We start from the raw sequence: 55,601 nt of genomic DNA on the forward strand, positions 1-55,601 counted from the left end.
TCATTGCCGACCTCGTTGCCCGAGGCGACATCGCCGATGTCGTTCGTGAGCGAGTCGTCAATGAGCGGGCCGTTGACGACGCCACCGTTCAAGGTGCCACCGTTGCCGACGCCGCCGACGGAGGTGTCGTTGCCGAGCACACCGTTGCCCGTTGCCTCGTTGCCGGAGAGGTTGAACAGGCCACCGATGATGTCCAGGCGGTTCTGTTCGGAGGAGTTGTCGGTGCTCGTGCTCGTCGTGGTGCTCGTGCTGTCGCCGGTGAAGGCCTGCGCGGGAGCGACGAAACCACCGATGATGAGAGCGGATGCCGCGGCGCCGGTGATTCCCAGCGCCGTGATCTTGCGAACGTTCGTGTGCTTCGTGATCGTGTTCATGAGAGCTCCTAATCGTTGTTCTGTTCCAGCCTCGAGTTGTTTTCGGGCCGCACAGATGGTCCGGAGCCCCGGCGATCCGGGTTTGGTTGACTCCCCCACAACGGGGGCCGTGAACCGTACGGCACGCTCATGTTGCGACCGCAGATCGCCGCGACGAGCGGCATCCACTCGCCGTCGCGGCAAAACCTGAGAAGACGCTGGCAGCCGCACTCTGAAAGAGAGGCAGTGTCGGAAGCGGCAGCAGGCAGGATGGCAGCACCTGCGGTGGCTCAACTCCCAAGTGGCCCGGTGGCAGGCGGTTCGGTCGGTCCAGCCAGGCGAGCACCTGCGGTACGCATATGCGTCACCATTGCGGTGGCGGCCGCTTCGGAATCACCCGCGGCGATAGCCTCATAGACGGCGGTGTGTTCCACAATGGCCAATCTTGCGTGCTCGTTGTCTTGAACAGACCGGTCCGACCAGACACGCAGGAGCGAGCGGATGTTCTGCAGCAGATCCAGAAGTGCCGTGTTGTCGGTGCTCTGCGCCAGTTCCAGATGAAACTGGAGATCAGCTTCGACGAACGCCGAGAGGTCGGATGCGGACAGTCGCATTTTCTCCAGATGGCCGTGCAGACGCGCGATCGCAGCGGGGGGCATCCGTTCGGTGGCGCGGTCGGCGTCTGCGGATCCGACGTTCATTTCTGGCATGATGGTCGTCTTGGCGACTGGATCGTTGATGAGCCCCTCGTCCTCGGACACGAATCGGGCGGTCGAATTGTTGCCGTCGGGCGAGCCATCGACCCGGAACGGGTGGGTGAACGTGTGTCCATTCTTGAGCCCCTGTCGGTAGCGATCGCCACCGCCTAAAAGGGCCGCATAACCATCGGTACCCGTGTTCTCATCACCGGTGCCGGTCCGATCCGCATCATCACCGCGCAGGTCGCTCGTGCCTATGGGGCCAGCGAGATCATCATCTCGGAAGTGAGCCGCGCACGCCGAGCGCAAGCGCTGCTCTTTGGTGCGACCCGGGCAATCGACCCGCTCGTTGAAGACATCGCGACGCTTGGACTCGCGGTGGACGTATTTGTGGATGCCTCGGGTGCAGCGAGCGCCGTGCAATCGGGCCTGCGAGCCGTTCGCGCCGGGGGAATCGTCGTGCTCGTCAGAATGGGCGCGGGGGAAATTGCCCTGCCGATTTCCGTCATCCAGAACCGTGAACTCATCGTCACGGGCATCTTTCGGTACGCCAACACCTGGCCGACGGCCATCGACTTGGTGAGTCGAGGCCTCGTTGATCTGGATTCCCTCGTCACCGGCCATTTCGACCTCGACCAGGTTGACGCCGCCCTACGTTCGACGACACAACCGGGTGTTCTGAAATCCATCGTGACCCCCAACCCGACCGCGCGATGACGGCGGCACCTGAGCGACCGGTGCTCCTGCCGAGCAACCAGCCAGCGAACCGGTTCTACGCCGGTGGGCCAAAAATTCGCGCCTTCCGGCACGAGGAAGGAAGCATCGATCATGTTCCCGAAGATTGGGTTGCATCGACCACGACGATTTTCGGTGAAAAGGACATTGGGCTGACCGAGCTTCCAACCGGGGAACGACTCCGCGACGCTGTTCTCGGTGACCCGGTCGGTTGGTTGGGCCGTGACCACCATGCACAGTTCGGTGCCGGTGCCGGTGTCTTTATCGTTGAGGTGCAGGAGCCCGAAGACATGTCCGTGCTGCTGGAGTGGAAAGGCTTTGCGTTCGATGGGCCGCGGCACGGTCATCTCGGGATTGGCGTCGAGAAAGCTTTGGAGGCGACCGACCGTCAGGGGTGGTCGTTGGCGGAGCTCGAAACGCTCCTCGTGCACGCTGGCACCGGCGCGCACACCCTGGTGCCGCAGGCCGGATCCTACTTTCGTGCGGAATACAGGTCGGTAGCGGGGAGACCGTGCTGGAGGCAGGCGTCAGCATTCTCGTGATCCTCTCGGGGAGCGGGCAGCTCACCGCGGCGAACGGGTCCCACGCCGTTCTCGCGCCGGGGCTCACGATTCTCACGCCGCACAACATCGGTGAGCTCACCATAACCGGTGAGCTGACGCTGCTGCGGTGTCATCCGCCGATGCCCGATCAGGCGCGATAGTCAGATCTCATCCGAGGAGCAGCGGCGGCGTCAGCCGAGTAGGTCGACCACGCGGTCGCGCAGCAGGTTGCTGCGCTCGGTGAAGCTGCGCTGCCGGCGCACGTACTCGGCCTTGCCCGCGGCAGTTTCGACCGCTACCGGCTCATAGCCCCAGGCGCTCAGGTCGTAGGGGGAGGCCTCCATGTCGAGCTGGCGGATGTCGCGCGCAAGCTCGAAGGCGTCCAGCAGGACCTCGCCGGGAACCAGGGGGCCGAGCTTGATCACCCACTTGTAGATGTCCATGCCGGCGTGCAGGCAGCCCGGCTGCTCCAGCACCGGCTGGTTCTCCCGCGACGGTTGCAGCTGATTGAGTGGCAGGGCCGCCGGGGTGAAGAACCGAAACGCGTCGAAGTGGCTGCAGGCCACGCGGTTGCCGTCGACGACGGCGTCGGTGTCGCTCTGGCCGAGGCGCAGCGGCGCGACGTGCCGGTGCTCACCCTGGCGGTAGACCATCGCCCACTCGTGCAGTCCGAAACAGCCGAAGTGGGCTGGCCGCTGCCGGGTCGCGGTGAGGAGTGTTCCGATGAAGCGGATGACGCGCTCATTTTTTGCGGAGAAGGCGGCGGCATCCACCTGGCTGGCGCTGCCCGTGCTGCGGTACCACTTCCACGTTGCGCGGGGCAGATCGGCCGCGCCCTGGAGCAGCACGCCGGCGCCGGGATGCCAGCGGCGCAGCAGGCCCGGGCGAAATGGATAGTACGTGAACAGAAAATCGTCGACCGGATGTGTCTGGCCGGTTGCCGCGCGCTCTCGGCGGCCGCGAGTGAAGGCGTCGGCGCGTTCCTCGTGAACCTGCTCGCGGCCCCGCCACTCGTCGGTCTCGAGCTCCTGGGTCTGGTCAGTACGTCGCACCCGTCGACACTACGCCGTCAACCTTGAAGATGCTGGCTGCCCAGGCCGACGGCGGGCAGCAGGACGACTGGCGTTGGAACTTCAACATCAACGTCGTCATCACCGTGGTCGCTATTGTCGGCGCGGCGGTCTTCGTCAGCCACGTCACGCGCACGGGCCCGCGACCGAAGCTCGATATTCCCGGAACCCTGCTGGTCTCCGGAGGCCTATTCGGTCTGGTCTACGGATTCTCCAATGCGGAGACCGACGGTGGGACTTCATCCTGACCTGGGGCACGCTTGTGGTGGCCGGGATTCTGCTGGTCGCGTTCGTGCTTCGGCAACGCAAGGCGGCGCATCCTCTTCTGCCAATGGCCATCGTGCTGGAACGCAACCGCGCGGCCGCCTACATTTCGATTCTCATCTCTGGTGCGGGTATATTCGGCGTCTTCCTGTTCGTGACCTACTTTCTGCAGACCTCACTGCAGTATTCGCCGATGCAGACCGGTCTGTCGTTCCTGCCGATGATCGCCATGCTCGTGCTGGCCGCGCAGCTGTCGACGAACATTTTCGTGCCTCGATTCGGGCCCAAGGTACTGGTGCCGATCGGCATGGCCCGCGGCGCGATCGGCATGGTGTATCTCACACACCTCGATTTGAACAGCGTCTACGCGGTCGATGTGCTGCCGCCGCTGATGAGCATCGGGCTTGCGATGGGAACGATCATGCCCGCCTCCATGCAGACCGCGACGCTCGGCGTCGACGGCCAATTCGCGGGGGTCGCCTCGGCGATGGTCAACACCAGCCAGCAGATCGGCGGTTCCCTCGGAACGGCGTTGCCTAATACCCTCGCCGCCACTGCGGCCACCAACTACGTCGCCGATCACCTGCCCGCAACGGCCGCGGTTGCCGCCCAGGCTGCTGTTGACGGCTATGCCGTGGCTGACTGGTGGGGTGCAGGGTTCTTCTTGGGCGGTGCGATCATCGCGGCCTTGCTGTTTCGTCGCATCGGGCACGGCATCTCGCTCCGCCACTGACCTTTGTAGAAAGCGGATGCCTCTGTCGAGGCGCGAAGAACGAGTGATCGAGACCCACGTCAGGAATCTCGATCAGCGGTAGGCCTACTTTTCCCAGTGGGGTTTCTCGGCTGGGGTGGCGGCGCGGTTTTGGCCGGCGGGGCGCCAGGTTTGGGTGGGGTCGAAGATGAGGGGTCCGCGGACCCAGGGGCGTCCGTCTCGCATGTCGATGTTCCATCCGGACGTTTCGATGCTGGCATGCGCGGCGTTGCAGATGAGAACGGCGTTGTCGATATTTGTCAGACCGCCCTTATTCCAGGGAATAACGTGGTGAGCCTGCGTGAGGTGGGGTGGCACGGTGCAGCCGGGGATGACACAGCCACCATCACGGGCCGCTAATGCTCGGCGTTGGCTGTTGGTGAAGAATCGGTTGGTGGTGCCGAGGTGCACAACCTGACCCTGGTGGCCGAACAACACGGGCTGATACCCGCCGGCGCAGACGAGTTCTTCGACTTGTTTGACACTGAGGGGACCGTCGATGCCGTCGATCCAGCCGGCGCCGCGCCCGGCGAGGAGGTCGTCGACGTGGATGTGCACCAGCACCGTCGGTGCCGCGCCGCCCATCGTCGGGGTTCCCGGCTGTCGATCGGCCGCTTCGAACACCGCGCGGAGGATCCCGGCCTGCTTCTCACCAATCGAGCGGATGTCGCCCGGTTCCTGCGGGCAAGGACTGAGCACCTGGCCGTCGCTTGCTCCCGTCCGCTCGNGCGGCCGCTTCGAACACCGCGCGGAGGATCCCGGCCTGCTTCTCACCAATCGAGCGGATGTCGCCCGGTTCCTGCGGGCAAGGACTGAGCACCTGGCCATCGCTTGCTCCCGTCTGTTCGTCGGCTTCGCCGTGCTCTGCCGGTGTGTGGTTCTCGGCCTGGTCGCCACCGTCAGCGTCGGCGGCAGCTGCTGCGCGACCGTCGCTGTCGCTGCTGTCGCTGATGTCGCTGCCATCGCTGCTGGTGCTGTCCGTGCCGTCTTCAGCGGACGGTTCGCTCGCGTGGAACGCGACCGTGGCGCGCGAAGCAGCGCCGGGGACGGGGTTGGTGGCGGCCGAAGACAGGTAGGCGTCGAAGACGGTGCTGATGATGGCGCGGTCGAGGGTGCTCAGCCAGCCGTGCAGGCTGTAGCCCCCGTTCGCCAGCCCACCAAAGGAGAGCCAGCTGTGCCGTTCCACCGCAGCCTCACCAGGCGCGGACCCATCGGACGCAAGGCGCGCCTGCCACGCAATGCCCTGCTGCCGCAGCAACTCCGGCGCGAACGCAATCCCCGCACCCGGAAGCCCCTTGGTCTCCGGGGTGATCGCACCGGACCCACTCGCCACGAGAGAGCGTTCGACCCGGTCAAGGTCATCAACCAGAACCGAGGGGCGTAGGCCGTCGAGGACCTTCACGATCACCCGGGCCTGCTCCACGCCAAGCAACCCGCCCTGCACAGCTTCCCCGACGACGGGATAGGTGGGCGTCAGGGGCCGACCCAGCAGCATCCGCTCACCCGCAGTCTTACCCAGGCTGGCACGCTGCCGCACCTCACTGCGCGACAACCGGGCCAGGGTCGAGACCAACACGAGGCCGCTGCGGCAGCCGAGCCGACGCGCCAGAGACACCGCGCCCGCCGCTTCCACCTCGGTCTGATCGGCGGTCATCCTCGGTCTGATCGGCGGTCATCGCCGCTGCCGTCGTGGCCACGGACTCATCAAAGTACTCGGAACGACGGAGCACATCCGTCGTCGACAGCACCCGGGCGCCATCAACAACCCGGCCCACACTCTCCAGCGCAAGCAACATGCTCAAGGACTCGTCATCACCGAGCAGCCCGAACGACACCCCACCCAACGCCGCCAACAACGCATCCCGCGCCTGCTCCACCGCCACAATCACAGGGTTCACACTGACCTCGCTCGGGTTTTCCATGAACATGGGCGCCATTGCCTCCTTCCCATGATTGTAGCCCAAACCGAACACAAAAGCGAGAGAAACTCAGACATATTCGAGACAGCATTTACGCAACTGAAGGTCGTGAACCTTGCTTCCATCTGCAGGAGAGTGATAATCGCTCGTAATACTCCGCCGAAGTCGGTTGGTGCCAACTTTTTGATGTCGAAACAATAAACGATTCTCAATCACGAATAGCCCCAGCGTCCGCGCCTGCTCCACCGCCCCGCGCACCAGCACCGCGCCAATTCCGCATCGCCGATGTGCGCCCGTCCAGTTATTGAGACAATCTGATTGATTTTTCTTCTACGCCGCTGCCGTTTGGCGGGCATCGCGGTGGGCGGCCAACGCGACCGCGGGTTGGAGCCTTCCGCTGTGTGAATGAGGGCGCCGCCGGTAGTACCAAGATTGGATATATTCCATCACCACAGTCCTCGCGGCGCTGAAAGCCCGGTCACGTCCCGCTGAGTGGTGCTAAACCCCGCACATCCAAGCGAATGTCAGCCGACACTTATAACCCTGTCCCAGGCTCGGAGGCGTCACGATTCGCGGCGTGGCCTGCTCGGTGCCAGACTTAGACCATGGTGTTCTCACTGCCGATCCTCGATTTCTCTCTACTCGACGCTGGCGAAGCCGAAGCTGCGGTATTCCGCGCCGAACTCCTGCGCGTCACCCACGAGGTCGGGTTCTTCTACCTGACCGGCCACGGCGTCGACCCGCAGCTGACGAAAGAGCTCCTCGCCGTCTCCCGCAAATTCTTTGATCTGCCGGCCGACCAGAAACTCAAGCTGGAAAACATCCACAGTCCCCAGTTTCGCGGTTATACCCGCGTTGGCGGGGAGCTCACCGCCAACGCCGTTGACTGGCGTGAGCAAATCGATATCGGAGTAGACCGCGAGCCCGTGCCCCTCGCCGTCGGAACTCCAGACTATTGGCGCCTCGAGGGCCCGAACCTCTGGCCGGAGTCCTTGCCCGAGCTGAAGACCGTCGCCCTGCGCTGGAATGAGGAGCTGAGCCGCATCGCGCTTCGCCTGCTGCGCGCCTGGGCACTCGCCCTCGGCAGCCCCGAGAGCGTCTTCGACGCCGCTTTCGCCGAGAACCCGTTCCTCTTGACCAAGATCGTGCGCTATCCCGGCCAGCCGGTACGTGCCCAGGGTGTGGGCGAGCACCGCGACGGTGGAGTTCTCACACTGCTGCTCGTCGAACCAGACAAAGACGGCCTGCAAGTCGAGCACGATGGCGAGTGGATCGACGCTCCCCCGCTCGACGGCGCCTTCGTCGTGAACATCGGCGAAATGCTCGAACTGGCAACGGATGGCTACCTCAAGGCGACCCTGCACCGCGTTTTCTCCCCTGAAGACGGGTCCGACCGCATCTCCGTGCCGTTCTTCTTCAACCCTGCACTCGACACCGTAATGCCGCGACTGCAGCTCGACGAGAGCCTGTCTCGCGAGGCCCGCGGGCTCTCTGCCGACCCGACCAACAGCCCCATTCTCGAGACGACCTACGGTGACAACGCCCTGCGCTACCGCTTACGCGCCCACCCCAACGTGGCTGCGGCCCACCACGCCGATCTGATCTAACCCCAGATAACAGATGATGCCCGGACCGAGACAACCGTCATACGCGTTACCTAAACCGTCTACTCGATGATGACCTCCTTCCGGGCCTGAATAGCATTAGAGCACTAAATCCCAAAGTGAGCTGCTGCGGATATCTCGGACAGTGGGCCCTCTTAAAATGTGGGTCTACTGAAAGTAGAGATCAGCATTACCGCAGCACGTAGGCGTTTCACCCAGGAGTTCAAAGACGATCGGAAAGTCCCGCTGTTCTGGGCCGTGACCCTGCACAATACCAGCCAGGGCCGTTTCGACGAGCGGATGGCTCGGACACTCGGCTCGGTCCACGGCTGGGTGCCGACCATCACCGTCACCAGCTGCATCGTAGTCGCCGTCGTCGCGCAGCTTCGACTGGACGTGCTGAGCCACCTGTGACGGGCATCCGGCTGGCCTGACGCGGATCCCTCGGCTCAGATCGGATTTGCAGAGCGGCTTTCTGTACTCAGCAGCACGACCACGGCATCGGAAGTCAGCGACGCTGCGGTGCGTCTGCCCGGATCGCCTGCGATTGCGCGCATCGCCGCCAGGGACGACGCGCCGCACGGGCCGGCGTCCACCCCGAACTGCTCGAGGTCATGCACAGCGCGCCGCGTGTCGTCCTCCGAGACGGTGACTGCAGCATCCAGGCCGTCGATCAAATATGGCCAGGAGTTGCTCGACGGCGTGCCGCAGTTGAGGCCGGCCATGATCGTGTATGAGGTCGGCACTGACGTGAGCTTACCGGCTTGCAGCGAGACGATGACGGATGGTGCATTCTCGGGTTCGACGCTCAGCACTGTCGGAGCCGCGGCGACTCCATCCGGTCGCGAGCGATAGTGGCGGATGGCCGCCTCAGCCAGGGACCCGACACCGACGGGAACCGTCACCAGGTCGGCGAGAAGCCCCAATTCCCCCAGCTGCGCGTCAGCCTCACTGAAGATGGTCGAGTAGCCGTCGACGATAAGCTGCGGTACCTGCTCATAGCCGGGCCAGGCGGTGTCTTGGATGTGGAGTGCACTCTCCCCCGCCGACTCGACATAGGCGCGGGCGGCAGCCACCACGCCGTCGTACGGTGCGTCCACCCCAAATACCCCCGCACCCTCCGATTCGATCGCCGCCCAGGGGAGCTTCGACAGGTAGTTCGAGACGAAGATGCGCGCGGGCAGGCCGATCAGCCGCGCCACATGGGCGACCGCGCGTCCGTGGTTGCCGTCGGTCGCGGCGACCAGGGTGAACGGTGCCTGCGCGGTCAGCCGGTCGCGCAACTCGTCCAGCGGAAGCGCCGCATCCGGCGACCCTACCCGAGCCGACAGCACGCGTGACACCGCGTACGACGCGCCCATCATCTTGAACGCCGGCAGGCCGAATCGGAACGATTCGTCTTTCACGAACGCACGGCCGACCCTCAACTCGTCCGCCAGGGCGGAAACCTCTGTGAGCGGGCTCGGCCGGTAGTCGGGCAGGCTGCGGTGGAATTGCAGGATCGAGTCGTCCACAGCATCCGTTCGCCACCGCCTGGCGGCCGGGTTGGAGTAGAAATTGTCAGTCATGCTACCTCTACTTTTCCTAAAGAGTTCGTTCCGCAATAGTCGATGATGACGCCGTGGAGCACGCGGGTGACGGTCTCCAGAGACTTGCGCTCGCATGGTGAATTGAGACAGAGATAAGAAGAATCTGTTTCATGACTAATCGTCTAAAATTCACCCCGTCCAGTTCCAGTCCGAGTTGAGCAGACTTCTACGTTTGCTGTTGGTCTCCCCGGAGGTCGGCAATGAAATTCACGTTCTCCCGTGGGTTGGCTGCAGAAGAGTCGCGGCCATCGTGATGATCGTGATTTTCCCCGCCCTGTTCGTGCCGAGAATGCCACGATCTCGTCCGGTTTGATCTGCCGGGGGAGATTGCACACAGCCTCAATCGAGTTGGCAGGACAATGGAATGACCAGCGAATAGGGATCAGCTTTGGCGGACGAAGCCCGTCACGCAACGGTGGGCTCGTCGAGTAATGCGGCCGCGTACATCGGTCGGGCGGCGTCGGCACTCGGCGGATGGAACAGCCCGGCCGTAGCATCCCGGAACAGGCGGTTAAGCTCGTCGCTGTTGTTGTATCCGCTGCCACTTGCGCACATTAGCGCGGTTTCGGTCGCGTGCCGGGCCACGTTCGATGCGTTGATGCGCGCGCTGACCAAACGCAGCGGCCAGCCTGCGCCGTGGTCGATGAGGTCGTCGAAGTCGCGAGTGTAGGCATCCAACTGCGCGGGCACCGCCATGTACGCCATGAGGGCGTCGGCCAGGCGTGCCCGGAACTCCGGCACCTGGGCGTAGGTAGTGCCGTTCTTGGCCGACTTCCGGCTTTTCAGCCCCGCGGCGCCCAGATCCAGCGCACGGCGCGCGACACCCGTGTACACAGCCCCGATCAGCAGTTGAAAGTTGCTCGTGATCGCGAACGTCAACAGATCGGGGTATCGCCCCGTCGGAATTCTGCGAGCGACCTTCTCCGGCCGCATCCGCACGTTCTTCAGGATCGTCGCACGGCTCTGCGACGCGCGCATACCGAGCACGTCCCACTGGTCCGACACGCTGATGCCCTCCGCGCTCCGCTCGATGAACCCGTACACGAGCCTCGGGTTGTCGGCATCGGTGCTGTCCAGCCCGTGGGTGATCAGGCGCGTCCATACCGGCGACAGTGAGGTGAAAACCTTCACCCCGGTCAGCAGATAACCGCCGTCCTCCTGCGGCTGAGCAACGGTGTTCGACCCCTGCAGTACCCAGTCGTTGGCTGGCTCGCTCACCCCGAACGCGAAGATCTCACCGGCCATCACCTCGTCGAACACGTACGTCAGCGACCGGTCGCCGCGCTCGAACATCGCACGTACAACCCCGACGCACATCAGGTGCATGTTTACGGCGAGGGCCGTCGCGGGCGCTGCCGTGGCCAGACGCTGCTGCAGCCGAGATACTTCGTTGAGGCTCAGACCTGCGCCGCCGAACTCCTCCGGCACAAACAGGGTGAGATAGCCTTGCGCTGTGAGCTCGGCGAGGTCCTCATCGAAGAAGCGGTTTTCCCGATCGTAGATGTCGGCCCGCGCGCGGAAACGGCCCAACAGGTCGTCGGGCAGGTACGTCGAGGCCAGCTCTGCGTGTCGGGTTTCCCGATCTGACATGTCTGCTCCTTCGTCATGCATTGGCGCGTCTGATCAGTACCGCGCCGTTGTGGCCGCCGAACCCGAACGAGTTCGACAGCACCGTGTCAACACGCTGTCGGCGGGCCTTGCCGGCCACGATATCCCAGCCCGCGAACTCGAGGTCGTCGAGGTTGCGAGTGGGCGGTAATACCTCGTCACGCAACGACTGCACGGCGATGATTGCCTCCACCACCCCGGACGCGCCGAGGAGGTGGCCTGTGCTGGACTTGGTTGCGCTGATCGGGATGCTGCGAGCTCGATCACCGAGCGCGGCATCCATCGCGTTCAGTTCGGCGGCATCACCGGTCGGTGTTCCGGTGCCGTGTGCGTTGATGTGGTCGACGGCATCTGGCGTGACGCCGGCGTCGGCAAGGCAGACTCGCACAGCTTGCGCCGCTCCTCGACCTTGTGGATGCGGTGCGGTCGGGTGGTACGCATCGCTGGCCGCCCCGAAACCGGCCAGCTGGGCTATCACTGTGGCCCGGCGGGTGCGCGCGCCCTCCTCGGACTCGAGAAGGATGGCGGCGGCCCCGGCCGACATTACGAAGCCGGAGCGTGCCCGATCGAAGGGGCGGGATGCGGCGGCGGGATCATGCTCGTACCCAGCTGCCAGGGCGCGTATGTTCGCGTTCGATGCGAGATTTACCGGGTTCAGGCAGTCCTCGACACCGACGACGAGGACTGCGTCGGCGTAGCCGTGGCGGATGCGACGCAGCGCCTCCCCGAGACCGATCGCGCCGCTCGCGCACGTCGCCGATACGCTCTGTGCCGGCCCGAATGCCTGGTAGCGCTGGCTGAGTAGGGCCGCCGCTGCGTCGGGTGCACCGTAGATCGCGAGGGTCAGTGGCACTGCTCGGGGGCCGCGCTCGTCGAGGGCGCGGGTGGCGTGCTGCATGGCGTTGACCGGTCCGGAGCCCGTGGCGGCGATCACCGCGAATCGGTGCGGGTCCCACGGCATCTCGCCGGTTCCGGGCGTCCAGCCTGCCTGCGCCAGTGCCTGGTCAGCGGCCGCGACGGCCCAGTGTTGGCTGCGGCTCAGCCGACGGGCAAGGCTCGGTGCGAGGACGCTGGATACCTCGAACCCGTGCACCTGTCCGCCGATGCGCACGGCCAGGTCGGCGAATTCGGGATCGTCAAGTGTCGTAATGGCGCTGCGGCCGTGGCGGACGGCATCCCACATCGTCGGCACATCCAAGCCGCTCGGGGTGATCGCCCCGAGCCCGGTAATGACCACGCGGCGCCGATCGCTCACAGCCGCACGGCCTCTCCCCGCGCGACGAGCTGCGCGGTGGCGGCGCGGCGAATCTTTCCGCCGATTGTGCGCGGCAGCCGCTCGACCCAGTACCAACGGCGTGGGACGAATTGCGGGGCCAGGTTGTGCCGCGCGTGCGTGAGCAGCTGACCCTTGTTTGGCGTTTCACCCTCGATGACGAGGGCGATGACAGTGCCCAGCCGTTCGTGAGGAAGCGCCACGGCGCAAATCGCGCCCAGGCGCGGTATCACCTCGAATGCGCGTTCCACCTCCGGTAACGCCACCTTGTGTCCGCCGGTGACGGCGATGTCTCCGGCGCGGCCCACCAGAACCAACGCACCGTCGACCAGCCGGCCGTGGTCATGTACGGTTGACCAGCCGTCGGAGCCCTTCAGCACGGCATTTGTCGTACGGGCGATGTAACCGTCGGAGCAAGCGGCGGCCCGGATCCACAGCGTGCCGGGCTCGCCGTCGGGCAGCTCGGCGCCATCCTTGTCGCGAATACTCGCCTTGACACCATCGTAGATGTTGATAGTTGTGCCGTCACCGTCACGGCTGTCACCGATGAACCCGATCTCAGCTGCACCGTAATAACTGATCAGCCGCACATCGGGCAGCACGTCGGCCAAACCCGCACGAAGAACGGCGGGTAGATTCGCGCCGCCAGTGACGATCAGTTCGAGCGTGGTGAAGCGGGCGGGGTCACGACGGGCGGCATTCACCAGTGCCTGCACGACGGCAGGGACCGTAACGACGCGGGTGATCTTCTCGTCGAGGATGCGCGCGGCCATTTCCAGCGGATTGAACACGTCCGCCATGTGCGCGCTGCCTCCGGAGGCGAGGCACTCGATCAGCGCGTAGAGGGTGAGGCTGTACGACACTGGGCCGGGCGCGAGCGTTGCGACGCCGGGCCGTGGTTCCAGGTGCGCACTGGAGATCGCGAAGTTCTCGCGGTACTGGTGCCGCGTCTTCAGGAATGCCTTGGGGTTGCTCGTCGTGCCCGATGAGAACAAGAGGAGGAAAGGCTCGTTGCCGTGCCGCACCGTCGGTGCTGCCGCCGCCGTGGCAGATGCCTCGCGCTGCATGAAGTCGGCCAGCGGCTGGATCGTACCGGTCCAGCCGCGCGCGGCGAGGGCATCCGCAAGGTCGGTAGCATCACTGATCACCACACCGATTCCCGTGGCAAGAATGACGCCGACCCTGTGCTCCAGCGGCCACCGTGGGTCGATAGTCGCCGACACAGCGCGGAACCCCGCGAGCCCCGCGATGATGCGTGCCGTATGGAACGCTGATGCGATGCTCACGGCCGTGATCGGGATGCCGCCGGTTTCAGCGGCGGGTACCGGCGGCGTGTGCTGCCTCAAGTGAAGCTCCTCCACGGCGGCGAACATGTACCGGGAATCCTCAACGAGTTGCGCATACGTCAGCCGAATATCAGCTGCAACTATCGCCAGCTGGTCCGGATACTGCTCGGCGACTTCCAGCACGGTCCGCGTAATCGGCACCCGCGACCTCCTTGCGCGACCACGCCCTGGATCGATGCGATTAGTCTAATCCCCACCTAGTCCTCAATCGACCGGTCTGCGTGGGTTGTGACGGCGTGGTGACCCGAGAGTTCTGCTCTGATGGTCAGGCTCGATCCGGCTCAGCGCAGCTGATTAGAGCAGATCGTCACCGACTTGCTCGAGCGGGTCTGGACTTTCCAGTCCGAAGATTCCGGATGCGAAGACGGTTGATCGCCGCCGGCAGTACGACGACGCTCGTGGTGAAGACGGAGTGGCGTTCTGGTTCGCTGAACACCACCGGTCACACTGCCGCGCTAGGAACCCGTTCGGCGCCGTCCCCGGCCCGGCCACCTCACCCACCAGCAGTGCCGGATGCCACCGCCTCATCAAAGAATTCGGGGCGCGGATCATCACCGACGCGACCGACGCCGCCGAACTGTAGGAGCCAGGGTCGGCCAGCCTTCGGGCTGGCCGACGAGGGCCGCATCGACACCCAGCCCGACGAAACGTGCACTGTTACCCGCTATGCCGACAGCAACGCCTAACCGAGGAGACTCATCATGACCATCACCCACATCACCCAGCTCCGCCCCCTCCGCATCGGCTTTCTCACGGAGCTTGAACCTACTTTCATTGCGACGGTTAACCTCGCTCCGGTGGCTAATGGCCAATCGTCACCACCACCACCAAGGACGGATTCGACAGAGCCTGCAACCTATACCGCGACAGCACGACAAACTCAACGTAAAATCCGCAGAACTCGCGATACGCAACGCCAGCGCTGCTGCACTCGCGGCGAGCGTCCAGCAGGGCAGGGCTACCATCCGAGGATGGGCAAATTTTTTGACAGCTGGCGCTCGCACCTACTGGTCACGCTGTCGGGCAACAGCGAAGGCCGGCCGAAATGGGTCGGCCAGATAGCGACGGGCGACGACGCCGGGTACTTCGGCCCGGGCAGCGCGGCCTGGGCGGTACACGGCGGAATGGCGACCATGGTCGCCGGCATTCGGGCCCTGCTCATGCAGACGCTGCACCCGGGCGCGATGGCCGGGGTGCACGACTGGTCCCGCTATCACGAAGACCCGCTCGGCCGCCTGTCGGGAACGATTCAATGGCTCGTCACCGTGACCTTCGCGGACACGGTGGTGGCTCAGCGCGAATCGGACCGGGTGGCTCACTTTCACGAACGCGTCGCCGGGACCTACCTTGATGCGCAGGGCAAAGAACGGCCGTACACCGCGGGTGACCCCGAGCTTCTCTCGTGGGTGCACGTGGTCTTCACCGACGCCTTCCTGCAGACCCACCTGCTTTGGGGCGACGCCATTCCCGGCGGTTCCGACGGCTACGTCAACGAATGGGCCACGGCCGGCGAGCTGATCGGCGTGCAAAATGCTCCACATTCGGCCAGTGAACTCGCCGCCCAGCTGGAGGCCTTTCGCAGCGCCGGAACCCTGAAAAGCGACGCCCGCGTCGCCGAGGCGGTGCGATTCATCCGCTACCCGCCGCTCAGCCGTGGCATGCTGCCCTTTTACCGCATCATGTTCGCCGGGGCCGTCGCCTCGATCCCTCGCGAGTATCGCGACATGCTCGGTCTGAAACGCTCCCGACTGCCCTCCCTCTGGGCCACCCGCCTCGTTCTGGGCGTCGTGCGCACCCTGCTCGGCCCTTCGTCGACCTCAGAGGATGCTGCCCGCGCACGTTTGGCGCGGATCACACGCACCGACCAGCTCGCTCCCGAGACGTAGCCCCCGCGCGGGCCTCGATCGACTGTTACTCGGTAAGATCAGGCCCTGGCGCCGGAAGGCATTCCACACACCGTGATCGAGTACTGCGGTAGTGACTTCATCGGCGTGCAGCTTGACGTCGTCGAGCGGGCGACAGCGGATACACCGACACCCCAGCCCTCGCCCTATCAGCACCCGCTCCTGACCCAGCCCTCGAATGGGTGCCGTCCGGACCAGGTCCGGTTACGCCTCGGGCACGAAGAACGCAGCCGTAGCCGCGCTGAGCGCTTGGGGATCGTTGACGTGGCAGAGTTCCCGCGCTGAGTGCATCGACAACAACGGCACACCAACGTCGACGACGCGGATGCCGAGGCGGGTCGCGGTCAGTGGTCCGATGGTCGACCCGCAGGGAACCGTGTTGTTGGAGACGAATTCCTGGTACTCAACGTTGGCCTGGGCGCAGGTGCGCGCCCACAGGGCCGCGCCATGGGCATCCGTTGCGTAACGCTGGTTGGCATTGATTTTAAGCAGCGGGCCGCCGCCGAGAATGGGCGCATTCGCCGGGTCGTGGCGCTCGGGGTAGTTCGGGTGCACGGCATGTCCGGCGTCGGCGGAGAGGCACCAGGACTCGGCGTAGGCCTGCAGCCGCTCCGAAACGGATGCGCCGAGACCGGCGCCGATCCGAGTGAGAATGTCATCGAGCAGCGGCCCGCTCGCGCCGGAGCGGGACTGCGAGCCGAGCTCTTCGTGGTCGAAGGCGGCCAGCACGCTGATCGGGCCGGTGGTGTGCTCGCTCGTCAGGATCAGGGCGCGCAGCCCGGCGTACACCGAGGTGAGGTTGTCGAGGCGCCCGCCGGCAAACAGCTCCTGGCCGAGACCGAACGTCGCCGGAGGGTTGGTGTCTGCGGTGAGAATGTCGTAACCGGCAACATCCGCTGCCCGAAGACCGGCCAGACTGGCCAGATGAGCCAGCAGGTCGGCCTCGGCGGCATCGCCGACGCCGAAGACCGGCGTGAGGTGGCGTTGCTTGTCGAGGGTCAGGCCGTTATTGACCTCGCGGTCGAGGTGCACCGCAAGCTGCGGGATACGCAGGAACGGTCCGGTGCGCACCAGATGCTCAACGCCATCGCGGGTGACCAGCCGGCCGGCGAGCTCGAGCTCGCGGTCGAGCCAGGAGTTCTGCAGCGGCCCGCCGTAGACCTCGACGCCAGCCTGTAGCCAACCGTGTGCGCCGATCGTGGGTTTGGGCTTGAGCTTGAACCCCGGGGAGTCGGTGTGCGCGCCGAGGATGCGGAACGGCGTGGTGGGCCCGGCGTTGGCCGGCTGGGACCAGGCGATCACGGCGCCGTCGCGCACGACGTAGCAACGCTCTGCAGCATCGATCCAGTTGTCTGACTCGCTCAGCCGGGTGAAACCGGCCGCGTCGAGGCGCCGGGCCACCTCGGCTGCGGCGTGGTACGACGACGGTGAGGCTTGCAGAAAAGCAGTGAAATCGGTGATGTAGTCGGGCGTTGCATCCATTCCTCCATCCAACCACTCAGGTCGGGCAGCGGATGCCGTGGGCGTGATCTACCCAGCGACCGGCGCCTCGGATTGCAGGGCCGCTCGGGCGAAAGCCGCGCCGCCAACGGTGACAGCGCTGCGGTCGCCGTGCCAGGCATCGGTCTGCTCGAACACGCTGAGCCGGTTGAGCAGGCGCCACTTGGTGTCGACGAGGTGCCAAACCGAGTCCGTCGTCGGTTCCTGACCGTCGGACTGCACCCAGCCGAGTGAGCCGAGCGCGCGCGCGAGGGTCACCAGATAGTCCTCGCGTCGGGTGAGGCCGCGGGTCGCGACGAACAGCAGCAGCAGTCGGGTGGCATCGCTCACGGCGGCAGTCCGACTGTGATGAATGGTGCGGGCGAGGTGCCACCACAGTTCGCGCGGATTCCCGGCAAGGGCGCGACCCTTCTTGGTGAGCAGCAGCGTCCCCTTGCTGATGCGCAGCAACCCGACATCGCGCAGGTGCCCGCGCAGCTCCTGCAGCGGGCTCAAGTGGACTTCACGGTTGACGCTGATCGGCCAGCCCCAGTCGAGCGCGGCGGCTGCCTCCACGACGACGGCCGGCGGCAGGTGTCCGGCCTGAGTCAAACGGATGCCGTCGGTGCCGACCCGGTTCAAAATCCACTGCGCTTGCGCGACCATGCGTGCCATGGCTCGTTCCTGCAGCAGGATCGGGTCGCCCACACGGGCCTGGCCGATGAGTCGGCGAAAACCGACGACCGCCTGTTCCGGCAGCCGCGTCTCGATCTCCTGAATCACGTTCACCCACCGAGCCTACTGAGCGATGTCGCTCAAAACTGACGGATGCCCCACGACACGCACGCTGGACCGGTGTTCGAGAATCTATCGCGCGGGTTCTGCGGCTGCTTGGTCAGCGAAACGTTGTGGTGCTGCCGGATCGACCGGCCCCTATCCGCCGTGGTGGGACTTGACCAGCAGCACAACGCCGAGCCCCAGCCACCACAGCATTCCCAGCGGGATCAGTGCCATGGAGGCAACCCAAAGAAACCCGGGGAAGTCGATACCTGCTGCCGTCAGGAATGGACCAGCCATGAGCATCACGAGCCGGAGGCCGGTGACTAATCCCAGGACGCATAACCAGATCGGGAGGGCGCGGGAGCGTGCCCCAGCCACACAGATACCCACCGACCTGGGTCTAGCGATGACAGAACAGTACGCGCACGGACGCCCGACCGGAATGGGCTTTCCCGGCGATTTTCAGTGCGTCGAGCAGCATTCCGCGCCCGCAAACCCGAGGGCGGGCGGGACTGTCGGTGGTATCTGGCACCCTTGAAGGATGACCGACACCCGCGCATCCGCTCTGGCCATTCTGCGCACCCTGGTGGGTCGGGACGACGCCTCCTGGCACGACGGCCAGTACGAGGCGATCGAAACCCTGGTCGACCATCGCCGCCGCGCACTCGTCGTGCAGCGCACTGGGTGGGGCAAATCGGCCGTGTATTTTGTGGCGACCCTGCTGCTGCGACGCCAGGGCGCCGGCCCGACCATTCTGGTCTCGCCGCTGCTCGCACTGATGCGCGACCAGGTTGCCGCGGCGGCGCGAGCCGGGGTAAGAGCGGTGTCGATCAACTCGTCGAACGCGCACGAGTGGGCCGACGTGCTGCGTCAGCTCGATGCCGACGAGGTTGACGTGCTGCTGGTGTCGCCCGAACGGCTGAACAATCCGTCTTTCCGCGATGAGCAGCTGCCCGCTTTGATCGCCCGCGTCGGCCTGCTCGTGGTCGATGAAGCACACTGCATCTCGGACTGGGGCCACGACTTTCGCCCGGACTACCGTCGCCTGCGCGACCTGATCGCCCAGATGCCGACAGGGGTGCCGGTGCTCGCCACGACGGCGACCGCCAACAGCCGGGTCGTGCAAGATGTCGCGGAGCAGGTGGGTATGGTCGCCGCTGGTTTTGGTGCCGACACTGGCGCCGCAGAGGTCGTCACGATTCGCGGCCCGCTCGCCCGTTCTTCGCTGCGCCTCGGCGTGCTGCGCCTGCCCGACTCGCGTGCTCGACTGGCCTGGCTGCTCAGCCACCTCGGCGATCTGCCCGGTAGCGGCATCATCTACACCCTCACCGTGGCGGCGGCCGAAGACACCGCCCGGCTGCTGCGTGAGGCCGGCCACGCGGTGCGCGCCTACACCGGGCAAACCGATACGGCTGAGCGCGAAGAGTCCGAGGGGCTCCTCAAGACCAACCAGGTCAAGGCGCTCATCGCCACGAGTGCCCTCGGCATGGGATTCGACAAACCCGACCTCGGTTTCGTGCTGCATCTAGGGGCGCCTTCCTCCCCCGTCGCGTACTACCAGCAGGTGGGACGCGCCGGTCGTGCCACCGCCTCGGCCGACGTGCTGCTATTGCCCGGCACCGAGGACGAGGCGATCTGGCACTATTTCGCGACCGCTTCGATGCCCAATCAGGCCAAGGCCCTCGCCGTGATCGGCGCGCTCGAAGCTGCCGGTGCACCCCTGTCGACGCCGGCGCTCGAGGCCAGGGTCGACCTTCGGCGCACCCCGCTCGAACTGCTGCTCAAGGTGCTCGACGTCGACGGCGCCGTGCACCGGGTCAAGGGCGGCTGGCAGTCCACCGGGCAGCCCTGGGTCTACGACTCCGAACGCTACGAACGCATCGCCGCCGCGCGGCTCGGCGAACAGCGGGCGATGCTCGAATTCGAGAGCACCACCGGCTGCCGCATGGAATTTCTGCAACGTGCGCTCGACGACGATACCGCCGTGCCCTGCGGCCGCTGCGACAACTGCCAGGGCTCCTGGTATCCGGTCGACCTGGCCGAGGGAGCAGCCACCACGGCCGCGCAATCGCTCGACCGGGTGGGCGTCGCGATCGACGTGCGCGCCCAATGGCCCACCGGCATGAGCAGCCTCGGCGTCGCGGCCACCGGCAAGATCCCCCTCACCGAACGCGCCGAACCCGGCCGCGCGCTGGCCCGGCTGACCGACCTAGGCTGGGGCGGCCCCCTGCGAGATCTCTTCGCCACCGGTGCAGCCGATGCTGCAGCCCCGCCGGCCATGCTGGCCGCCTGTGTGCGGGTGCTGGCCGAGTGGGGGTGGGCCGATCGACCGGCGGCTATTGTCTCGATGCCGTCGCGGCAGCATCCGCTTCTGATCGATTCGGCGTCCCGGTCACTGTCCGAGGTCGGCCGGCTGCCGTGGCTCGGCGCCCTGAACTGGGCGAACGGCGGCCCCACCGGTGAACCCGGCGGCAACAGCGCCTACCGGCTGTCCAGCGTCTGGGACCGATTCGCGGTGGGGCCCAATCTCGCTGAGGCGCTCGCACCGTTCGCCGGGCGCCCTATTATGCTCATCGACGACCTTGCCGACAGCCGCTGGACCGTGACCGTGGCCGCCCGCGTGCTGCGCCAGCACGGCGCCTCGGCCGTGCTGCCGTTCACGCTCGCACTGCGCTCGTAGCCGCTGGGCGTTGCGTCGTGGCCGACAAGCGCTGCTTTCGTACCCAACCAGCGCTGCCATCGGGCGTAACCGGAATATTCGAGCCCGCCAGCGCCTTGTTACGCTGGGGACGCCGCTACTCGCGGCCTCCGCACATTCTGGGACAGTACCCGCACGACCCGCGCTCACCCCCATTAGTTCGTTAGGCGTTTTTCATGAAGCTCAGATTCATTCCAGCCGCTTTGCTTTCCATCGTCGCCCTCACCCTGACCGGCTGCTCGGCCTCCAGCGCCGACAACGCAGCGGACAGCACGACCGGCACCGACGATTCGCTCAGCAGTGTGCTCGACACCGGCACCCTCGTGATCGGCACCGAGGGAACCTACCGGCCGTTCTCGTTCCACGAAGACGGATCCGGCGAACTGACCGGTTATGACGTCGAAGTCGCTCGCGCCGTCGCCACCGAGCTCGGCGTTGACGCCAAGTTTGAAGAAACCCAGTGGGACGCCATCTTCGCCGGCCTCACCGCCGGCCGCTGGGACACCATCGCCAACCAGGTGTCCATCACGCCGGAACGCCTGGACGCCTACAAGTTCTCCACGCCGTATACCTACTCCACCGGCGTCATCGTGGTTCCGTCCGACAACACCTCGATCACCTCGTTCGCGAGCCTCGACGGCAAGACAACCGCGCAGTCGTTGACCAGCAACTGGAACACCCTCGCTACTGAGAGTGGCGCCACCGTTGAGGGCGTTGAGGGCTGGGCCCAATCGGTCGCCCTGGTCGAACAGGGCCGAGTGGATGCCACGGTCAACGACAAGCTGACCTTCCTCGATTACCAGAAGACCAACGGCGCCGACAACCTGAAGATCGCCGCCGAGACAGAGGAGCGCTCGGAGAGCGCGTTCGCCTTCGCCAAGGACGGCACGGCCCTGGCCGACGCCGTGAGCCAAGCGCTCGCCACCCTTAGCGCCGACGGCACGCTGGCCGAGCTCTCGGACAAGTACTTCGGCGCCGACGTCAGCCAGTAAACCGACACGTCGATGATCCAACCTGAGTGGGATTTGTTCCTCAGCTCGCTGTGGCCAATGTTCGACGGCGCGGTGCGCGGCACGATTCCGCTCGCCCTGATGTCGTTCGCGATCGGGCTCGTGCTCGCGATTGCACTGGCATTGATGCGGTTGTCGACCCGCCGCTGGCTGTCCGGAATCGCACGCGGCTACATCTCGATCGTGCGAGGCACTCCGCTGCTGGTACAACTATTTGTGATCTTCTACGGGCTGCCGTCGATCGGCGTGACGATCGATCCGTGGCCGAGCGCTGTGGTCGCCTTCTCGATCAATGTGGGTGGCTACGCGGCCGAGGTCATTCGGGCCGCGATTCTCTCGGTACCCAAGGGCCAGTGGGAAGCGGCCTACATGATCGGCATGTCGCACCGTCGGGCTCTCACCCGCATCATCCTGCCGCAGGCAGCCCGGGTCTCGGTGCCGCCGCTGTCGAACACCTTCATCAGCCTGGTGAAGGACACCTCGCTGGCCTCCACGATCCTGGTCACCGAGCTGTTTCGTGAGGCGCAGCAGATCGCTGCTTTCAGCCAGGAATTCATGCTGATCTACCTCGAAGCAGCCCTGATCTACTGGGTCATCTGCCTCGTGCTTTCCACCGGGCAGGGTTTTCTCGAAAAGCGATTGGACCGCTATGTCGCCCGCTGATCTCTCGCCCGGCTTTGCCGCCGGCGAAATGGATGCCGCTCCCCTGCTGCGCGTGCGCGGCCTGCAGAAAAGTTTTGGCAGCAACCGAGTCCTGGAATCGGTAGACCTCACCGTGGGTCGCGGCCGGGTACTCGCGCTGATCGGACCGTCAGGCTCGGGCAAGACCACGATCCTGCGCTGCTTGAACGGGTTGGAATTACCCGACGGCGGCACGATCGACGTCGCCGTCGCCAGCGCGAGTGACCGGGGTCCGGGCGGTTCAGCTGCCGGCCGGGGCGAGCGCTCGGCCGCACCGTTGACCATCAATTTTGCGGCGAAAACCTCACCGAAAGAGTTGGCCAGCCTGCGCGACCGGTCGGCGATGGTCTTCCAGCACTACAACCTGTTCCCGCACAAAACCGTGCTGCAGAACGTGATCGAGGGACCGGTAATCGTGCAGCGACGCCCGGCAGCCGAGGTGACCGCCGAAGCACTCGCCCTCCTCGATCGGGTCGGCCTGACCGACAAGCGGGACAGTTACCCGTTCGAGCTCTCCGGCGGCCAACAACAGCGGGTCGGAATCGTTCGGGCACTCGCCCTGCGGCCGCAGGTGCTGTTGTTCGACGAACCGACATCCGCTCTCGATCCCGAGCTGGTCGGCGACGTGCTGCGCCTGATCAAGGAACTCGCCGACGAGGGCTGGACCATGGTGATCGTCACCCACGAACTCGAATTCGCCCGAGAGGTCGCCCACGAGATTGCGTTCGTCGACGGCGGAACGATCGTCGAGCACGGCGACCCGAAACAGCTGCTGCGGAACCCGCAACATGAACGCACCCGCCAGTTTCTGCACCGACTGCTCAACCCGTTCTAGGCTGCGGGCACTGAGCCGCCGACCGAGCAGCAGGCACTGAGCAGAGCGCGGCGTGACCGGGGTCCGAACGGCCCGAGCAGCTGCCACGGCATCCGCGACCCGCACGACCGCGCTCGAAACGGGTAGCCGCTACGCCGGTTCGTTACCGCGGAGCGCGGGCGGGCGCTATGGGTGCGGCGTGATGATCACGACGGTGATGCGGTCGAGCCCTGGTCCGTAATGCCAGTAGATGCGACCGGCTGTGGGCGTGCGGTGCTCAATGTAGGAGTCCCAGACGGCCTCGCCCTTCTTGCCCGCGAGCGACACATATTTGTGTGAGCGCAGGGCCGGATCTTCGGGGTTCAGCTGCAGCCGACCGAGCGCGGTTCGCACGCGCTTGAGTCGGCCGACCAGTTGCGGTTTCGCTTCTAGAATGGAGAGTCCGGATGCCGCTTCCCGAGTGAGCAGGAGCGTAAAGCTCATGACCGGGGCTCGGCGGAGGCATTCTCGTCCTCGAGCGGGTGGTCTTCCTCGGCGTACCGGGTGAAGTCACCGCCCTCACTCGTTTCGTCCTTGGAACTGTGCTCGAGGCCACGCACCAGAGCGGCACGAATTCCCTCGTCATCCCAGACCAGAAGTTCCCGGCGGGGAATGGACACGAGCGGCGTCAGAAGAATTTCACCCTCGGCATTCACCGCAACGGCATACCGATCATCACGGTGCACGCCGGCCTTGCCAAAAGCCATTCTGGAGCGCTCATCAGCGCTCACTTCGCCCATCGGAACGAAATCCGACTTCAGTTCCACCATGTCGTCACCCAATCATCTGGTGGCATTGACTCGCGAGGGTAAACCACCCTGGCAGGACATTGCCCGTCTGAAAAATGAGATTACCCCAGATTTACATGTGGGTAAACCCCTAGTCAAGACTTTCAGAAGATGTATACTCCGCACCCACAGAGGTCTCTCAGGGTTGGTGACGGTGAGTTCAGGCGCTGGTCGCAGACAGATCGCACCGTGAAATCCCACCGCACACAGAAAGATCAGTCCGGCCGATAGGGCGATCGGACTTATCTAGACAGCATGAATATACAACGCCGGGGGCACCTGCTCAAGCACCAAAACACCTAGTGGCTGACTGTTCCGCCGGGAAAAATCACCGAGCCGAGGACACCACGGTCTGCAGATCACTCGAGCGCAGCGACCGGGATTCCCGCTTGGCGCGCGGCTCCGAACGGAGCGGCGTTTCGGCCCGCTCCAGCAGATAACGCGTGACCGTGTGCCAGTCCGCAAACTTCGGTGTCAGAAACTTGATCAGCTCCCCCTCGAACCGGTCAGCCCCGACGGCCATGCCATCGTCGACCAGAAAGTCTCCGCGATTCAAATGCTTGTGGTGCGAGAGGATCAGCCGTTTGTAGGCCGGACCGGTCGCATCCGCTCCTAAATGTTCCTGTACCCACTCCAGCTTGTGCTGCCAGGCACTCGCGTTGCCCCACGGCGCCATCGACAAAATATAGGTGTCAAAGGATTTCACCAGGGCACGAAAGGCCTCTATCGCGCCGCTGATCGGTTCCATCCGGGCGAAAACGCCCGGCACCTCATCGAGTCTTTTTTCGTAGCGGCTGTATTCCACGTTGGTCAGGCGGTCGATTCCCGATTGCACGTTGACGAGTGTGTTGTCGAGGTCGATATAGAGGATCTTTTTCATTCGGGCTCCCTAATGCGGCTCGCATCATTGCGGCAACGCTCCGATGGTGACAGGGCCACCCCAGATCGGCAATACCTGAAGACAACCCCGAACGATTGGCACGCCCGGCGGCGCCGGTCACCCCGTGGCGTCACCGCCCTCAATTTCGCTAGAGCCCCGATCGGTCACCACGATGCGAAGAGTTGCAGGGATCTGCTCCTTCATGGAATCGACGTGACTGATCAGCCCGATGGTGCGGCCCCCGGCACGGAGGGAATCGAGCGTACTCATGGCCGTCTCGAGGGTTTCACCGTCGAGGGAGCCGAAGCCCTCATCGACGAAGAGGGTATCGAGGGTGACGCCGCCGGCCTGCCCGGTCACCACCTCGGCGAGCCCCAGAGCGAGGGCCAGAGAGGCGAGGAATGTCTCACCGCCCGACAGCGAGTGCGTTGGACGGGCCCGTCCGGTGTATTCGTCGCGGATGGCGAGCCCCAGGCCCGACCGTGCCCCGCCGAAAGCCAGGGAGTCATCGTGTTCAAGGGTGTAGCGACCGCTGGTCATGGTGCGCAGCCGAATGTTGGCGGCCGCCACGATCTCCTCGAGCTGCGCGGCCAGCACGTAATTCTCCAGTCGCATGCGTTTGGTGTTGGGTTCGTCGCCGTGCACGACGTCGGCCAGCTGACGCACCTGCTGCTGCATCTCGTGCAACTGAGCGGATGCCGCGAACAGCGATCCAACCCGGCGCACGATCGCCGAGAGGGTCCCGGTGCGATCGACCAGCGAACTCTGCCGGGTCAACGCGGCATCACGAGCCGTGCTCGCAGCGGCAGCGGCGGCCGCGGCCGGTAATACGTCGACGGGCTCGGTGGGTAAATCGGCGAGGTCGGGCTGGGCCAGGGTCGCGCGGGCTGCCACCAGACCGTCATCATGCACCCGCAGAGCTCTCGTGCGTCGCTCAATCTCGGGCTGGTCAAGCCGCGCGGCGAGTGCTGCTGCTTCATCGGTAAAGGCTTCTTCAGCCAATTGCGCGGTGAGGCGGCTCTGCGCGGCGTCTTCGGCTGCGCCGCACTCATCGACCACACTCAGTGCGGTGGCGAGGGTGCGGGCCTGGGTCAGCTCGTCGTGCAGGTGAGTGGCCTGGCCGCGCACACTATCGAACTCGCCGCGTTGCGCGGCAAGCCGGCCGAAGATGGCCTCCCTCTGGCTGACCTTGAAGGCATGAGCGGTGCTGGCCTGATCGCGTTGGCCGCGTAGTTGGTCGACGCTCGTGGCCGCCCGGGTCATCGTGGACTGCAGTTGAGCGAGCCGGGCCTGCAAATCGGGCAGAGTCGCGGTGGCCCGATCGGCCAGCCGGTGCGCCGCGGTTGCTGCGTCGTGCTCGGCAGTGACCGTGGCCGCGTCGCGGCCGCTGGTGAGGGCGCGGGCTTCAGCCAGACGCAGATTGACCGATTGCACCGCGTTCTGGGCCACGAGGAGCTGACCCTGCCGGTCGGTGACCGTGCTGCGCGCGGTGTTCAGATCGTGGGTGGTGACCGGATCATCGTGGCCGAGGGCTGGCTGGGGGTGTGCCGTTGACCCGCACACCGCGCAGGCGTCCCCGGTGATCAGCCGGGCGGCGAGCTCAGCGGCGAATCCCGAGAAGCGACGAGCGAGCACGCTCTCGTAGTGCGCGGCCGCGTCGGCGTTGTCGCCGCTCGCAGTCAACTCGGCCTGCTGCGCGGTGAGCAGGACGCTACTGAGCCGCGTGACAGTCTGCGCGGCCTCCAGGGTAAGGGTGGCGCGGTCGAGGGCAATCATCGTGTCGGGCTGACGAGCAGCCGCGAGCTGTGCCGCGGAGTGCTCCGCGGTGATTGCCTCGATTTGTTCGGGCAAAGCATCGGCCTGGGCACGGGCAGCATCGAGCGCGCGAGTGCCTTCCAGCTGTTCGATCAGTAGCTCGGCGATCTCGTTGTCGAGCTCGGGGAGGGCGAGCTCGTCGGCGAGGGCATCTTCGAGCGCACCAAGGCGGCCGAGCAGCCCGTCAATGACCAGCTGAAGCTGGCCGAGCGTTTCCGGGGAAGCCACATCCGATCGCGAACGACCCGCAGCACCAGCACCAGCACCAGCACCAGCAGTCTCGGCCGGGCGATCGCCCGCGCGCTGCGCCTGTGCGGCGGCCAGGGCGCTCTCGGCCGCCGCGAGTGCACCGGCGGCCTCGTGGCGCGCCCGAACCTGCGGCCAGACTCGGGCCGCACGCGCGGCGTTTTGCAGATCGGAGCGCTCCCGCACGATGTCGTCCTGCCGGGAGTCGAGTGCGGCCAGAGCACTGGCGGCAGCGGATCGACGCAGCTGACGCTGCTCGGTCTGCAGCAGGGACTGGTGCCGGTCGGTCGCGGCGGTCAGTTCGGCCATGGTGCGCGCCTGCTCAATGGTCGCAGCATCAAGTTGCCCGGCGAGGTCATGCTGGGCGGCGGCAAACCACCCAGCGGTTGGTGCGGCGAGCGGCCCCTCGTCCCGTAGCAGCTGTGCGGCAGCGGTCTGGTCTTGCTCGAGGTCGCGCTGGCTCGTCGCCAGCTGCTCGTCCAATCCCTTGCGGCGCAGAATCAGCGCGGCCTCGAGCTGTTCGAAGCGGCCGGTGTTGAACAGGGTGCGCAGGACAGCGCGGCGCTCCTCGGTCTTGGCGAGCAGGAATCGTTGGAATCGATTCTGCGCGAGCAGGATCACCTGCAGAAACTGGTCGACCTTCAGCGGCAGAATGGTGTCAAGCTCGTGCCCGACGGCACCGGGCTTGGCTGCTATACCGCGCCAGCCGCCATTATAGGAACCGTCGGCGTCGTCCAGAACCTGCAGCACGGCGGTCGGCGCGGCCGTGGTGACCCCGACTTGATTCTTCTTGGGTCGTTCGTACGCCGGGCTGCGGCGCAACCGATATCGGGACTGGTTGACGCTGAAGTCGAGTTCGACGAAGGTCGGGTCGCCAGCCTCGCAGTGGTCGCTGCGCAGCTTGAGTTCGCTGCCATCGAAGCGCGGCACCTGGTTGTAGAGGGCGAAACAAATGGCGTCGAGAATGCTCGATTTGCCGGCCCCGGTCTTGCCGGAGATCAGAAAGATGCCGTCACTGTCGAAGCGCTCGAAATCCACGAGCTGTTCGTCTTTATACGGGCCGAACCCGGCGAGCCGCAACCGCAGTATCTTCACGAGTTCACCGCCCGGGTGGACTGCTCGGTGAGCAGTTCGGCGACGAGCGCACTCTCAAATTCGGTCGGTCCGACGCCGTTGCGCACGAAAGAGAGGAAGCCGGCCACGATCTCGGGGTCACTCGTCGCCGCGCGAATGCGCTCGGCGTAGCTGTTATCGCCGGGGTCGACCCGAATCGCCGGGCGATGCTCGAGCGCCACCGCGTGCGCAAACCGGGCCTGCAGCGCACGCATGGCGTCGAGCGGCCGCACCTGATCGGTGAGGATGGCCTTCACCCAGTCGCCCTCGTTGTCGGCGTAGCTGGAATTTTCGAGCAGATCGGCGAGCTCGCCGGTGAGCACGGCCAATCGGCGCGGCACCGGCAGGTCGACCCACTCGACCCGCCCGAGGCCGGAGGCATCGAGTTCGACCAGCCAGGCTCCCCGCGGTTTGCCCACCTCGGAGAAGGAGTAATGCAGTGGCGACCCGGAATAGCGTACGCGGTCGGTGAGGGTGGCCCGGCCGTGGATGTGCCCCAGCGCGACGTAGTCACAGCCGTCGAAGACGCTCAGCGGAACGACGTCGAGGCCGCCGGCGGTGATATCGCGCTCCACATCGCTCGCCGCCGTGGCCGGGGTCACCCCGGCGGCGAAGCAGTGCGAGAGCACCACGCTGCGCCCGCCGCCCGCAGTAAGTCCGCGCAGTGACCGGTCGGCCCGAATCCGCGTCATGGCGAAATCCAGGACCTGCTCGTGCGTTTTCAGCAGCTCGCCGGGGTGCAGGTGTCGGATGAGTACAGGCTCCAGAAACGGAATGCCGTAGAAGTGCACCGGCCCGTGCTCATCACTGATGGTGATCGGTTCGAGGTACTGCTCGGGCCGGGTGACCACGTGAATGCCGGCCAGCGCCGCCCACTCGGCCTGAAAGCCCAGACGGGTGGCCGAGTCGTGGTTTCCGCTGGTCATGACAACGGATGCCCCGGCCTCCTTCAGACGCCGCAAGACGCGCGTCAGCAGCGCGTAGCTCTCTTTCGAGGGCATGGCGGAATCAAACACGTCGCCCGCCACGACGACCACGTCGACGCCTCGCTCGCGCACCACCGCAACGACGGCGTCGAGCACGACCGCCAGGTGTTCGAGGGTCGAATGGGTGTGGAAGGTGCGCCCGATGTGCCAGTCCGAGGTGTGCAGAATCTTCATAACATTCACGCTACCCTCGGCCACCGACACGGCCGACCGACAGCATCCGTTCCACCTGAACGAGGTAATTTCTTTGTTTATCTTGTTTTTTCTTGACAAACAAAAATAAACACAGCTAAAGTCGATGAAACCAACATCTTGTGACCTGTGTCACTCATCGTCGAGGAGGCAATTCGTGTTCGCCGAAGAACGTCAACTCTTGATCGCCGCACTCGTGGCAACCGAAGGACGGGTCACCGTGACCGACCTCGCCGCGCGTTTCACCATCACCGCCGAAACCGTGCGCCGTGACCTCGACACCCTCGAGGCCGCCCGCCAGTTGCGCCGAGTGCACGGCGGTGCCGTCGCGATCGATCGCCTGAGCCTGTCAGAGCCGAGCCTCGACGAGCGTCAGACCCAACGCCTCGACGAGAAGTCCCGCATTACCGATGCCGCCCTGCGCATGATTCCCGCGAGTCGAACCGGCTCGATCTTGCTCGATTCCGGCAGCACCACCGAGCGCCTCGCCGAGCGCCTCGCCGCTTGGACGCCCGCCGTCGCCGGCGACCAGCTGCTCGTGATCACCAACGCCGTTCCGATCGCCGCCAAACTCTCCCGCAACGACGCCATCAACCTGCACATTCTCGGCGGTCGGGTGCGTGGGCTGACCAGCGCGATCGTTGGTGCCGGCACCGTCGCCCAGCTCGCGGCGCTGCGCCCCGACATCGCCTTCATCGGCACCAACGGCATCAGCGCGACCTTCGGCCTCAGCACCCCGGACTCGGTCGAAGCAGCGGTCAAGTCCGCGATCGTCCGGGCAGCCCGGCGCGTCGTCGTTCTCGCCGATTCCAGCAAGCTCGACCAGGAGACCCTGGTCTCCTTCGCCGCCCTCGCAGCGATCGACACCTTGATAACGGATGCCGCGCCATCCGCCGATCTTGCCGCAGCACTGGCCGCAGCCGATGTCGACGTGGTGATCGCATGATCGTAACGCTGACCCCCAACCCGAGCCTCGACCGCACCATCGAACTGGCCGGGCCGCTCGCCCGCGGCGAAGTGCAACGCGCCGTCGCCGCCCACGGCGAACCCGGCGGCAAGGGCGTCAACATCTGCCGCGCCCTCGAAGCGAGTGGCATCTCTAGCCTGGCCATCCTCCCCGGCGACGCCGACGACCCGGTGCTGCTCGCCCTGACCAGCCACGGCATTCCGCACCTCGGCCTGCGCATCGGCAAACCGCTGCGCAGCAACGTGGCGATCACCGAACCCGACGGCACGACCACCAAGCTTAACGAACCCGGACCGGAACTGAGCCCGGCCCAGCAAAACGCCCTCGTCGACCTGGTGCTCGAGCAGTCGGGCGGCGCCAGCTGGCTCGTGCTGGCCGGGTCCGTGCCGCCCGGTGTGCCCGACGATTTCTACGCCCGCATCATCCGCGAGCTGCGCGAACGCTTTGGCTCGGCGGCACCGAAAGTGGCTGTGGATTCTTCGGGTGGCCCACTGGAGAAAGCGGCGCTGGCCCACCCCGATCTGCTCAAACCCAACGGTGAGGAACTCGCGGAGTTGAGCGGCCTGTTCGACGTCGACACGCTCGAGGCAAACCCCGACCTTGTCGTCGACGCGGCGCGCGTGCTCATCGCAGGCGGTGTCGGTGCCGTGCTGGCCACTCTCGGAGCGAAGGGCGCCGTGCTCGTCACTGCCGAGGGCAGCTGGCTCGCTACCACGCCGCCGATGATCGCCGTGAGCACCGTCGGTGCCGGCGACTCGGCCCTGGCCGGTTACCTGCTGCAAAGCAACCTCGGCGCGAGCGCCCCCGACCGCCTGCGCCAGGCCGCCGCCCACGGCGCCGCCGCAGCCTCCCTACCCGGTTCCACTGTTCCCGCCCTGCACCAAACCAACCCCAGCGCCGTCACCGTGACGGACCTTGCCCCAGAATCGGTCCCCCGGCCGGTCCTGGCCGCACATCCAAAGGAGGATGACCAGTGAGTGCACTGATTACCCCGGAGCTCGTTGCTCTGGACACCCATCTCGGCAGCGAGCCGAAGGACGTCATTCGGCGCCTGGCCGAGCTTGTCGTCGAGTCAGGTCGCGCCACCGAGATCGAGGCGTTGTACGCGGATGCCCTCGCTCGCGAAGCGAAGACCGCCACCGGCATTCCGGGTGGCCTCGCCATTCCGCACTGCCGTTCGTCGGCCGTGTTGGAACCCACCCTCGCGCTGGCCCGTCTGTCGACCCCGGTCAATTTCGGGTCGAAGGACGGCCCCGCCGACCTGGTCTTTCTCATCGCGGCCCCGGAAGGCGCCGACCAGGAACACCTGAAGATTCTGGCCAAGCTCGCCCGGTCGCTCATGAAGAAAGACTTCACCGCGGCCCTTCGGGACGCGTCGACCGCGCAGCAGATCGTCGAACTCGTGGGCAACGTCGTCGCCCCGGTTCCGGTTGCCGCTGGCGCACACGCGGCCGGTGCCGCCGAGAATGCAAACGCCGGCACCGGTCCGGCTCAGACCGGCGCCGAGTCAACCAGCAGGGGGCGCATCGTCGCCGTCACCGCCTGCCCGACCGGCATCGCGCACACCTACATGGCCGCCGACTCGCTCGTGGCCGCTGCCAAGGCCGTCGGCGTTGACCTGCAGGTGGAAACCCAGGGTTCGGCTGGCGTCACCCCACTCGACCCAGCGGTCATTGCTGCCGCCGACGCCGTCATCTTCGCCGTCGACGTCGATGTGCGCGGCCGGGAACGTTTTGCCGGCAAGCCCGTCATCAACGCCCCGGTCAAGCGCGGCATCGACGAACCTGGCCGACTGATCGAGGAAGCCCTCGCGGCCGCACTCAACCCGAACGCCCGTCGCGTCAGCGGCACCGTCGACCTCGGCGGCGCATCGAACGAGAAGAGCGAGCACCTGGGCCAGAAGCTCAAGCGCGCGCTGCTCACCGGTGTCAGCTACATGATTCCGTTCGTCGCCGGCGGAGGTCTGCTGATCGCCCTCGGCTTTCTGTTCGGCGGCTACGCGATCACGGACATCGCCGACGACGTGGTGCTGAACAACAGTCTCTTCAATCTGCCGGACGGCGGGGCGAACCTGCTCGGGGGGTTCGGTGTCTATCTCGGCGCGGTCCTCTTCAAGATCGGCGCCTTGTCGATGGGCTTCCTCGTTCCCGCACTGGCCGGCTACATCGCCTTCGCGATCGCTGACCGTCCCGGTATCGCGCCCGGCTTCGTCGCGGGCGCCGTCGCCGGCTTCATGGGCGCTGGCTTCCTCGGAGGTATAGTCGGCGGGCTGCTCGCTGGTGTCGTCGCCATGAGTATTGCCAGGATCAGCGTTCCGCGCTGGCTGCGCAGCCTGATGCCCGTCGTGATCATTCCGCTGATCGCATCGATCGTCGCGTCCGGGTTGATGTTCCTCGTGCTCGGCGGTCCGATCGCGCTGCTCACCGTGGGACTCGGCAATTGGCTGAACGGCATGACCGGGGCATCCACTGTGATTCTCGGTGTCATTCTCGGTCTCATGATGGCATTCGACCTTGGCGGTCCGGTCAACAAGGTCGCCTACTCGTTCGCCGTCGCCGGCCTCGGCGCGGCGAGCCTTGCCAACCAGGCACCGTGGCAGATCATGGCCGCGGTCATGGCCGCCGGCATGGTTCCGCCGCTCGCAATGGCCCTCGCCACCGTGATCGACAAGAAGCTGTTCAGCCTGTCTGAGCGTGAGAACGGCAAGGCGGCCTGGTTGCTGGGTGCCTCGTTCATCTCCGAAGGCGCCATTCCGTTCGCCGCTGCCGACGTGTTCCGGGTTATTCCGGCCGCCATGCTCGGCGCAGCGGTCACCGGCGGGCTGTCCATGGCCTGGAACATCACGAGCAAGGCGCCACACGGTGGAATGTTCGTCTTCTTCGCCATCGACAACTTCCTGCTGTTCGTGCTCGCCATTGCGATCGGTACTGTGGTATCAGCGTTCGCCGTGGTCGGGCTCAAGCGTTACGCGGTGCGCAAGCCCGCAGTCGTGGACGCCGCCCCGGTCAACGCCTGACCCGGAAAGTACCCCGTGCGGGAACTCCCCGCGAAGAATGCCACGCAGTACAGTGACGCCAGCCGCAGGCTGGGGTTCAAGGAATTGAGGACGATCGTGCAGACGCTTTCAGGCAAGGCCAGTACCGACCGCGCCGAAACCGGCCGCACCTTCACCGGAGTCGGTGTCAGCCCCGGCCGTATCGTTGGCTCCATCCTGTTGATGCCCCAGCCCGTGCGGGAACCCGCTGCGGGCGAACGCCTGGTCGAGGGGACCACGCCGGAAGAGGCATCCGCTACCCTGCGGGTCGCAGCAAAGGCCGTGCAAACCAGTCTCACAGCTCGCTCGGTCGGCGCTTCGGGCGCCGGCCGGGAGGTGCTGGAGGCGACAGCACTGATGGCGAACGACCCGATGCTGGTTAAGGCGGCCGTCAAGCTCATCACCAACGGTTCCTCACCGGAACGGGCGATCTGGGATGCGGCCGCCTCGGTGGCCGAAATGCTGCACAACCTCGGCGGTTACATGGCCGAGCGGGCGACCGACGTGCTCGATGTGCGCGGCCGGATCGTGGCCGAACTGCGCGGCGTTCCGGCCCCCGGAATCCCGTACTCGGACACGCCGTTCATTCTGGTCGGCGAGGATCTTGCGCCGGCCGACACTGCCACTCTCGACCCGGCGAAGGTTCTCGCCCTCGTCACCTCGAGCGGCGGACCCCAGTCGCACACGGCCATCATCGCCCGCGCCCTTGGGCTGCCGGCCGTGGTCGCCGCTGTCGGCGTCGAAGGCCTGACCGACGGCACCATCGTCTTCGTGGACGGCGCGGCCGGAACGATTCTGGTCGACCCCGGCGCCGACGAGATCGACCTGGCCAAGGCCTGGGCGACCACCACCGCCGCCCTGGCCGTGTTCGACGGCACCGGACGCCTCAAAGACGGCCACCTGGTTCCGCTGCTCTCCAACGTCGGCGGCGCCAAGGATGCGGTCAAAGCCGCCGCCGCCGGTGCCCAGGGCGTCGGCCTGCTGCGCACCGAATTCTGCTTCTTGGAACGTGACACCGAACCCACCATCGCCGAACAGGTCGACGCCTACCGCGGCGTGTTCGACGCGTTCCCCGGCAAGAAGGTCGTCGTGCGCACCCTCGACGCCGGCGCCGACAAACCGCTGCCGTTTCTGACCGATGCCTCCGAGCCGAATCCCGCCCTCGGCGTGCGCGGCTACCGCACCGATTTTACCTCCCCCGGAGTGCTCGAGCGTCAGCTCCAGGCCATCGCGCAGGCAGCCAACGGCACCGAGGCGCAGGTCTGGGTGATGGCGCCGATGATCTCCACCGCCGAGGAAGCCGAACATTTCGCCGGCCTCTGCGCCGCGGCGGGGCTCACGACACCCGGCGTCATGGTCGAGGTCCCCTCGGCCGCGCTCACCGCCGCGAGCATTCTCGAACACGTCGACTTCGTCAGCCTCGGCACCAACGACCTGACCCAGTACGCCATGGCCGCCGACCGCCAGCTCGGCCCACTCGCGGCCCTCAACACGCCGTGGCAGCCAGCAGTGCTGCAATTGATCCGCCTGACCGTGGCCGGTTCGCGTGACGAGGGCAACGACAAGCCGGTTGGGGTCTGCGGTGAAGCTGCCGCCGATCCCGCACTCGCGGTGGTGCTGGTCGGACTCGGAGTCTCGACACTGTCCATGACCGCACGGGCCCTCTCCGCCGTCGCCGCCGTGCTCGCGAGCGTGACGCTGCCCGAGGCGCAGCAACTGGCCGCCCTGGCCCTCAAATCATATTCAGCAACGGATGCCCGTCGAATCGTTCGCGAAAAACTTCCCATACTTAATACGCTGGGTTTGTAATCTGCCCTCACTCTTTGTCAACACTGCTTACCTTGGAGGACCCCATGTCTGAACGAACCGCTGTCATCGCAAGCCGCGTCGGTCTGCACGCCCGCCCCGCCGGAATCTTTGTCGCCGCGGTCGGTGAGCTGCCCCTCGAGGTCACCATCGCCATGGCCGGCGAGCCGGCCGAGGATGCCATGGACGCGTCGAGCATCCTCTCCATTATGAGTCTCGGCGCCTCCAACGGCGATACCGTCGTGCTGCGTGCCGACGGCGAAGGCGCCGACGAGGCTCTCGACTCCCTGGTCAAGATTCTGGAGACGGATCTCGACGCCGAATAATACCCGTTCCCCGTTTGGGGACAATCCTTTACCGCACGCAACTAGGTAACTACGCTAGGTAAATCGCGCGGGCGCTGTGCCCGCGCGAGACCGGCGCACCTGCCGGTACCTGCAACACCATCTGTGCGAGCGAAAAGGAACCTACCGTGACTGAACGACAGACGTACCTGGGCAACGTTGAGAGCACCCCTGAATCCGAGGAGCACACCATCAAGGACTGGGCGGATCTCGGCCAGGAAATGTGGTCGTACCTCACCGGTAAGGGTGCGGCCATCAACTACAGTTTCATCGATATGGTCGTCGAAGTTCCCCGTGACATCGGCCCCGATGCTCCGCGGGCCGTCTGGAAGCTCAGCGGCACCCTGCGGGTAACCACGAGCGACGAGAAGTCGCTCGGCTCCGATCCGTTTCGGGGCTGATCGTGAGCTCCTCGGCGAGCTCAACACTGGCTGGCTCCCCGGTGAGTCTGCACATCGATCTCGCCTTTTCCCTGGTCGAACCGACGGGTGCGGTCGGTGCGTCGAAAGCTTCCTCCGGTGCGGATTCGACCGGAGCAGAGTTCGGCGATTCCTTTGGGTCAGCGGATGCCATGCAGGGCACGGTGACCGCCAACGGCACGGAGATCACCGTATTCACGAGCAACCCGGAAATGTTCGTGCAGGGGCGTGCGCTCAATCTGGAACCGCTGCGCGCGCTGGCTGCCGAATTGGCCTCCCGCGGTCTGACCGTCTCCATCACGGGCCCGATCGGGCTGATTGCGCGTCTCGGCGACGTGCAGGCATCCGTTTCGCAACGGCTGTTGACGCGGTCACCGCACATCGTGCTCGGGTCCCGAAACGCCCTCGGGCCGCTCGTGCAGGCACGAATGCGCGGGCGTGCACGCATGCCGGTTGCCATTCCGCTGCCGCCATCGACGGTGTTTCCGCTCGCACCGACCTTTGATCGACACCGCCGGCGAAAGATCACCACAACGCACTACACGCCGGGAAGCGGGCGACCCCGCCTCATCTTCGTCGTGGGCTCGGAGAACTGGAACGGGCAGATGCCCCGGGAATTCAACCTACTGCCGGGCGTGACGACGATCGGCTCGTCCGCGGATGCCGACCTGCAATTGCCCGGGTTGAAACCGCTGCACGCCGAAATTCGCCACGATGACAACGATGAGTACGTTCTGTTTGCGATGGGTGACGTCGCGAGCAGCTCTCGACCGGCCGAGGGAGGCACCGGGAACAGCCAGATTCTGCGCACCGGGTCGCGGCTCGAAATGGGCCCGTGGCGCATGGGCTACTTTCGGGAGGAATTCGCCGACCACGGCCGGCCGTTTGGCGGGCGCGTTGGCGGGGAGCTGGCATTCCAGAAGCCGCAGCCGCCCAGGCCGCGGGCCTGAGAGGCGCGTGAGGGTGTCGCACGTTCGATGCGGCACCCTCACGAGGTGAACAGGTCGGTCCAGACCGCTCGAGAACCCGATTCCCCGATGAGCGCAACCGTGACGACCGATCCAAGCGCGCTGACCAGAACCACAAGATCAAGAACAATGGTGGCCGCGAGGCGTCCGGTGCCGTGTGGCAGAGCGGATGAGAAACGGGCGCCCTCGGCGGTTACGTAGCGGTACCAAAACCACTGCAGTGCCGCCACGAGGAACAGGGCGATCACCCACGGCAGCAGCGTGTTGCCGATCGAGGTGTGCGTGCCGAGCAACGGGGTCACGTTGACCAGCCGGGACTGCAGCCACTCCCCCGCCTGCACGGCGAGCGGAACCAGCACGAGCGCTGCCAGGGCCACCAGGGGCGTCACGATGCCCAATCGCCGCCGAGCGGCCGGCCAGAACGCGGTGAGCAGCGCGCACAGGGCGGCGAGTGGCACCACGATCACGACCGCGTGCACGATCAGCACGTGAAGCGGCAGTCCGTTGAATTCCCAATCAATGTTCAAGGCGTATCTCCACTGCATCGGCTCTTGCGGGCGGGGAAATCAGAATGAGCGCAAGCACTTGCCGGAGTAAAGTACCACCATTTGGCGTTTCCTGCTGTCCCCGTCACAGGGGAGGACATCACGCTGTCTATCCCCGCTAGGTTGGAATTATCGAACCGATTACCCGGAGTCGGCGATGGAACGGACAATCGTGAAAATGTTGCAGACAGAGTGCCCCGAATGCCAACAAATGGTGTGGATCACGTCGGATACCCGCTTCGCGACCTACCATTCCCTGGCCAATTCCTCCAAGGATTGCCCGGGCTCCCGAATGATCGTTCCGGTCCCCCCCAAACAGACCGCTGCGAGCCGTAAGCGGGCGCAGGCCGAACTCCTCGCCTGGAGCCACTCTGCGAGCGCTGTCAGTGCCACCGAACACCAGGCCACCGAACACCAGGCCGACAAAAACCACGCCACCAAGCACCAGGCCGCCTGACACCAGCCGACTCGAGCATCCGAGGCGGTGTCGACTCCCTACCCGGGTCGGCACCGCCTCGTTTTGTGGAACGGCGGCCTCGGTTCAGTTCAGTCGGCCGACCGCTGTGCGCTCGACGCGTTGCAACGGATGCGTAACAAACCGGCCAACCGGGAGATCTCATTCTGGCGCGAGGGTAGAATCTTTTTGTTTTTTATCAGCCTCTTCTCAGGCCATGCCCCGTACCGTTACACACGGAGTTCCCCCACTCCACGTAAAGCCCCGGCATATTTCTCACCTCCCCCCAGGCGAGAAGTGCCGGGGCTTTTTCGGTTCCGCGGCGCCGCGAGGGCCGTGCCATGGCGGTCTCGGCAGGATCGGCCAACGAATTGGTGGCGATCCCGAGACCAGCGCGGGTCGTTTCAGCGGATGCTGACCCAGGCCGGTTACGCGGCGAGCGCGGGGGCGTCGACGCGCAGCGAGCGAGCCCCGTGCTGCTCGGCCAGACCGGCCAGAAGCCGGGCGAGCTGATCGACCGGGGAGTCGGGCGCTTCGGGGTGCCACTGCACGCCGGTGATCGGAGCACTCTCATGCTCGAGGGCTTCGATCAGGCCGTCGGGGGCGTGGGCGGCGGCCACAAGTCCGGCGCCGAGGCGGTCGACGATCTGGTGGTGGGCGCTCTGCACCGAGATGTCAATGCGGCCGAGGCTCGCGGCCAGGGTGCTGTCGGCGGCGAGCACGACGTCGTGGGTGGAGAGAATCTGGTCGATCGGCACGTCGATGTTTTTGTGAATGCCGTCGTCAATGTGCTGCACCAGATTGCCGCCGAGGGCGACATTGATGATCTGCAGGCCGCGGCAGATGCCCAGCAACGGGGTGCCGACCAGGAGGGCACGCTGCACCAGGGCTATCTGGCCCTCGTCGGCGACCGGGAAGTGTGCCGTCTCACCCTCGTAGCCGGTAGCGCCGCCGTAGAAGTGGGGCGTGACGTCTTCGCCGCCGACGATGATGATGGCGTCGGCATCCGCTGTGATGCGCAGCAGTTCGACCGATGTGACGTCGGCAGCGGCGACCCGGGTGACTGCCCAGCCGGCGGTTTCGGCATCGGCGGCGACGCGCGAATTGAGCACCTGCACCTTGGCGTGATAGGCGGGGCGGTCTGGGCGCGCTCCGGTAACCTCGACGACGACGAGCATCCGGTTCGTGAATTCTTGGTTCATGCCGGGCTCCCGTCCTGTCGCATTGCTGTCCTGATTCCATTGTGGGCGGCAGGCCCGTAGCACGCGAGTAGCCCTGTAACACAGGGCAACATCGCAATCGCACGGATTCCCTGAGGTTCCCAGACTCGCCTCTGCCGGTCACCCTAAACTTTGGTCATGCAAGCACTTTCCTGGCGGGTCAGCTCGACCAGGACGACTCCTTTGGAAGGGACACCCGAATGACCAAGCAGTCCATCTTCGGCCGTATTTCCCAGCTCGCGAAGGCGAACATCAACGCCATCCTCGACTCGGCGGAAGACCCCGCCAAGATGCTCGACCAGATGGTGCGCGACTTCTCGAGCAGCATCTCCGACGCCGAGAGCGCGATCGCCGAGACCATCGGCAATCTGCGGCTGCTCGAAGACGACTACCGCGAAGACCAGGAAGCCGCCGTGGAGTGGGGCGACAAGGCCCTGGCCGCGAGCCGCAAGGCCGACGAGCTGCGCCTGGTCGGCAACGCTGCCGACGCCGACAAGTTCGACAACCTCGCCAAGGCCGCGCTGGGTCGCCAGCTCACCTCGGAGAAGGAAGCGAAGACCGCTGAGCCGCAGATTCAGGCCCAGACCGCCGTCGTCAACCAGCTCAAGACCGGCCTGAACGCCATGAAAGAGAAGTTGGTGCAACTCACCAACAAGCGTGCAGAGCTCGTCGCGCGCTCCAAGACCGCCAAGGCGCAGGCGCAGGTGATGGATGCCGTCAAGAGCATCGACATGATGGATCCGACGAGCGAGGTCAACCGCTTCGAGGACAAGATCCGTCGCGAAGAAGCCCGGGTTCGCGGCGCGCAGGAGCTCGCCGCGTCGAGCCTTGACGCCCAGTTCGAAAGCCTCGACGACCTCGGCGAGCTCACCGAAGTGGATGCCCGCCTCGCGGCCCTGAAAGCCGGAACCACCGCCGCCCTCGAGCGCTGAGCGTTCAGTGGACAACTTTGGTGGGTGACACCCCGGTGGCACCCACCAAAGTTGTCCACTCAGGACCTGACCGGCGAGCCCGGCGAGAAATTCGCTCTCGGCGAAGCGGATGTTGTTGGCCCCGGCCGCTGCGCCATACTGAGGTATGGCTCCCACCTTCGTTGTAGTACCGCAGTGGCAGGGTTCGATTTCTCCGCGCGCAATGCGCCTGGTCGACGGGGCGGCGGCCATTCAAGGCGACCTGCCCTTTTCGGCCACGCGTCTGGTCGACGTTCCGGTCGAGGCCGGTGACGCGCTCGATACCGGGGTGCACCGGTTCTCCGCGATCCAGCACGTGCGGGAACGCCACACCGCTGTTTTGAAGGACACGGCCGATTGGGCGCTCTCCATCGGCGGCGACTGCGGCATTGCCCTCACCGCTGTCGAGCACGCGGCGCGTACGCATCCGGGCGACTTGGCCGTCGTCTGGTTCGACGCCCACCCCGACCTGCACACGCCAGAGACCTCACCGTCCGGCGGATTCTGCGGCATGGTGCTGCGCGCGATCAGCGGCGAAGGGCCAGCCGAGCTGGAACTCGCCGCCACGAGCAGCGTGTCACTCGACCGCGTCGTGCTGGCCGGAATCCGCGATGTCGACGATGCCGAAGACGTTCTCCTGCAGGAGCGCGGCCTGGTGAGCGTGTCCTGCTCCGAGTTGACCGACCCGGCCGCCCTGGTCGGGGCCGTCGCTGCCATCGGCGCCAAGCACGTCTTCGTGCACATCGACCTGGATGTGCTCGATCCGTCAGCTCTTGGCGGCCTGAATGACCTGATTCCGTTCGGGTTGAGCGTGGCCGAACTCGGTGGAGCGATCACCGCCCTGCGCGCTGAGTTCACCCTCGCCGGAGCGACGATCACCGGGTTCGCGCCGGCCTCCCCCGAGGCGGCGACCGATGATCTGCCGAGCATCCTGCGCATCATCGGGGCACTCACCCGCTAGGCACTGATCTCGCAGGTGACCGGACTGAGTGAGTGGGAATGCGCATAACTGCTGCAATTTCTGGCTGGCCAGGGACACACTGGCGTCATTCCGGGCAACTTTGCGGGACCGCCAACGAATTGCAGGAGTTATGGACTCGGGGCGACAGGCCCGGCGAGCACCGCACGAATTCACACACCGACCAATGGAGGCCCCATGAACGATCAGCCCCGCATCCTCACCGAGCGCCGCGGCCACATTCTTCTGATCGGGTTCAATCGGCCCGAGAAGCGCAATGCCGCCGACTTTGCCCTGCTGCGGCAGCTCGCCCTCGCCTACGGTGAGCTCGACGGCGACCCCGAGCTGCGCGTCGGCCTGGTCTACGCCGTCGGCGAGCACTTCACGGCCGGGCTCGACCTCGCCGACATCGGTCCCCGGCTGGGCCCCGCCGGGCTCGAAATGGTGCCGGAGGGCGGCATCAACCCGTGGCAAGTGGATGGCGAATCCCTCAGTAAACCGGTCGTCATCGCCGTGCAGGGAACCTGTCTCACCCTCGGAATCGAGCTCATGCTCGCGAGCGACATTGTGGTTGCCGCCGAATCGACCAAGTTCGGGCAGATCGAGGTAGCCCGCGGCATTTTGCCGTTCGGCGGCGCGACGATTCGGTTCCCGCGTGCGGCCGGCTGGGGCAATGCCATGCGCTGGCTGCTCACCGGTGAGCTGTTCGATACCGCCGAAGCGCATCGTTTGGGCCTCGTTCAGGAAGTCGTGCCCGACGGCACCCAGTTCGACCGGGCGCTCGAGCTCGCCGAGAAGATCGCCGCCCAGGCACCCCTCGCGATCCAGGCCACCCTCGCCAATGCGCGCCTGGCGCAGCGGGAGGGGGCGGCATCCGCTGAACAAGAGCTGCAGCCGGCCCTCGCCCGCCTGGTGCAAACTGAGGACTCCCGCATCGGCATGCAGTCCTTCATGACCCGGACCCCCGCCGTCTTCGTGGGCCGTTAGCCACGCGCGCACCCTCCTCTTCTGCGACCGGGCCCGGAACGCAGGCCCAGCCTATTAATCGGGCCCGGGTTCACAGAGTGGGCCCCCGACGGGCACCTCGGGATAGGCTGCTCTGAACGGTCGGGCCACAAAGTCAAGGAGATTCAATGTCAAGTCAGAACTACGACGTCATTGTGATCGGCGGCGGCGCTGTCGGCGAGAACGCGGCCGACCGCACCGCGCAGGGCGGCCTGCGCACGGTCGTCGTCGAAAGCGACCTGGTCGGCGGCGAATGCTCGTACTGGGCCTGTATGCCGTCCAAGGCTCTACTGCGCAGCGGCGCCGCTCTCGCTGCGGCCAGGCGCGTGCCGGGCGCCGCCGAAGCCGTCACCGGAACCGTCGACGCGCGTGCCGCCCTCAAACAACGCGACGCCATCGCGAGCCACTGGAAGGACGACGGCCAGGCAAAGTGGCTCGAGTCGGTCGGAATCGACCTGGTACGCGGCCACGCCCGCCTCACCGGCACGAAAGAGGTCACCGTGACGTCCGCCGACGGCACCGTGACCGTGCTCACCGCCACGCACGCCGTCGTCGTCAGCACCGGTTCGGCCGCCCTCCTGCCCGACATTCCGGGCCTGACAAACATCGAACCGTGGACCAGCCGCGACGCGACCAGCGCCCAGGAGATTCCGGCCAGCCTGGCGGTGATCGGCGGCGGCGTCGTCGCCGCCGAGATGGCCGCCGCCTACGCCTCACTCGGCTCGACAGTGACCGTCATCGCGCGCAGCCCTCTGCTCGGCGGTCAGGAACCCTTCGCCGGTGAGCTCGTCACCGCCGCCCTGCGGCGCAACGGCGTCACCGTCCTCGTCGGCCCGTCTACCACCGAAGCCCACCGCAACTCAGACGGCACCGTCACGCTCACCCTCGACGACGACAGCACCGTCACGGCCGAGAAAGTGCTCGTGGCCATCGGCCGAACCCCGCGCACCCAGGATCTGGGCCTTGAAACCGTCGGGCTCGACGAAGGCGACTGGCTCGCCGTCGACGACACCCTGCTCGTGCAGGGCGACTCCCCCGCGCTCGCCGGTGACTGGCTCTACGCCACCGGCGACGTCAACCATCGCGCGCTCCTCACCCACCAGGGCAAGTACCAGGCACGAGCGACTGGCGACGCGATCGTGACCCGCGCGGCCGGCAGACCGATCGACACGGCGCCCTGGGGCGTGCACGTCGCGACCGCCGACCACGCCGCCGTGCCCCAGGTCACCTTCACCGACCCGGAGGTGGCCTCGGTCGGGCTGACCGCAGCATCCGCTGTCAAGGCGGGGTATCGCATCCGAATTCTCGATTACGACCTCGCCAACCTGGGCGGCGCCTCCGTGCTCGCCGTCGGCTACGTCGGTAAGGCGCGCGCGATCGTCGACCTCGACCGCGAGGTGTTGCTCGGCGTCACCTTCGTCGGGCAGGATGTCGCTGAGCTGCTGCATTCGGCCACGGTCGCCATTGTCGGCGAGGTGCCCATCAACCGGCTGTGGCACGCCGTGCCGAGCTACCCGACGCTGAGCGAAGTCTGGCTGCGCTTGCTCGAAGCGTACGGACGCCCCGGGTCGACCGACAACGACACCGAGGCCGCGGACGAGTAGCGGATGCGGCGCATCCTGTTCGACTCACCCGTCAGCCGCGCCGGCTACCTGTACGCAACCGCGTTCGGGCTAGTCTGGGGCTCGATCTGGAGTACCGGCCGAGTCGAGCGCAAGGCCGGCCTGTATGTGTTTCGCGGCATGCCGCCGTGGACGTTCGGACGCGGCGGATCCTGCGTCGGCGGCTGCTACCTCACCAATCAGAACGTCACCGCGGCCGTGCTCGAGCATGAGGCCGTGCACAAACGCCAGTGGCAGCGCTTCGGCATGGTCTTTCCGCTGCTATACGCGCTCGGCGGGCGCAATCCGCTGCAGAACCGCTTCGAGATCGAGGCCGGCCTGAAAAAGGGCGGCTACATCCGCTAGTTCAGCCAACGTGGCTCGTGACACCGCCGTCCATTCCGGTGAGCGGCTGCAGCACACACAAAACCGCCCGGGCTGGGAACAGGCCGGGCGGTTTTGTCGTGCAGAAGCGCTACTGCGCGGCGACGTACTCAGCGTCGATGGCGGCAGCCGCGGCGAACACAGCGAGGTTCGCACGCAGCTTGGCGCCGAGGTCGGCGTCAACGCTGGTCCAGTACCAAATGGCACGCTCGGTGACCTCGGGGCGGGTCACGCCGCTGATGGCACCGGTGATGGTGTCGAGGAAGCGCGCCTTGGCGGCGGCGTCGTAGACCTCGCGGTACAGCGTTCCGGCCTGGCCGAAGTCGCTGTCCTCGCTGCGCAGGGTCGCGGCGGCACGCAGCAGCGTTCCGTCGCCTTCCCAGGCGCCCTCGCCGGCCGCGGCCGGGTCGGCGACGGGGCCGCCGAGGGAGTTGGGTGCGTAGTTCGGCTGGCTCGGGGCGTTGAAGTGGTGGCGCTGCGCGCCATCCTGCGAGTAGTTGTTGACCGGGCTCTTCGCCGCATTGATCGGCAGCTGGGTGTAGTTGGTGCCGACGCGGTAGCGCTGCGCGTCGGGGTAGGAGAAGATGCGCGCCATGAGCATCTTGTCGGGGCTTGCGGCAATTCCGGGAACGAAGTTGGCGGGCGAGAACGCGGCCTGCTCGATCTCGGCGAAGAAGTTCTCCGGGTTGCGGTTGAGGGTGTGGGTTCCGACCGGAATGAGCGGGAAGTCGGCGTGCGGCCAGACCTTGGTCACGTCGAACGGGTTGAATCGGTAGGTGTTGCCCTGCTCGTACGGCATGACCTGCACGGAAACGTTCCAGGACGGGAAGTTGCCGGCGGCAATGGCGTCGGACAGGTCGCGACGGTAGTAGTCAGCATCCGCTCCGGCGATGAGCTCAGCTTCTGAGCCTTCCATCTCGACGTTGCCCTGGTTGGATTCGAAGTGGTACTTCACCCAGAACCGCTCGCCGGCGGCGTTGATCCACTGGTAGGTGTGCGAGCCGAAGCCGGGCATTTCACGCCAGGAGCGCGGCAGGCCGCGGTCTCCCATGAGGTAGGTCACCTGGTGGGCGGACTCCGGGGAGAGCGTCCAGAAGTCCCACTGCATGGTCGCGTCGCGCAGGCCGGTGCCCGGCAGGCGCTTCTGCGAGTGGATGAAGTCGGGGAACTTGATGCCGTCGCGGATGAAGAACACCGGGGTGTTGTTGCCGACGATGTCGTAATTGCCCTCGGTCGTGTAGAACTTGACCGAGAAGCCGCGCACGTCGCGCCAGGTGTCTGGGCTGCCCTGCTCGCCGGCCACGCTGGAGAAGCGCTGCAGGGTGGGGGTGACGGTGCCGGGCTGAAACACGGCCGCGCGGGTGTACTTCGAGACGTCGCCGGTCACGACGAACTCGCCGTGCGCTCCGCTGCCCTTGGCGTGCACGATGCGCTCCGGAATGCGCTCGCGGTTGAACTGGGCGAGCTTCTCGACCAGGTAGCGGTCGTGCAGCGCGGTGACGCCGTCGGCGCCGACGGTGAGGGAGTGCGCGTCGCTGGCGACGGGCGTTCCCGTCTGGTCGGTAGTGGGCTTGATAGTCATGGTGCTCCTTGGTGTGGATCAGCAACGCGAGGTTGGCGGAAGAAAGTTAGGGGTGTGCGGTGTCGAGCTGGCACTGGGCGCACAGGCCCCAGTAGATGACCTCGGCGGCGCGCACGTCGAAACCGAGCGTATCCGCCGGCGTGAGGCAGGGTGCGTGACCGATGGCGCAGTCCACGTCGTGCACCACAGTGCAGCGGGTGCAGACGATGTGGTGGTGGTTGTCGCCGACCCTGCGCTCGAACAGGGCGGGCGAACCGGCCGGTTCGATCTTGCGCACGAGTTCGGCAGTGCCGAGCGAGGCGAGCACCCCGTAGACCGCCTGCAGCGAGGTGCCGGGCAGGTCGGTGTGCACCGCTGTGAACAGGGCATCGGCGTTGGAGTGCGGCATATCGGTGAGGGCGCGCAGCACAGCCAGACGCGGCGCCGTGACTTTGAGACCAGCCGAACGGATGCTGTCGGCCAGCAACCCGGCGTCGGCTGCGGCCAGGCGCAGGCCCGCGGTCTCTTCGCTCGGTTCGATCGTCGTCATGCTCCGACCCTAGCATTTGTTTTGAGTAATTCAAAACAATTCGGGCACTGGTATAGCTAGCTAGGATAGCGATTATCGAGGTTCTGGAGGAACTGTGCTCGCGATCACGCGATTCATCACCGGCAAACGCACCGCCTGGGCGGTCTTGCTCGGAACACTCGTGGCGGTCGGTCTGCTGTTTGCGCTGCTCCCGGCCAATGAGTCCGAGGATTTTCCGGCGGCGGGGCTGCCGGAGACCAGCCAGGCGGCCCAAGTCACCGAGCTGCTCGCCGACTTTCCCTCGGCCGACCAGACCGCGGCGATCGTGGTCTGGAGCCGCGACGGCACCGCGCTCACGGCGGCCGACCAAACCGCGATCACCGCCGCAGCCGAGCAGCTCGGTGCCGCGTCGATCGCCCCGCGCGCGGCCACGCCGCAGTTCAGCGACGACGGTCAGGCGGCGCTGAGTGTGGTGCCGCTGGAGGCGGCGAGCGCGACGGCCGACATTGCGAAGACGGCCACCGACATCCGTTCAACGGCGTCGACCGCGCTGCCGAGCGGGCTGACCGCCTATGTCACCGGGCCGGTCGGCTTTCAGTCCGACATCACCAACGCTTTCGCCGGAGCCGACTTTCGCCTGCTGCTGGTGACCGTGATCGTCGTCGCGGTGCTTCTGATCGTGACCTATCGCAGCCCGGTGCTCTGGATCGTGCCGCTCGTCGTGGTCGGGCTCGCCGACGGCCTGGCCGGCAAGGTCGCCGGCGCGCTGACCGAACCGCTCGGTTTCGCCCTCGACGCCTCGATCTCGGGTATCCTCTCGGTGCTCGTGTTCGGCGCCGGCACCAATTATGCCCTGCTGCTCGTGGCCCGCTATCGCGAAGAATTGCTGCACACCGAAAATCGCAACGTCGCCATGCGCACCGCCGTGACGAGCGCCGGCCCGGCCATCGCGGCGAGCGGCGGCACCGTTGCGCTGAGCCTGGCGACCCTGGTTTTCGCCGAACTGGCCGGCAACCGGGCGCTCGGCATCGCCTGCGCCATCGGTGTACTCATCGCCATTCTGTTCGCCCTGCTCGTGCTGCCGGCCGCCCTCGTGGTCTGCGGGCGCGGCCTGTTCTGGCCGTTCATTCCGCGCGTGCAGGCCCATGCCACTGCCCTGCGCACCGGCTTCTGGACCAGGCTCGGTCGCGGAGTGGCCAGGCATCCGGTGATCATCACGATCGTGTCCGTTCTGGCGATCGGTTCGCTCGCGTTCGGGCTGAACGGAGCCGCGGTCGGGCTATCCCAGGCCGACCAGTTGCTCGGCAACCCGGAGTCGGTTGTTGCCCAGGACATCGTGGACGCGTCTTTTTCGGCGGGGCTGACCAGCCAGACGGTCGTGCTGACGCCGGATGCGGTATCCGCTGACACCGTGGCAGTGGCCCTGCAGACCCCAGGGGTCTCCGCGGCTGTCGCCGGTGAGAACGCCGGCGGCCTGACCCGCATCGATGTCACCCTAGACAGCGAACCAGGCAGCGACCTGACTTTCGCGACCCTCAGCCAACTGCGCAGCGATTTAGCGGATGCTTCGGGCGCGGTCTCGCAGGCGCTGGTCGGTGGCAGCGATGCCACGGCCCTCGACACGAAAATCAGCGCCGAACGGGACCAGGCCCTGATTCTGCCGCTGATTCTGGGCATCGTCTTTCTCATTTTGGCGCTGCTGCTGCGCTCCCTCGTGGCGCCGGCGTTGCTCATCGCCACCGTGCTCGGCACCTTCTTCGCCAGCCTGGGAGCTTCGAACCTGATCTTTCAGAACCTGCTCGGCTTCGCCGCGTTCGACACCAGCGTCGTGCTGTTTGCCTTTCTGTTCCTGGTCGCTCTCGGCGTGGACTACAACATCTTCCTGACCACGCGAGCGCGGGAAGAGGCCCGGCGCTACGGCACCCGAGAAGGCATGGTGCGGGCGCTCTCGTCGACCGGAGCGGTGATCACGAGCGCCGGGATTCTGATCGCGGCGGTGTTCACCGTGCTCGGCGTCCTGCCGGTCGTGGCGCTCACCCAGATCGGCGTGATCGTCTGCATCGGCGTGCTGCTCGACACCCTTGTCGTGCGCACCGTGCTCGTGCCGGCCCTGGTCTTTCTGGTGGACGACCGGTTCTGGTGGCCGTCGAAGCCTGTCGCGTCACGCCAGTAGAATTTCGGCGCGACTCTGGTTGACTCCGGGCTCACGCCCGGTGAGGCCAACGCCCGGTCAGGCCTACGCAGGGTCGGGCGGCACGCGATCCTGCCAGCGGATGCGCCGCTCCAGCTGCGCGCCGAGCGCCAGCAGCGTCGCTTCGCCGCCGGGTCGCCCGATGAGCTGCACGCCCATCGGCAGGCCGTCGTCGGTCTGGTGCACCGGCAGCACGATGGCCGGCAGCCCGCTCACGTTGATCATCGAGGTGAACGGCGTGTACTGCACCTGCTGGGCGAAGTTCGCCTCGCCGTCGTGCGCGTCGTACCAGCCGACCGGCCGCGGCGTCAGCGCCATCGCCGGGGTCAGCACGGCATCGAATTTCGACAGCTGGCGAATGAACGAACGCTCGAACGCGGACAGTGCGGCCAGCGCCTCGGCGAGTTCCCGGGCACCGAGGGCACGACCTCGGGCGAGCAGCCACTGGGTCAGCGGTTCAAGCAGGGCGACGTCTGCGTCGGTTTCGGCCGGGATGGTCGCCGCGCCCGCTTGCCAAATTGTGCGAAACGCCGGCACATAGCTCGCGTCGGGCACGAGTGCCGTCTCCTCGAGGCCGTGCTGCAGCGCGGCGAAACCGGCCACGGCGAGATCGAGCGCGGCCTGGGCTTCGGGCGCAATCGAAATGGAGTAATCGTTGTCCCAGGCTGAAGTGGTCATGACGCCGAGCTGAAACCGCCCATCGCCGCGCACCGCCGCGGCCAGCAGCGGAGCTTCGTCTCCCGGAGCCCGCAAGGCATAGTGGTGGTCGGGGTGACCATCTCGCGGCGCGATCATGGCATCGAGCAGCAGGGCGGCATCCGCTACCGTGCGGGCGATCGGGCCGCCGACGGCGAGGCCACCGAGCTTGTCGACTCCGGAAGCGGACGGCACCCGTCCGCGGCTCGGCTTGAGGCCGACCAGCCCGCAGGCGGCCGCTGGGATGCGGATGGACCCGCCGCCATCGGAGCCCGGCGCGAACGGCAGCAGGCGGGCGGCGACCGCGGCGGCGGCGCCGCCGCTGGATCCGCCGGCGCCGAGCGCAAGGTTCCACGGCGTGCGAGCCGGCGGTGCCGCGAGGCTTTCGGTGTAGGAGGCGAGGCCGAATTCCGGCGTGTTCGTCTTGCCGAGGCTGACTCCCCCGGCGTCGTCGAGGGCCTGCACAAGCTCATCCGACTCGTCGGGCACATAGTCGGCGAAGAGGCGGGAGCCGAACCTGGCCGGCACCCCGGCACGCAGGTACAGGTCCTTGTCGGCGAACGGGAGGCCCCAGAGCGGCGCGGTGCGCGGCATCCGCTCTTCAACGTAACGGGCCCTGACCCTGGCCGCGTCTGCCGTCACCGTGACAAAGGCACCGAGTGCCGGATTGTACTTCTCGATGCGGGCGAGGTAGTGCTCGGCGAGCTCGCCCGGGCTGATTTCGCGGTTCTGCAGGGCCTGCCATTGCTCAAGGGCGGTCAGTTCGTGTGGATCAGCCATGACCCGAGCCTAGTTCGGCGACGGTCGCCAATCAGGCAGCACTGGCCGGGGCGGCACAACGAGGCTAGCCTCAATCCATGGCCAGCGCTTTGTACAACCCCATCGGCACCACCGCGCTCATCACCGGAGCGTCGAGCGGACTCGGCGTCGGGTACGCCCACGCGCTCGCCCAGCGCGGCGCGGATCTGGTACTCGTCGCCCGTCGCCAGGCCCGGCTCGAATCCCTCGCGGTCGATCTCGCCGAGAAATACGGCACCGTTTCCACCGTGATTCCGCTCGATCTCACCGAAGCGGATGCCGTCCCCGAGCTGGTGCGCGACCTGCGTGAGCGGGCAATCACCATCGGCACCCTCGTGAACAATGCCGGATTCGCCACCTTCGGCACCGTGCTCGAGTCGGACGAGGCCCGCGAACGCGAGCAGGTGGCGCTCAACGTGCACGCGCTGACCGCGCTGACCCACGCCTTCCTGCCCGATCTGGTCGAGACCGCCTCGCTGCATCCGCACACTGCGGCGCTGGTGAACCTGGCCAGCACGGCCGCATTCCAGCCGGTGCCGCGCATGGCGGTGTACGGCGCGACCAAGGCCTACGTGCTCAGCTACACCGAGGCGATCAGTTACGAAACGCGGGCGAGCGGCCTCAAGGTCACGGCGATCTGCCCAGGTCCCGCCGACACCGAGTTCTTCGAGGTCGCCAAGACCGGCGGCGGCAAGAAGGGCACACCGCTCACGGTCGACGAGGTTATGCGCGCCTCGTTCTCGGCGCTCGACCGCTCGGTCACGCCCTCGGTCGTGCTGGTCGGCGCCCGCAACGCCCTGCTCGCCCGGGTCGCGAGCATCTCTCCGCGACGTGCGGTACTCAACGCCGTCGGCCGCCTGAACACGCCGCGCGGCACGCGCTGAGCCCGGGCACGCCCGCGAGACGCCAACTTCGGTCCCTATGCCCCGCGACCTGCCAACGTCGGCCCCATGAGCTGGGCCGACGGGGCTACTTCAGACTCTTCTGCAGCAGAATAGTGCCGAGCCAGCGCTCGAACTTGAAACCGACCTTGCCCATGCGGCCGATCTCCTCGAAACCGAAGTCGCGGTGCAGCTTGATCGAGGCATTCGCTCCCTGATCCGCGATCACGGCGATGATCTCCTTCAGGCCGGCCGCCTTCGACCGCTTGATCAGTTCGCCGAGCAGCTCGCGCCCGAGTCCCTTTCCGGTGGACGCGGCGCCGAGGTAGATCGAGTTTTCGACCGTGAACCGGTAGGCCTTCTTCTGTTTCCACGGGGCGACCAGGGCATAGCCGAGAATCTGGCCGGCCGGTGAGACGGCAACGATGAACGGCATGCCCTGCTTGTTCAGGTAGTAGAACTTGTCGCGCCACTCGGGGAGAGTCATGGCATCTTCGTCAAAAGTGACGGTGCTGTTGGCTACGTAATAATTGTAAATTTCGCGAATGTGCGGCAGGTCGGTCGCCCGCACCTCACGCATCGTGTATTCGAACGGCGTCTCGACGGCGGTTTCCGGCCGCAGGTGGCGGGGCAACCGACGACGAGGCTCGTATTCTTCCTCAAGCACCGGGCACTCCCCTTTCTGGTTGATTCCAGATTACCGGAAGCTCCCAGTTCACCGATGCAGCCCCCTGCCCGGTCAACAGCCGGTTGGCGTTGCTGAATGGCTTCGAACCGAAAAAACCACGCCAGGCCGATAGTGGACTCGGGTGCACCGACTCGTGCACGGGCGTGTCGCCGAGCAGTGGCTTGAGCGCGCCGGCATCCTGTCCCCACAAAATCGCGACCAGCGGATGTCCCCGCCCGGCCAGTGCGCGAATGGCCTGGTCGGTCACCGCTTCCCATCCCTGGCGGCGGTGCGAACCGGCCGCTCCCGCACCGACGCTGAGCACCCGGTTCAGCAGCAGCACGCCCTGATCGGTCCAGGCCGAGAGGTCGCCGTGCTCGGGTCGCGGCAGGCCGAGATCGGCTTCATATTCAGTGTAGATATTGCCGAGGCTGCGCGGAAGCGGGCGCACGTCGGCTTTGACGGCGAAGGCCAGGCCGATCGGATGGCCCGGAGTCGGATACGGATCCTGCCCGACGATGAGCACCCGCACGGCGTCGAACGGCTGGCGGAACGCGCGCAGCAGGTGCTCCGCAGCGGGCAGCACGGCGCGGCCGGCGGCTCGTTCACGCGTCAGGAACTCGCCGATCCTGGCCAGGTCATCGGCCACGGGTGCGAGGGCGAGCGCCCAGCCCGGATCGATGTCGCCGCTGGCCGCGAGGGCGTCGAGGTTCACGACCTCACCCGGCCGACCGGGCGCGCCCGATCAACCCGGCAGGTACCTGATGGGGTGGCGACCGCCGCGAGCTGACTCGGTACGCATGTTGCGGCATCCGTTGTGCAGGCTGTCATGCGCGGGTCAGGCGCCGATGGTGCTCACGAGCACGCCGCCGTCGGCCTGGCTGACGTTCCAGACGCTGCCGGCGCCGAGCACGCGAAGTGCGCCCTCGCCGACCACGAGCACGGTGTTCTCGTCGATGGCGAGGCCGCCGTCGATCAGGCCGGCCTCGGTCGCCGCGATCAACCGGGACAGGCTGCCGGACTGGGCGGAGTGCACGTCGACCGTGACGTCGAGCAGTCCGATGCCCTGGGCGAGGGTGATCTCGTCGAGGCCCTCGGAGACGTCTTCGGGCGTCACCTCGACGCCGCCGATGCGCCAGCCGCCGATCAGGGCTCGTTCGGCGGCGATCATGGCACCGGCCGAGAAGCCGAGGTAGGGCACGCCGGCCGATACCTGGCGGCGAATCTCGCCGGCTATGGGGAGCAGTGCGGCCAGGTAATCGGGGGTCACGCCGCCGCCGATGAGAATGCCGTCGACAGCGCCCAGAGCGGTGAGGTCGCCGGTATCGCCGGGCGCGAGTACGGTGCGGCGGGTCTGCACACTGTCGCCGAGCGAGGCAGCCAGTTCCTCGGCGTGGGCGCTGCCCGGGCCGACGGTGATGATAGCCACGATCGGTTCGTCACGGCCAGCCTGTGCGGCGTGAGCCACAACCTCGGACAGGAACGTTCCGAGCACCTGGGCATTGTGGGCCGGGTCTCCTCCGCCGCCGACCAGGTGCACGCTCACGCGGTGACCTTCGTTTCGGTCGTGGCTGTGTCGTTGCTCGAAAGAGGTGCGTCAAGTGTCATTCGACAATGCTAACGAAAGACGCAAGCGCCGTGACCGCAGGCACAATAAAGCGGATGCCGCGCTGCCGACCGGCAGCGCGGCATCCGCTCGTTGCGGTTTATCCGGCGCGAAGAAGAAGCGCTACGGAACCTGACGCTGGTCGAGCCCGTTGTAGGCCGACAGCGGGCGAATCAGTGCGTTGCTGGTCTTTTGCTCCATGATGTGCGCGGTCCACCCGGTGATGCGCGCCGCAACGAACAGCGGCGTGAAGGTGAGGGTGTCAAACCCCATCAGGTGGTAGGCCGGGCCCGAGGGGTAGTCGAGGTTGGGCAGGATCGCCTTGCGCGTCGTCATCGCCGTCTCGAGGGCTTCGTAGAGTTCGAGCAGCTCCGGCTTCTCGTAGTGCAGGGCCAGGGTGACGAGCGCCGCCCGCATGGTCGGTACGCGCGAGTCGCCGCTCTTATAGACGCGGTGCCCGAAGCCCATGATCTTGCGCTTCTCGGCGAGCGCCTGCGCGAGCCAGGGCTCGGCCCGGGCGGCCGAGCCAGCGCCGAGGCCGATCTCGGTGAAGGTGTGCATGACGGCTTCGTTCGCGCCGCCGTGCAATGCTCCCTTGAGCGCCCCGACCGCGCCGGTCACGGCCGAATAGAGGTCTGACAGGGTTGAGGTGATCACCCGCGCGGTGAACGTCGAGGCGTTGAAGGAGTGCTCGGCGTAGAGAATCATCGACACGTCGAAAGCGTTGACGACGACGAGCTCAGGCACCTCCCCGAAGGCCATGTGCAAAAAGTTCGCCGAGTAGCCGAGGTCGTCGCGCGGCTCGACCAGGTCGAGCCCATGCCGACGCCGCTGGTCGTACGACACGATCGCGGGCAGCTGGGCGAACAGCCGAATCGACTTGGCCAGGTCGGATTCCGGCGACGGGTTCTCGGCTTCCGGATCGCTCGCTCCGATAACGCTCACCGCGGTGCGCATGACATCCATCGGGTGCGCGGTCAACGGCAGTTCGTCGATGATGCGCTTGACGACCGGGTTGAGGTGGCGCAGCGATCGTTCGAGGGCCTCGAACTCGGCCAGCTGTTGGTCGTCGGGCAGCTCCCCGTGCCAGAGCAGGTAGGCGACCTCCTCGAAGCTCTTCTTCGCCGCGAGTTCCTGCACCGGGTAGCCACGGTAGAGCAGCGAGTTGGTCTCCGGGTTGACCTTGGAGACCGCGGTCGTGTCGACGACCACGCCGGTCAGCCCCTTATAGACGTGTGGAGCGAGTGTTTCCGTGTCAGACATTATGCTCCCCTTATACCTTGGACGAAATGTGCGGGTTCAGCGTGAAATCGAAGATACCCGAATCGAACTGGCTATACGACGCGTAGTCGAGCAATTCGTACAGGTCAGCCCGGTGCTGCATCTCGGGCAGCATCGTCGTGAGCGAGCCGGTCTGCTCGATCGCATCGAGTCCGCGGGCCGCCGACCCCATCGCGAGGCGCAGCAACGACACCGGAAAGATCACCAGGTTCATGCCCACGTTTTCGAGCTGCTGCACGGTGTACAGCTCGCCCTTGCCGAATTCGGTCATGTTCGCCAGGATCGGCACCGAGACGGCCGCCCGGATCGTCTCGAACTCGGCCAGGCTGCCCATCGCCTCGGGGAAGATCGCGTCCGCTCCGGCATCCTGCAGCTGCTTTGCCCGAGTCACCGCGGCATCCAAACCGTCGACGGCACGGATGTCCGTGCGCGCCATCACGAGAAAGTTCGCATCCCGGCGGGCATCGACCGCTGCGCGGATGCGCTTGATCGCGGTGTCCGCATCCACGACCTGCTTGCCGTCCAGGTGACCGCAGCGTTTCGGGTTGATCTGGTCCTCGATGTGCATTCCGGCCAGGCCGGCATCCTCGAGAGTCTGAATGGTGCGCGCCACGTTCATCGGCTCGCCGAAGCCGGTGTCGGCATCGACGATGGCCGGCAGGTCGGTCATCCGGGCGATCTGCTGCGACCGGCCGGCCACCTCGGTGAGGGTGGTCAGGCCAATGTCGGGCAGGCCGAGGTCGGCCGAGAGCACGGCACCCGAAATGTAGACGCCCTCGAACCCCTTCTGCTGAATGAGTTTGGCCGAAAGCGGGTTGAACGCGCCCGGAAAGCGCAAAATCTTGCCGCTTTTTAGGCCCTGGCGCAGGGCAATGCGCTTGTCAGCGGCGTCGCGCCTGGCGTACAGCATTAGAAGATTCCGATCGGCGCAGTAATGGAGGAGAGCAATCCCGGCTTGGCCACGATGGTCAGGCCGCCGAGCTCAGCCGCGCCGAGCTCGGGCAGACGCTGGGCCAGAGCGAGAAAGCGTTCAATCTCCGACGCCTCCATGACCGGGGCAGCGAGGGTGCGGAACTTGTTGATGTACTCCGCGCGGGCGAAGGGGCGAGCTCCGAGCGGATGCGCATCGGCGACGGCAATCTCGTCCACGATGCGGGTTCCATTGGCCAGTTCGATCTCGACGCGACCGCCGAAGGCCTTCTCGGCCGGGTCGAGGGAGTGGTAGCGACGCGTCCACTCCTTATCCTCGGTGGTTGTGACGGTCTGCCACAGGGCGATGGTGTCTGGGCGGCCGGCTCGTTCCGGGCTGTAGGAATCGACGTGGTTCCAGCTGCCGTCCTGCAGAGCGACCGTGAAGATATAGGGAATGGAGTGGTCGAGCGTCTCGCGGCTCGCGGTGGGGTCGTACTTCTGCGGGTCGTTGGCGCCGGAGCCGATCACATAGTGCGTGTGGTGGCTGGTGTGGATGACAACGCTCGTGATAGCCCCGGCGACGAGCAGTTCGGGGTGTTCGTTGTGCAGCTTGCGAGCGAGGTCGATCCAGGCCTGCGCCTGGTATT

58 protein-coding genes (2 of these 58 cut by a window edge) are annotated in these 55,601 nt (G+C 66.2%); 29 read left to right on the top strand and 29 right to left on the bottom strand.

All coding sequences use genetic code 11. The annotated features are described in order from the left end of the window. Positions 1-374, bottom strand: the 5' portion of a protein-coding gene (locus CXY80_RS12860) for a hypothetical protein (protein WP_092451531.1). It extends 175 nt beyond the left edge of the window; 374 of the gene's 549 nt are visible here — the first part of the coding sequence; its start codon is at positions 372-374; the stop codon falls past the left edge of the window. Between the two features lie 269 nt (positions 375-643). Then, positions 644-1,063, bottom strand: coding sequence for a FadR/GntR family transcriptional regulator (locus CXY80_RS12865; protein ID WP_369828690.1), 420 nt, complete (start codon positions 1,061-1,063; stop codon positions 644-646). Here CXY80_RS12865 and CXY80_RS20240 point away from each other — a divergent pair. From CXY80_RS20240 to CXY80_RS19165, 4 genes are all read left to right on the top strand, one after another. Next, positions 977-1,222, top strand: coding sequence for an alcohol dehydrogenase catalytic domain-containing protein (locus CXY80_RS20240; protein WP_233195360.1), 246 nt, complete (start codon positions 977-979; stop codon positions 1,220-1,222). The two genes, CXY80_RS12865 and CXY80_RS20240, sit on opposite strands and share 87 nt — an antisense overlap. A gap of 114 nt (positions 1,223-1,336) precedes the next feature. Continuing rightward, a complete protein-coding gene (locus CXY80_RS20245; RefSeq protein WP_233195361.1) occupies positions 1,337-1,768 on the top strand; it encodes a zinc-binding dehydrogenase in 432 nt (143 codons plus the stop codon). Then, complete coding sequence (locus tag CXY80_RS12875) at positions 1,765-2,328, top strand: hypothetical protein (RefSeq protein WP_104132751.1); 564 nt, start codon at positions 1,765-1,767, stop codon at positions 2,326-2,328. Before CXY80_RS20245 ends, CXY80_RS12875 begins: the two co-directional genes overlap by 4 nt. Then, positions 2,298-2,489 (top strand): hypothetical protein, encoded by a 192-nt coding sequence (locus CXY80_RS19165; RefSeq protein WP_134477934.1) that lies wholly within the window; start codon positions 2,298-2,300, stop codon positions 2,487-2,489. The genes CXY80_RS12875 and CXY80_RS19165 overlap by 31 nt, the downstream gene beginning before the upstream one ends. 30 nt (positions 2,490-2,519) lie before the next feature. Here the strand turns inward: CXY80_RS19165 and CXY80_RS12880 are convergent, their stop codons facing one another. Beyond that, entirely contained in the window at positions 2,520-3,380 is an 861-nt protein-coding gene (locus tag CXY80_RS12880) for a 3-methyladenine DNA glycosylase (RefSeq protein WP_104132752.1), read from the bottom strand. Positions 3,381-3,403: 23 nt separating this feature from the next. Between CXY80_RS12880 and CXY80_RS20250 the strand changes: the two genes are divergently transcribed. Further along, a complete protein-coding gene (locus CXY80_RS20250) occupies positions 3,404-3,646 on the top strand; it encodes a hypothetical protein (protein ID WP_233195362.1) in 243 nt (80 codons plus the stop codon). Between the two features lie 17 nt (positions 3,647-3,663). Further along, on the top strand, positions 3,664-4,395 hold the full coding sequence (locus tag CXY80_RS12885; RefSeq protein ID WP_233195363.1) for an MFS transporter: 732 nt from the start codon (positions 3,664-3,666) through the stop codon (positions 4,393-4,395). An 84-nt stretch (positions 4,396-4,479) separates the two neighbouring features. On the opposite strand, the gene CXY80_RS12890 is transcribed toward CXY80_RS12885, so the two are convergent. The 3 genes from CXY80_RS12890 to CXY80_RS19520 all read right to left on the bottom strand — a co-directional run bounded on the left by CXY80_RS12890 (position 4,480) and on the right by CXY80_RS19520 (position 6,350). Further along, positions 4,480-5,112 carry an HNH endonuclease signature motif containing protein gene (locus tag CXY80_RS12890; protein ID WP_233195364.1) on the bottom strand — a complete coding sequence of 211 codons (633 nt, stop codon included), beginning with the start codon at positions 5,110-5,112 and terminating at the stop codon, positions 4,480-4,482. Further along, positions 5,063-6,067: a DUF222 domain-containing protein gene (locus tag CXY80_RS20255; RefSeq protein WP_104132754.1), complete on the bottom strand. Its 1,005-nt coding sequence runs from the start codon at positions 6,065-6,067 to the stop codon at positions 5,063-5,065. Before CXY80_RS20255 ends, CXY80_RS12890 begins: the two co-directional genes overlap by 50 nt. Further along, positions 5,952-6,350: a hypothetical protein gene (locus CXY80_RS19520; protein WP_158251649.1), complete on the bottom strand. Its 399-nt coding sequence runs from the start codon at positions 6,348-6,350 to the stop codon at positions 5,952-5,954. Before CXY80_RS19520 ends, CXY80_RS20255 begins: the two co-directional genes overlap by 116 nt. 587 nt (positions 6,351-6,937) lie before the next feature. Between CXY80_RS19520 and CXY80_RS12900 the strand changes: the two genes are divergently transcribed. Further along, positions 6,938-7,939 (top strand): isopenicillin N synthase family oxygenase, encoded by a 1,002-nt coding sequence (locus CXY80_RS12900; protein WP_104132755.1) that lies wholly within the window; start codon positions 6,938-6,940, stop codon positions 7,937-7,939. 255 nt (positions 7,940-8,194) lie between these two features. Next, positions 8,195-8,350 (top strand): hypothetical protein, encoded by a 156-nt coding sequence (locus CXY80_RS20260; protein ID WP_233195365.1) that lies wholly within the window; start codon positions 8,195-8,197, stop codon positions 8,348-8,350. Between the two features lie 35 nt (positions 8,351-8,385). On the opposite strand, the gene CXY80_RS12910 is transcribed toward CXY80_RS20260, so the two are convergent. The 4 genes from CXY80_RS12910 to CXY80_RS12925 form a co-directional block, all read right to left on the bottom strand. Then, positions 8,386-9,504: a pyridoxal-phosphate dependent enzyme gene (locus tag CXY80_RS12910; RefSeq protein WP_104132757.1), complete on the bottom strand. Its 1,119-nt coding sequence runs from the start codon at positions 9,502-9,504 to the stop codon at positions 8,386-8,388. 426 nt (positions 9,505-9,930) lie between these two features. After that, positions 9,931-11,115 (bottom strand): acyl-CoA dehydrogenase family protein, encoded by a 1,185-nt coding sequence (locus tag CXY80_RS12915; RefSeq protein ID WP_104132758.1) that lies wholly within the window; start codon positions 11,113-11,115, stop codon positions 9,931-9,933. 13 nt (positions 11,116-11,128) lie between these two features. Further along, on the bottom strand, positions 11,129-12,388 hold the full coding sequence (locus CXY80_RS12920; RefSeq protein ID WP_104132759.1) for a beta-ketoacyl synthase: 1,260 nt from the start codon (positions 12,386-12,388) through the stop codon (positions 11,129-11,131). Next, entirely contained in the window at positions 12,385-13,893 is a 1,509-nt protein-coding gene (locus CXY80_RS12925) for a class I adenylate-forming enzyme family protein (RefSeq protein ID WP_092451222.1), read from the bottom strand. Before CXY80_RS12925 ends, CXY80_RS12920 begins: the two co-directional genes overlap by 4 nt. A gap of 830 nt (positions 13,894-14,723) precedes the next feature. Between CXY80_RS12925 and CXY80_RS12930 the strand changes: the two genes are divergently transcribed. Next, positions 14,724-15,638 (top strand): oxygenase MpaB family protein, encoded by a 915-nt coding sequence (locus CXY80_RS12930; protein WP_092451224.1) that lies wholly within the window; start codon positions 14,724-14,726, stop codon positions 15,636-15,638. A 222-nt stretch (positions 15,639-15,860) separates the two neighbouring features. On the opposite strand, the gene CXY80_RS12935 is transcribed toward CXY80_RS12930, so the two are convergent. The 3 genes from CXY80_RS12935 to CXY80_RS19530 all read right to left on the bottom strand — a co-directional run bounded on the left by CXY80_RS12935 (position 15,861) and on the right by CXY80_RS19530 (position 18,212). Next, the gene (locus CXY80_RS12935; protein ID WP_104132760.1) at positions 15,861-17,138 is read right to left on the bottom strand and encodes a M18 family aminopeptidase; all 1,278 of its coding nucleotides are present in this window, start codon (positions 17,136-17,138) and stop codon (positions 15,861-15,863) included. Between the two features lie 48 nt (positions 17,139-17,186). Further along, on the bottom strand, positions 17,187-17,924 hold the full coding sequence (locus CXY80_RS12940) for a hypothetical protein (protein ID WP_092451228.1): 738 nt from the start codon (positions 17,922-17,924) through the stop codon (positions 17,187-17,189). A gap of 144 nt (positions 17,925-18,068) precedes the next feature. Next, a complete protein-coding gene (locus CXY80_RS19530) occupies positions 18,069-18,212 on the bottom strand; it encodes a hypothetical protein (protein WP_158251650.1) in 144 nt (47 codons plus the stop codon). Between the two features lie 244 nt (positions 18,213-18,456). On the opposite strand from CXY80_RS19530, the gene CXY80_RS12950 reads away from it, so the two are divergent. The 4 genes from CXY80_RS12950 to CXY80_RS12965 all read left to right on the top strand — a co-directional run bounded on the left by CXY80_RS12950 (position 18,457) and on the right by CXY80_RS12965 (position 23,139). Beyond that, positions 18,457-20,595, top strand: coding sequence for an ATP-dependent DNA helicase RecQ (locus tag CXY80_RS12950; RefSeq protein WP_104132762.1), 2,139 nt, complete (start codon positions 18,457-18,459; stop codon positions 20,593-20,595). A 194-nt stretch (positions 20,596-20,789) separates the two neighbouring features. Then, positions 20,790-21,605 carry an amino acid ABC transporter substrate-binding protein gene (locus CXY80_RS12955; RefSeq protein WP_104132763.1) on the top strand — a complete coding sequence of 272 codons (816 nt, stop codon included), beginning with the start codon at positions 20,790-20,792 and terminating at the stop codon, positions 21,603-21,605. 12 nt (positions 21,606-21,617) lie between these two features. Next, positions 21,618-22,286: an amino acid ABC transporter permease gene (locus CXY80_RS12960; RefSeq protein WP_092451236.1), complete on the top strand. Its 669-nt coding sequence runs from the start codon at positions 21,618-21,620 to the stop codon at positions 22,284-22,286. Further along, entirely contained in the window at positions 22,273-23,139 is an 867-nt protein-coding gene (locus CXY80_RS12965; RefSeq protein WP_104132764.1) for an amino acid ABC transporter ATP-binding protein, read from the top strand. The genes CXY80_RS12960 and CXY80_RS12965 overlap by 14 nt, the downstream gene beginning before the upstream one ends. Before the next feature lie 165 nt (positions 23,140-23,304). On the opposite strand, the gene CXY80_RS12970 is transcribed toward CXY80_RS12965, so the two are convergent. From CXY80_RS12970 to CXY80_RS12990, 5 genes are all read right to left on the bottom strand, one after another. Then, a complete protein-coding gene (locus CXY80_RS12970; protein ID WP_092451240.1) occupies positions 23,305-23,601 on the bottom strand; it encodes a hypothetical protein in 297 nt (98 codons plus the stop codon). Beyond that, positions 23,598-23,927, bottom strand: a complete 330-nt coding sequence (locus CXY80_RS12975; RefSeq protein WP_092451242.1) for a hypothetical protein — start codon at positions 23,925-23,927, stop codon at positions 23,598-23,600. The genes CXY80_RS12970 and CXY80_RS12975 overlap by 4 nt, the downstream gene beginning before the upstream one ends. Before the next feature lie 346 nt (positions 23,928-24,273). Next, complete coding sequence (locus tag CXY80_RS12980) at positions 24,274-24,825, bottom strand: hypothetical protein (protein ID WP_104132765.1); 552 nt, start codon at positions 24,823-24,825, stop codon at positions 24,274-24,276. 117 nt (positions 24,826-24,942) lie between these two features. After that, complete coding sequence (locus CXY80_RS12985; protein WP_104132766.1) at positions 24,943-27,981, bottom strand: AAA family ATPase; 3,039 nt, start codon at positions 27,979-27,981, stop codon at positions 24,943-24,945. Further along, complete coding sequence (locus tag CXY80_RS12990) at positions 27,978-29,159, bottom strand: exonuclease SbcCD subunit D (protein ID WP_092451248.1); 1,182 nt, start codon at positions 29,157-29,159, stop codon at positions 27,978-27,980. Before CXY80_RS12990 ends, CXY80_RS12985 begins: the two co-directional genes overlap by 4 nt. Before the next feature lie 175 nt (positions 29,160-29,334). Here CXY80_RS12990 and CXY80_RS12995 point away from each other — a divergent pair, with 175 nt between their 5' ends. The 7 genes from CXY80_RS12995 to CXY80_RS13025 all read left to right on the top strand — a co-directional run bounded on the left by CXY80_RS12995 (position 29,335) and on the right by CXY80_RS13025 (position 36,697). Continuing rightward, complete coding sequence (locus tag CXY80_RS12995; RefSeq protein ID WP_104132767.1) at positions 29,335-30,123, top strand: DeoR/GlpR family DNA-binding transcription regulator; 789 nt, start codon at positions 29,335-29,337, stop codon at positions 30,121-30,123. Further along, positions 30,120-31,121: a 1-phosphofructokinase family hexose kinase gene (locus CXY80_RS13000; RefSeq protein WP_104132768.1), complete on the top strand. Its 1,002-nt coding sequence runs from the start codon at positions 30,120-30,122 to the stop codon at positions 31,119-31,121. Before CXY80_RS12995 ends, CXY80_RS13000 begins: the two co-directional genes overlap by 4 nt. After that, positions 31,118-33,160, top strand: coding sequence for a fructose-specific PTS transporter subunit EIIC (locus tag CXY80_RS13005; RefSeq protein ID WP_104132769.1), 2,043 nt, complete (start codon positions 31,118-31,120; stop codon positions 33,158-33,160). The genes CXY80_RS13000 and CXY80_RS13005 overlap by 4 nt, the downstream gene beginning before the upstream one ends. Positions 33,161-33,256: 96 nt before the next feature. Continuing rightward, positions 33,257-34,987 carry a phosphoenolpyruvate--protein phosphotransferase gene (ptsP, locus tag CXY80_RS13010; protein WP_255411854.1) on the top strand — a complete coding sequence of 577 codons (1,731 nt, stop codon included), beginning with the start codon at positions 33,257-33,259 and terminating at the stop codon, positions 34,985-34,987. A gap of 44 nt (positions 34,988-35,031) precedes the next feature. After that, positions 35,032-35,310 carry an HPr family phosphocarrier protein gene (locus tag CXY80_RS13015; protein WP_092451256.1) on the top strand — a complete coding sequence of 93 codons (279 nt, stop codon included), beginning with the start codon at positions 35,032-35,034 and terminating at the stop codon, positions 35,308-35,310. A 167-nt stretch (positions 35,311-35,477) separates the two neighbouring features. Beyond that, complete coding sequence (locus CXY80_RS13020; RefSeq protein WP_104132800.1) at positions 35,478-35,729, top strand: hypothetical protein; 252 nt, start codon at positions 35,478-35,480, stop codon at positions 35,727-35,729. A gap of 2 nt (positions 35,730-35,731) precedes the next feature. Then, on the top strand, positions 35,732-36,697 hold the full coding sequence (locus CXY80_RS13025; protein ID WP_233195367.1) for an FHA domain-containing protein: 966 nt from the start codon (positions 35,732-35,734) through the stop codon (positions 36,695-36,697). Between the two features lie 38 nt (positions 36,698-36,735). Here CXY80_RS13025 and CXY80_RS13030 read toward each other — a convergent pair whose 3' ends face one another. Further along, positions 36,736-37,242, bottom strand: coding sequence for a hypothetical protein (locus CXY80_RS13030; RefSeq protein ID WP_233195368.1), 507 nt, complete (start codon positions 37,240-37,242; stop codon positions 36,736-36,738). Between the two features lie 196 nt (positions 37,243-37,438). On the opposite strand from CXY80_RS13030, the gene CXY80_RS13035 reads away from it, so the two are divergent. Next, entirely contained in the window at positions 37,439-37,717 is a 279-nt protein-coding gene (locus CXY80_RS13035) for a hypothetical protein (protein WP_134495369.1), read from the top strand. Between the two features lie 425 nt (positions 37,718-38,142). Here the strand turns inward: CXY80_RS13035 and CXY80_RS13040 are convergent, their stop codons facing one another. Next, complete coding sequence (locus CXY80_RS13040) at positions 38,143-38,916, bottom strand: gamma-glutamyl-gamma-aminobutyrate hydrolase family protein (protein WP_092451262.1); 774 nt, start codon at positions 38,914-38,916, stop codon at positions 38,143-38,145. Between the two features lie 218 nt (positions 38,917-39,134). On the opposite strand from CXY80_RS13040, the gene CXY80_RS13045 reads away from it, so the two are divergent. From CXY80_RS13045 to CXY80_RS13065, 5 genes are all read left to right on the top strand, one after another. After that, positions 39,135-39,866, top strand: coding sequence for a PspA/IM30 family protein (locus CXY80_RS13045; protein ID WP_104132771.1), 732 nt, complete (start codon positions 39,135-39,137; stop codon positions 39,864-39,866). A 145-nt stretch (positions 39,867-40,011) separates the two neighbouring features. After that, positions 40,012-40,845 (top strand): arginase family protein, encoded by an 834-nt coding sequence (locus CXY80_RS13050; protein ID WP_092451265.1) that lies wholly within the window; start codon positions 40,012-40,014, stop codon positions 40,843-40,845. A gap of 195 nt (positions 40,846-41,040) precedes the next feature. Continuing rightward, a complete protein-coding gene (locus CXY80_RS13055; protein WP_092451267.1) occupies positions 41,041-41,829 on the top strand; it encodes a crotonase/enoyl-CoA hydratase family protein in 789 nt (262 codons plus the stop codon). 146 nt (positions 41,830-41,975) lie between these two features. Then, complete coding sequence (locus tag CXY80_RS13060) at positions 41,976-43,451, top strand: NAD(P)/FAD-dependent oxidoreductase (protein ID WP_104132772.1); 1,476 nt, start codon at positions 41,976-41,978, stop codon at positions 43,449-43,451. 3 nt (positions 43,452-43,454) lie between these two features. Beyond that, positions 43,455-43,814 carry a Fe-S oxidoreductase gene (locus tag CXY80_RS13065; protein WP_104132773.1) on the top strand — a complete coding sequence of 120 codons (360 nt, stop codon included), beginning with the start codon at positions 43,455-43,457 and terminating at the stop codon, positions 43,812-43,814. A gap of 109 nt (positions 43,815-43,923) precedes the next feature. On the opposite strand, the gene CXY80_RS13070 is transcribed toward CXY80_RS13065, so the two are convergent. Together CXY80_RS13070 and CXY80_RS13075 are read right to left on the bottom strand one after the other, a co-directional pair. Then, positions 43,924-45,414 (bottom strand): catalase, encoded by a 1,491-nt coding sequence (locus CXY80_RS13070; RefSeq protein WP_104132774.1) that lies wholly within the window; start codon positions 45,412-45,414, stop codon positions 43,924-43,926. A gap of 46 nt (positions 45,415-45,460) precedes the next feature. Further along, the gene (locus CXY80_RS13075; RefSeq protein ID WP_104132775.1) at positions 45,461-45,943 is read right to left on the bottom strand and encodes a Fur family transcriptional regulator; all 483 of its coding nucleotides are present in this window, start codon (positions 45,941-45,943) and stop codon (positions 45,461-45,463) included. Positions 45,944-46,037: 94 nt separating this feature from the next. Here CXY80_RS13075 and CXY80_RS13080 point away from each other — a divergent pair, with 94 nt between their 5' ends. Continuing rightward, positions 46,038-48,095: an MMPL family transporter gene (locus CXY80_RS13080; RefSeq protein ID WP_104132776.1), complete on the top strand. Its 2,058-nt coding sequence runs from the start codon at positions 46,038-46,040 to the stop codon at positions 48,093-48,095. 63 nt (positions 48,096-48,158) lie between these two features. Here CXY80_RS13080 and CXY80_RS13085 read toward each other — a convergent pair whose 3' ends face one another. After that, positions 48,159-49,589 (bottom strand): amidase, encoded by a 1,431-nt coding sequence (locus CXY80_RS13085; protein WP_092451277.1) that lies wholly within the window; start codon positions 49,587-49,589, stop codon positions 48,159-48,161. 77 nt (positions 49,590-49,666) lie between these two features. On the opposite strand from CXY80_RS13085, the gene CXY80_RS13090 reads away from it, so the two are divergent. After that, a complete protein-coding gene (locus CXY80_RS13090) occupies positions 49,667-50,491 on the top strand; it encodes an SDR family oxidoreductase (protein WP_092451279.1) in 825 nt (274 codons plus the stop codon). 85 nt (positions 50,492-50,576) lie between these two features. On the opposite strand, the gene CXY80_RS13095 is transcribed toward CXY80_RS13090, so the two are convergent. From CXY80_RS13095 to CXY80_RS13105, 3 genes are all read right to left on the bottom strand, one after another. After that, on the bottom strand, positions 50,577-51,155 hold the full coding sequence (locus tag CXY80_RS13095; protein ID WP_199182268.1) for a GNAT family N-acetyltransferase: 579 nt from the start codon (positions 51,153-51,155) through the stop codon (positions 50,577-50,579). Further along, entirely contained in the window at positions 51,148-51,870 is a 723-nt protein-coding gene (locus CXY80_RS13100) for a uracil-DNA glycosylase (RefSeq protein ID WP_092451281.1), read from the bottom strand. Before CXY80_RS13100 ends, CXY80_RS13095 begins: the two co-directional genes overlap by 8 nt. Positions 51,871-51,993: 123 nt before the next feature. Further along, positions 51,994-52,701: a Type 1 glutamine amidotransferase-like domain-containing protein gene (locus CXY80_RS13105; protein ID WP_104132777.1), complete on the bottom strand. Its 708-nt coding sequence runs from the start codon at positions 52,699-52,701 to the stop codon at positions 51,994-51,996. A gap of 55 nt (positions 52,702-52,756) precedes the next feature. Between CXY80_RS13105 and CXY80_RS19535 the strand changes: the two genes are divergently transcribed. Next, complete coding sequence (locus CXY80_RS19535) at positions 52,757-52,897, top strand: hypothetical protein (RefSeq protein ID WP_158251651.1); 141 nt, start codon at positions 52,757-52,759, stop codon at positions 52,895-52,897. Here the strand turns inward: CXY80_RS19535 and CXY80_RS13110 are convergent. The 3 genes in view from CXY80_RS13110 to CXY80_RS13120 are tightly spaced (at most 10 nt apart) and all read right to left on the bottom strand, a layout consistent with a single transcriptional unit that may run on beyond the window. After that, positions 52,885-54,024 (bottom strand): bifunctional 2-methylcitrate synthase/citrate synthase, encoded by a 1,140-nt coding sequence (locus CXY80_RS13110; protein ID WP_092451285.1) that lies wholly within the window; start codon positions 54,022-54,024, stop codon positions 52,885-52,887. The genes CXY80_RS19535 and CXY80_RS13110 overlap by 13 nt on opposite strands. 10 nt (positions 54,025-54,034) lie before the next feature. Beyond that, the gene (gene prpB, locus CXY80_RS13115; RefSeq protein ID WP_092451288.1) at positions 54,035-54,952 is read right to left on the bottom strand and encodes a methylisocitrate lyase; all 918 of its coding nucleotides are present in this window, start codon (positions 54,950-54,952) and stop codon (positions 54,035-54,037) included. Next, positions 54,952-55,601, bottom strand: partial view of an MmgE/PrpD family protein gene (locus CXY80_RS13120; protein WP_233195369.1) — the 3' end only. Its footprint extends 886 nt past the window's final position; 650 of the gene's 1,536 nt are visible here — the last part of the coding sequence; its start codon lies beyond the right edge, outside the window; its stop codon occupies positions 54,952-54,954. Before CXY80_RS13120 ends, prpB begins: the two co-directional genes overlap by 1 nt.

The sequence above is a fragment of the Cryobacterium sp. M91 genome (assembly GCF_002929615.1).
Taxonomy (GTDB): Bacteria; Actinomycetota; Actinomycetes; order Actinomycetales; family Microbacteriaceae; genus Cryobacterium; species Cryobacterium levicorallinum.

What these genes read in the sequence shown, in the direction of transcription:
- CXY80_RS20240 (WP_233195360.1), top strand. Translation starts at nt 977, where the DNA reads ATGGCCGTGCAGACGCGCGATCGCAGCGGGGGGCATCCGTTCGGTGGC.
- CXY80_RS12865 (WP_369828690.1), bottom strand. Translation starts at nt 1,063, where the DNA reads ATGCCAGAAATGAACGTCGGATCCGCAGACGCCGACCGCGCCACCGAA.
- CXY80_RS12875 (WP_104132751.1), top strand. Translation starts at nt 1,765, where the DNA reads ATGACGGCGGCACCTGAGCGACCGGTGCTCCTGCCGAGCAACCAGCCA.
- CXY80_RS19520 (WP_158251649.1), bottom strand. Translation starts at nt 6,350, where the DNA reads ATGGCGCCCATGTTCATGGAAAACCCGAGCGAGGTCAGTGTGAACCCT.
- CXY80_RS12900 (WP_104132755.1), top strand. Translation starts at nt 6,938, where the DNA reads ATGGTGTTCTCACTGCCGATCCTCGATTTCTCTCTACTCGACGCTGGC.
- CXY80_RS12910 (WP_104132757.1), bottom strand. Translation starts at nt 9,504, where the DNA reads ATGACTGACAATTTCTACTCCAACCCGGCCGCCAGGCGGTGGCGAACG.
- CXY80_RS12915 (WP_104132758.1), bottom strand. Translation starts at nt 11,115, where the DNA reads ATGTCAGATCGGGAAACCCGACACGCAGAGCTGGCCTCGACGTACCTG.
- CXY80_RS12930 (WP_092451224.1), top strand. Translation starts at nt 14,724, where the DNA reads ATGGGCAAATTTTTTGACAGCTGGCGCTCGCACCTACTGGTCACGCTG.
- CXY80_RS12935 (WP_104132760.1), bottom strand. Translation starts at nt 17,138, where the DNA reads ATGGATGCAACGCCCGACTACATCACCGATTTCACTGCTTTTCTGCAA.
- CXY80_RS19530 (WP_158251650.1), bottom strand. Translation starts at nt 18,212, where the DNA reads ATGGCTGGTCCATTCCTGACGGCAGCAGGTATCGACTTCCCCGGGTTT.
- CXY80_RS12950 (WP_104132762.1), top strand. Translation starts at nt 18,457, where the DNA reads ATGACCGACACCCGCGCATCCGCTCTGGCCATTCTGCGCACCCTGGTG.
- CXY80_RS12955 (WP_104132763.1), top strand. Translation starts at nt 20,790, where the DNA reads ATGAAGCTCAGATTCATTCCAGCCGCTTTGCTTTCCATCGTCGCCCTC.
- CXY80_RS12960 (WP_092451236.1), top strand. Translation starts at nt 21,618, where the DNA reads ATGATCCAACCTGAGTGGGATTTGTTCCTCAGCTCGCTGTGGCCAATG.
- CXY80_RS12965 (WP_104132764.1), top strand. Translation starts at nt 22,273, where the DNA reads ATGTCGCCCGCTGATCTCTCGCCCGGCTTTGCCGCCGGCGAAATGGAT.
- CXY80_RS12970 (WP_092451240.1), bottom strand. Translation starts at nt 23,601, where the DNA reads ATGAGCTTTACGCTCCTGCTCACTCGGGAAGCGGCATCCGGACTCTCC.
- CXY80_RS12975 (WP_092451242.1), bottom strand. Translation starts at nt 23,927, where the DNA reads ATGGTGGAACTGAAGTCGGATTTCGTTCCGATGGGCGAAGTGAGCGCT.
- CXY80_RS12980 (WP_104132765.1), bottom strand. Translation starts at nt 24,825, where the DNA reads ATGAAAAAGATCCTCTATATCGACCTCGACAACACACTCGTCAACGTG.
- CXY80_RS12990 (WP_092451248.1), bottom strand. Translation starts at nt 29,159, where the DNA reads ATGAAGATTCTGCACACCTCGGACTGGCACATCGGGCGCACCTTCCAC.
- CXY80_RS13000 (WP_104132768.1), top strand. Translation starts at nt 30,120, where the DNA reads ATGATCGTAACGCTGACCCCCAACCCGAGCCTCGACCGCACCATCGAA.
- CXY80_RS13015 (WP_092451256.1), top strand. Translation starts at nt 35,032, where the DNA reads ATGTCTGAACGAACCGCTGTCATCGCAAGCCGCGTCGGTCTGCACGCC.
- CXY80_RS13035 (WP_134495369.1), top strand. Translation starts at nt 37,439, where the DNA reads ATGTTGCAGACAGAGTGCCCCGAATGCCAACAAATGGTGTGGATCACG.
- CXY80_RS13040 (WP_092451262.1), bottom strand. Translation starts at nt 38,916, where the DNA reads ATGAACCAAGAATTCACGAACCGGATGCTCGTCGTCGTCGAGGTTACC.
- CXY80_RS13045 (WP_104132771.1), top strand. Translation starts at nt 39,135, where the DNA reads ATGACCAAGCAGTCCATCTTCGGCCGTATTTCCCAGCTCGCGAAGGCG.
- CXY80_RS13050 (WP_092451265.1), top strand. Translation starts at nt 40,012, where the DNA reads ATGGCTCCCACCTTCGTTGTAGTACCGCAGTGGCAGGGTTCGATTTCT.
- CXY80_RS13055 (WP_092451267.1), top strand. Translation starts at nt 41,041, where the DNA reads ATGAACGATCAGCCCCGCATCCTCACCGAGCGCCGCGGCCACATTCTT.
- CXY80_RS13060 (WP_104132772.1), top strand. Translation starts at nt 41,976, where the DNA reads ATGTCAAGTCAGAACTACGACGTCATTGTGATCGGCGGCGGCGCTGTC.
- CXY80_RS13065 (WP_104132773.1), top strand. Translation starts at nt 43,455, where the DNA reads ATGCGGCGCATCCTGTTCGACTCACCCGTCAGCCGCGCCGGCTACCTG.
- CXY80_RS13070 (WP_104132774.1), bottom strand. Translation starts at nt 45,414, where the DNA reads ATGACTATCAAGCCCACTACCGACCAGACGGGAACGCCCGTCGCCAGC.
- CXY80_RS13075 (WP_104132775.1), bottom strand. Translation starts at nt 45,943, where the DNA reads ATGACGACGATCGAACCGAGCGAAGAGACCGCGGGCCTGCGCCTGGCC.
- CXY80_RS13085 (WP_092451277.1), bottom strand. Translation starts at nt 49,589, where the DNA reads ATGGCTGATCCACACGAACTGACCGCCCTTGAGCAATGGCAGGCCCTG.
- CXY80_RS13090 (WP_092451279.1), top strand. Translation starts at nt 49,667, where the DNA reads ATGGCCAGCGCTTTGTACAACCCCATCGGCACCACCGCGCTCATCACC.
- CXY80_RS13110 (WP_092451285.1), bottom strand. Translation starts at nt 54,024, where the DNA reads ATGTCTGACACGGAAACACTCGCTCCACACGTCTATAAGGGGCTGACC.
- prpB (WP_092451288.1), bottom strand. Translation starts at nt 54,952, where the DNA reads ATGCTGTACGCCAGGCGCGACGCCGCTGACAAGCGCATTGCCCTGCGC.